The sequence below is a fragment of the Mesorhizobium sp. genome (assembly GCF_024509055.1).
Taxonomy (GTDB): domain Bacteria; phylum Pseudomonadota; class Alphaproteobacteria; order Rhizobiales; family Rhizobiaceae; genus Mesorhizobium.
The window spans coordinates 1-40436 of the sequence record NZ_JANINM010000237.1 but is presented as its reverse complement, the minus strand read 5'-3'; the positions used below and the strand labels follow the sequence as shown (position 1 = coordinate 40436).

Annotated in this window: 44 protein-coding genes and 1 pseudogene; 33 read left to right on the top strand and 12 right to left on the bottom strand. The window is 64.7% G+C overall.

Annotated elements, in window-relative coordinates:
* On the top strand, positions 1-822 hold an 822-nt coding region (locus tag Q0L57_RS11895; protein ID WP_366940893.1), incomplete at its 5' end, for a helix-turn-helix transcriptional regulator.
* A gap of 56 nt (positions 823-878) precedes the next feature.
* Here the strand turns inward: Q0L57_RS11895 and Q0L57_RS11890 are convergent.
* The 6 genes from Q0L57_RS11890 to motA are packed head-to-tail and all read right to left on the bottom strand — an operon-like array spanning position 879 to position 5773.
* Entirely contained in the window at positions 879-1316 is a 438-nt protein-coding gene (locus Q0L57_RS11890) for a hypothetical protein (protein WP_296742847.1), read from the bottom strand.
* A gap of 17 nt (positions 1317-1333) precedes the next feature.
* Entirely contained in the window at positions 1334-2416 is a 1083-nt protein-coding gene (flhB, locus tag Q0L57_RS11885; RefSeq protein WP_296742845.1) for a flagellar biosynthesis protein FlhB, read from the bottom strand.
* Between the two features lie 23 nt (positions 2417-2439).
* Positions 2440-3456, bottom strand: a complete 1017-nt coding sequence (locus Q0L57_RS11880; RefSeq protein WP_296742844.1) for a flagellar motor switch protein FliG — start codon at positions 3454-3456, stop codon at positions 2440-2442.
* A 43-nt stretch (positions 3457-3499) separates the two neighbouring features.
* Positions 3500-3886 (bottom strand): flagellar motor switch protein FliN, encoded by a 387-nt coding sequence (gene fliN, locus Q0L57_RS11875; protein ID WP_296742842.1) that lies wholly within the window; start codon positions 3884-3886, stop codon positions 3500-3502.
* 29 nt (positions 3887-3915) lie between these two features.
* Entirely contained in the window at positions 3916-4845 is a 930-nt protein-coding gene (locus Q0L57_RS11870) for a FliM/FliN family flagellar motor switch protein (RefSeq protein ID WP_296742840.1), read from the bottom strand.
* A 52-nt stretch (positions 4846-4897) separates the two neighbouring features.
* Positions 4898-5773: a flagellar motor stator protein MotA gene (gene motA / locus Q0L57_RS11865; RefSeq protein WP_296742839.1), complete on the bottom strand. Its 876-nt coding sequence runs from the start codon at positions 5771-5773 to the stop codon at positions 4898-4900.
* 147 nt (positions 5774-5920) lie between these two features.
* Between motA and Q0L57_RS11860 the strand changes: the two genes are divergently transcribed.
* The 32 genes from Q0L57_RS11860 to Q0L57_RS11705 all read left to right on the top strand — a co-directional run bounded on the left by Q0L57_RS11860 (position 5921) and on the right by Q0L57_RS11705 (position 35479).
* On the top strand, positions 5921-6694 hold the full coding sequence (locus tag Q0L57_RS11860; protein WP_296742837.1) for a DUF1217 domain-containing protein: 774 nt from the start codon (positions 5921-5923) through the stop codon (positions 6692-6694).
* A 7-nt stretch (positions 6695-6701) separates the two neighbouring features.
* Complete coding sequence (flgF, locus tag Q0L57_RS11855) at positions 6702-7424, top strand: flagellar basal-body rod protein FlgF (RefSeq protein ID WP_296742835.1); 723 nt, start codon at positions 6702-6704, stop codon at positions 7422-7424.
* 3 nt (positions 7425-7427) lie between these two features.
* Complete coding sequence (gene fliI, locus Q0L57_RS11850; RefSeq protein WP_296742834.1) at positions 7428-8834, top strand: flagellar protein export ATPase FliI; 1407 nt, start codon at positions 7428-7430, stop codon at positions 8832-8834.
* Positions 8815-9606 (top strand): hypothetical protein, encoded by a 792-nt coding sequence (locus tag Q0L57_RS11845; protein WP_296742832.1) that lies wholly within the window; start codon positions 8815-8817, stop codon positions 9604-9606. Before fliI ends, Q0L57_RS11845 begins: the two co-directional genes overlap by 20 nt.
* Positions 9607-9693: 87 nt before the next feature.
* On the top strand, positions 9694-10074 hold the full coding sequence (gene flgB / locus Q0L57_RS11840) for a flagellar basal body rod protein FlgB (protein WP_296742830.1): 381 nt from the start codon (positions 9694-9696) through the stop codon (positions 10072-10074).
* Positions 10075-10076: 2 nt separating this feature from the next.
* Positions 10077-10496, top strand: coding sequence for a flagellar basal body rod protein FlgC (gene flgC / locus Q0L57_RS11835; protein ID WP_296742828.1), 420 nt, complete (start codon positions 10077-10079; stop codon positions 10494-10496).
* Positions 10493-10822 (top strand): flagellar hook-basal body complex protein FliE, encoded by a 330-nt coding sequence (locus tag Q0L57_RS11830; RefSeq protein WP_296742827.1) that lies wholly within the window; start codon positions 10493-10495, stop codon positions 10820-10822. The genes flgC and Q0L57_RS11830 overlap by 4 nt, the downstream gene beginning before the upstream one ends.
* Before the next feature lie 8 nt (positions 10823-10830).
* Positions 10831-11619, top strand: coding sequence for a flagellar basal-body rod protein FlgG (gene flgG, locus Q0L57_RS11825; protein WP_296742825.1), 789 nt, complete (start codon positions 10831-10833; stop codon positions 11617-11619).
* Between the two features lie 6 nt (positions 11620-11625).
* Complete coding sequence (gene flgA, locus Q0L57_RS11820) at positions 11626-12165, top strand: flagellar basal body P-ring formation chaperone FlgA (protein WP_296742823.1); 540 nt, start codon at positions 11626-11628, stop codon at positions 12163-12165.
* Positions 12162-13403, top strand: coding sequence for a flagellar basal body P-ring protein FlgI (locus Q0L57_RS11815; RefSeq protein WP_296742821.1), 1242 nt, complete (start codon positions 12162-12164; stop codon positions 13401-13403). Before flgA ends, Q0L57_RS11815 begins: the two co-directional genes overlap by 4 nt.
* Positions 13404-13411: 8 nt before the next feature.
* Positions 13412-14017, top strand: a complete 606-nt coding sequence (locus Q0L57_RS11810; RefSeq protein WP_296742820.1) for a MotE family protein — start codon at positions 13412-13414, stop codon at positions 14015-14017.
* Complete coding sequence (gene flgH / locus Q0L57_RS11805) at positions 14014-14718, top strand: flagellar basal body L-ring protein FlgH (RefSeq protein WP_296742818.1); 705 nt, start codon at positions 14014-14016, stop codon at positions 14716-14718. The genes Q0L57_RS11810 and flgH overlap by 4 nt, the downstream gene beginning before the upstream one ends.
* Before the next feature lie 16 nt (positions 14719-14734).
* The gene (locus Q0L57_RS11800; RefSeq protein WP_296742816.1) at positions 14735-15226 is read left to right on the top strand and encodes a flagellar basal body-associated FliL family protein; all 492 of its coding nucleotides are present in this window, start codon (positions 14735-14737) and stop codon (positions 15224-15226) included.
* A complete protein-coding gene (fliP, locus tag Q0L57_RS11795) occupies positions 15223-15954 on the top strand; it encodes a flagellar type III secretion system pore protein FliP (RefSeq protein WP_296742814.1) in 732 nt (243 codons plus the stop codon). Before Q0L57_RS11800 ends, fliP begins: the two co-directional genes overlap by 4 nt.
* Before the next feature lie 214 nt (positions 15955-16168).
* On the top strand, positions 16169-17056 hold the full coding sequence (locus Q0L57_RS11790; RefSeq protein WP_296742812.1) for a flagellin: 888 nt from the start codon (positions 16169-16171) through the stop codon (positions 17054-17056).
* A gap of 245 nt (positions 17057-17301) precedes the next feature.
* Complete coding sequence (locus tag Q0L57_RS11785) at positions 17302-18189, top strand: flagellin (RefSeq protein WP_296742810.1); 888 nt, start codon at positions 17302-17304, stop codon at positions 18187-18189.
* 178 nt (positions 18190-18367) lie between these two features.
* Entirely contained in the window at positions 18368-20029 is a 1662-nt protein-coding gene (gene fliF / locus Q0L57_RS11780; protein WP_296742809.1) for a flagellar basal-body MS-ring/collar protein FliF, read from the top strand.
* A gap of 3 nt (positions 20030-20032) precedes the next feature.
* Positions 20033-20659: a hypothetical protein gene (locus tag Q0L57_RS11775; RefSeq protein ID WP_296742807.1), complete on the top strand. Its 627-nt coding sequence runs from the start codon at positions 20033-20035 to the stop codon at positions 20657-20659.
* Positions 20656-22035, top strand: a complete 1380-nt coding sequence (locus tag Q0L57_RS11770; RefSeq protein WP_296742805.1) for a MotB family protein — start codon at positions 20656-20658, stop codon at positions 22033-22035. Before Q0L57_RS11775 ends, Q0L57_RS11770 begins: the two co-directional genes overlap by 4 nt.
* Positions 22032-23474, top strand: a complete 1443-nt coding sequence (locus Q0L57_RS11765; RefSeq protein ID WP_296742804.1) for a chemotaxis protein MotC — start codon at positions 22032-22034, stop codon at positions 23472-23474. The genes Q0L57_RS11770 and Q0L57_RS11765 overlap by 4 nt, the downstream gene beginning before the upstream one ends.
* Entirely contained in the window at positions 23471-24838 is a 1368-nt protein-coding gene (locus tag Q0L57_RS11760; RefSeq protein WP_296742802.1) for a flagellar hook-length control protein FliK, read from the top strand. Before Q0L57_RS11765 ends, Q0L57_RS11760 begins: the two co-directional genes overlap by 4 nt.
* Positions 24768-25358, top strand: a complete 591-nt coding sequence (locus Q0L57_RS11755) for a lytic transglycosylase domain-containing protein (RefSeq protein ID WP_296742800.1) — start codon at positions 24768-24770, stop codon at positions 25356-25358. The genes Q0L57_RS11760 and Q0L57_RS11755 overlap by 71 nt, the downstream gene beginning before the upstream one ends.
* Before the next feature lie 221 nt (positions 25359-25579).
* Complete coding sequence (locus tag Q0L57_RS11750) at positions 25580-26248, top strand: response regulator transcription factor (RefSeq protein ID WP_296742798.1); 669 nt, start codon at positions 25580-25582, stop codon at positions 26246-26248.
* Between the two features lie 91 nt (positions 26249-26339).
* The gene (locus Q0L57_RS11745; RefSeq protein WP_296742797.1) at positions 26340-27593 is read left to right on the top strand and encodes a flagellar hook protein FlgE; all 1254 of its coding nucleotides are present in this window, start codon (positions 26340-26342) and stop codon (positions 27591-27593) included.
* A 30-nt stretch (positions 27594-27623) separates the two neighbouring features.
* Entirely contained in the window at positions 27624-29078 is a 1455-nt protein-coding gene (gene flgK, locus Q0L57_RS11740; RefSeq protein WP_296742795.1) for a flagellar hook-associated protein FlgK, read from the top strand.
* Positions 29075-30124: a flagellar hook-associated family protein gene (locus Q0L57_RS11735; RefSeq protein WP_296742792.1), complete on the top strand. Its 1050-nt coding sequence runs from the start codon at positions 29075-29077 to the stop codon at positions 30122-30124. The genes flgK and Q0L57_RS11735 overlap by 4 nt, the downstream gene beginning before the upstream one ends.
* Positions 30125-30155: 31 nt before the next feature.
* A complete protein-coding gene (flaF, locus tag Q0L57_RS11730; protein WP_296742790.1) occupies positions 30156-30503 on the top strand; it encodes a flagellar biosynthesis regulator FlaF in 348 nt (115 codons plus the stop codon).
* On the top strand, positions 30500-30937 hold the full coding sequence (gene flbT, locus Q0L57_RS11725) for a flagellar biosynthesis repressor FlbT (RefSeq protein WP_296742787.1): 438 nt from the start codon (positions 30500-30502) through the stop codon (positions 30935-30937). The genes flaF and flbT overlap by 4 nt, the downstream gene beginning before the upstream one ends.
* 16 nt (positions 30938-30953) lie before the next feature.
* Positions 30954-31349 carry a flagellar hook assembly protein FlgD gene (gene flgD / locus Q0L57_RS11720; RefSeq protein ID WP_296742849.1) on the top strand — a complete coding sequence of 132 codons (396 nt, stop codon included), beginning with the start codon at positions 30954-30956 and terminating at the stop codon, positions 31347-31349.
* Between the two features lie 27 nt (positions 31350-31376).
* Complete coding sequence (fliQ, locus tag Q0L57_RS11715; protein WP_296742786.1) at positions 31377-31643, top strand: flagellar biosynthesis protein FliQ; 267 nt, start codon at positions 31377-31379, stop codon at positions 31641-31643.
* Between the two features lie 162 nt (positions 31644-31805).
* Entirely contained in the window at positions 31806-33671 is a 1866-nt protein-coding gene (gene asnB, locus Q0L57_RS11710) for an asparagine synthase (glutamine-hydrolyzing) (protein WP_296742784.1), read from the top strand.
* Positions 33672-33835: 164 nt separating this feature from the next.
* Positions 33836-35479 carry an MFS transporter gene (locus Q0L57_RS11705; protein WP_296742782.1) on the top strand — a complete coding sequence of 548 codons (1644 nt, stop codon included), beginning with the start codon at positions 33836-33838 and terminating at the stop codon, positions 35477-35479.
* A 45-nt stretch (positions 35480-35524) separates the two neighbouring features.
* Here Q0L57_RS11705 and Q0L57_RS11700 read toward each other — a convergent pair whose 3' ends face one another.
* The 6 genes and pseudogenes from Q0L57_RS11700 to Q0L57_RS11675 all read right to left on the bottom strand — a co-directional run.
* Complete coding sequence (locus tag Q0L57_RS11700; protein ID WP_296742778.1) at positions 35525-35893, bottom strand: cupin domain-containing protein; 369 nt, start codon at positions 35891-35893, stop codon at positions 35525-35527.
* 84 nt (positions 35894-35977) lie between these two features.
* Positions 35978-37363 carry an FAD-binding oxidoreductase gene (locus tag Q0L57_RS11695; protein ID WP_296742776.1) on the bottom strand — a complete coding sequence of 462 codons (1386 nt, stop codon included), beginning with the start codon at positions 37361-37363 and terminating at the stop codon, positions 35978-35980.
* 79 nt (positions 37364-37442) lie between these two features.
* Entirely contained in the window at positions 37443-38552 is a 1110-nt protein-coding gene (locus tag Q0L57_RS11690) for an ABC transporter ATP-binding protein (protein WP_296742774.1), read from the bottom strand.
* Positions 38549-39346: an ABC transporter permease gene (locus Q0L57_RS11685; protein ID WP_296742772.1), complete on the bottom strand. Its 798-nt coding sequence runs from the start codon at positions 39344-39346 to the stop codon at positions 38549-38551. The genes Q0L57_RS11690 and Q0L57_RS11685 overlap by 4 nt, the downstream gene beginning before the upstream one ends.
* Positions 39346-40215, bottom strand: a complete 870-nt coding sequence (locus Q0L57_RS11680; RefSeq protein ID WP_296742770.1) for an ABC transporter permease — start codon at positions 40213-40215, stop codon at positions 39346-39348. Before Q0L57_RS11680 ends, Q0L57_RS11685 begins: the two co-directional genes overlap by 1 nt.
* A gap of 23 nt (positions 40216-40238) precedes the next feature.
* A pseudogene (locus Q0L57_RS11675) lies at positions 40239-40436 on the bottom strand (ABC transporter); the annotation flags it as partial.

The following is a 40436-nucleotide window of genomic DNA, read 5'->3' as shown; positions in this document are numbered from 1 at the left end:
GGCCAGCAACCGCGCGATGGCGATCGCGACGGCGATCAGGAGCGGCATCATTTGAGACACGCACAGATCAAGGAGACGGCCGCCGCCCTCTTCGGCGAGCAGCGCAGTCCTTTCGGCGCCTTCTCGCTCGGGTCGGAGACGCACCACGCCGCCACGATCCCCGACGCCGTGCGCCGCTGTCGCTGGATTGCCGTCGACATCAACGCGTCGGCTTTCGGCCTCTATTTCGTCAGCCCTTCGCTGGAGCGCGCACGTCTCGTCGGCTGTTTCGATTCCGACTATCCGGGCATCGCCATCGAAACGAAATTCATCTCGGGCGCCAATGGCGAGGAGATGGTGCGTCACAGCCGGATCTCGACGGCGCCGCGCTGGTGGTCGGACGACGGGATTGCCGGATCGCAGGTGACCTTCGAAAGACTTTCTTGGTCGGAGCGGACCGCGCCCCTGGCGCCGGGCACCAACGGCATCGCCTTTCCGGTCCATGCCGAACGGGGCCAGTGCGGGCTTGTCGTTTTCATGGGCTCGGAAATTGCGCTTTCGGACGATTCGCTTTGCGAAATCCATGCTCGCTGCTTCTCGCTGTTCGACGCTGTCGCCCGCATCCGCCCAAGCGATGCCGGCAGGACGCGCTCGATCTCCAAGCGCGAGCTTGAATGCCTGAAGCTCACCGCCAACGGCAACACCAGCGAGGAGATCGCCAGGCTGCTCAAGCTCTCGGTGCACACCGCCAACCAGTACCTGACCCAGTCGACGCAGAAGCTCAACGCCGTCAACCGCAACCAGGCCGTGGCAAAGGCGCTGCGCTTGGGGTTGATCGAGTAGACGGCTTCCTGGCGACGCCCCTCGGCCCTTGGGAGAAGGGCTAACGCCGGAAATGCTCAACGGTACGCCAGCGACTCGGTCCTGCGGATGCGAGCCTGCTCGATCGCGTCTTCGAGCAGCGCGGTGTTGTGCTCGGGCGTCTCGCCCGGCTTCTCGAACGACACATAGTTGACGATCACGGACGACCCGAGCCCGGTCAGCGTCAGCTGGAAATAGACGGTGACGCCGCGCGGCCTGAGTTCCAGGTCAAGCACGATGCGCGGATTGCCGCTCCAGTCGACATGCGCCTCTCCGCCGTGGCCAAGCCGCAGCGTGCCCGGCTGGAAGTAGAGCTCGGCGGCCGAATCCACCAGGTCCGACAGGCAGGCGAAATGCTCCAGCCGGATGAAGGCGATGTAGTCGGCGACTTCGATCAGGCGCAGTTCGCCCACCACCTGCTCGATGGCGCTGGCGACGATGAGCTCGCGGGAATTGGCGTGTGGTTGCCGATCCATGGATTAGCGGCGTCCGTTCATTGGGTTACTTTTCGCTCGGCCTTCTTCGAGTAGACGACCCGCACCAACTCGGCGACGGCCTGGTAGAATTGCGACGGGATGACGCTATCAACCGAAACTTGCTTGTACATGGAACGGGCAAGCGCCACGTCCTCGAAGATCGGGATGTTGTTCTCCCTGGCGATCTCGCGGATCTTCAGCGCCACCAGATCCTGGCCTTTGGCGAGCACCACCGGCGCGGAATCCTCCTCGCGGACATATTTCAGCGCGATCGAATAGTGGGTCGGGTTGGCGATGACCAGCGTGGCGCGCGGCACCGCCGCCATCATGCGCTTGCGGGCGCGGTCGCGGGCGAGCGAGCGCAGTCGCGACTTGACGATCGGATCGCCTTCCGACTGCTTCATCTCGTCCTTGACTTCCTGCTTGGTCATGCGCAGGTCACGACGCCAGTTGAAGCGCGACCAGACGATGTCGACCACCGCGATCAGTCCCATGACGAAGACGGCCGCCACCAATATGTCGACGAAGATGCCGCGGATCACCATGCCGAACGCGACCGGGTTGGTGATCATGCCGGCAAGCAGCTTGCGGTGGTCTTGCGAGAGCGTGAAGGTGAGCACAGTGATAGCGAAGGCAAGCTTGGCCAGCGACTTCAAGAATTCGACCAGGCCCTGCGCGCCGAACAACCGGCTCCAGCCCTTGGCGATCGAGATGCGCGACAATTGCGGCCTGATCCGTTCGCCGACGAATTGCGGCATGTTCTGGAACACCGAGGCGCCGACGCCGGCGACCACGAGCAACACCAACAGGCTGACGACGGCGCGGCCGATCTCGGCCAGGACTTGCTTGTAGAGCGAGATGACGTCGGTCTCGGTGTCCATCGGCCAGGCTTCTGGCTTTTCCAGGAACGTCGACAGGAACATGCCGAGGTCAACGATGGCGTCCTTGGCGTAGAAGACCGCGAAGACCAGTATGGCGAGGAAGGAAGCGAAGATCGCGGTCTCGCGCGAATGGGGCAGCTTGCCCTGTTCGATCGTGTCGCGGATCTTCTTTTCTGTGGCTTCCTCGGTTTTGGAATCCTTGTCGACCGCCTCAGCCATGGTTGCCCGACCAAGCCTTCAGGTCAGGCTGCTTCGGCGGTGTTCTGCGTGGAGGGAAGCTCGAAAGCCCCCTCGCGCGACAACCGGATTGCCGCCACCGCGATCGTCTTGCGGGCCGCCATGATGTCGGCGAGCGCAATGCCTTCCGACCCCTGGCCGAGCTCGGATTCGATCATGCGCCGCGAACGCGCGCCGATGGCCGACAGCACCGATTCGGCAAGCCCCGCCGAAACGCCGCGCAATGCCAGCGTGACCAGCTCGGTCGACAGGCCGTCGAACAAGAGCACCCGAGCCTTCTGGGTGAGCAGCGGCAGGTCGTCGAAGGCGAACAGCCGCGACTTCACGCCGGCGAGATCGGGCGTGCCGGCTTCCTCCAGATCCTGCATGACCTCGTCGAGCTGCGGCTTGGCCATCTCGTTGAGCAGGCTGGCGACACGCTCCTGTCCGGCTGTGGTGTCCCTGGTCGTCTTTTGCGACAGCACGCTTGCCCGCAACTGGTTCTCGACGATCCGTGTCGCCGTGTCCGGAATGTTTGCCATGGTCACCATGCGCCTGATGATCTGGCTGCGTACCGGCTTGTCCATCGTCAGCAGCACATTGGCGGCGGGCTGCGGTGCGAGCTTCGACAGCACCATGGCCGCCGTCTGCGGATGTTCGCCGCCGAGGAAACTCCCCAGGCGCGCCGGCTCAAGCCTCTCGATGTCCGGCCAGATCGGCGCCGGCCTTTCGGGTGTCGGTTCGAACTTCTTGTCGCCCATGATCGCGCTCATTTCCTCTGGCGACAGGGATTCGTTCAGGATCGTGTCCATCCTGTCGGCCGAATCGAGCAGGCCGGCGCCTTCGGTGAATTCAGCCTCGAATTCCGCGACGATGCGTTCCAGATCGGCTTGCGGAATGGTGCGCAACAGGCGGGCGCCCTCGATCAGCGATTTGAGCTCTTCCTGCTTGAAGAACTTGAGCAGCCGGCTGGCCGAGGGCTTGCCCATCGCCACCAGTATGGCCGCCGCCTTTTGCGGGCGCGTCAGCGTCAATGCCGTCATGTTCGGTGCCCTCGCTGCCAGTGAGTCCGCCCGCTGTCCATCCTCAGGCGCTCTTTGCCGCCGCGATGATCTCGGTGAGCCTGATGCCGAAACGGGTCGGGTCGCTCTCCAGCACCGTGATCTCGCCCCGCGCTATTCTGCGGCCATTGACCATGACGTCGACGGGCTCGCCGATGCGGCGGTTGAGGGCCACGGTCGAGCCCTTCTGCAGCGCCATCAGCTCCGACACCGGCATCTCGGTGCTGCCGAGGATGATCTGCACGTCGACCGGAATCGTCATGATGATGCTGGAGTTAGCCGCCGACTGGAGAACGGCGTCCGGGCGGTTTTCCTCTTCCCGGAGTACTCCGCGCAGTTCTTCGATAGCGCGGTCGAGCTGCTCGTCCGGCTTGTCGGCTTCGGGCTCGGCTTCCACGTCTGTCGCTGCCATGTCTGGCCTCCATAAAACCCGGGCTGGCGTCAGCTCGGTATCAGTCCGTCGATGATGTCCTGCCGGGCATCATGCCTGACGCGGACGGTATAATTCTGCCCGAGCTTACCGAACTCGCAGATGAAGAGCGTCTGGTCGCGGGCGCTAAGCTTGGCCTGCGACTGCGCGTTCTCCTCGAACTCGATCACCTGGCCGGGCTGGAAGGCGGCAAGATCGCCGAGCGTGAGCCGGGCAAGCGGCATCGTCGCCTCGAGGCGCACGGTGGAGCGCATCACCTCTTCCGAGAAGCGCGCCCGCCAGTCGAACTCGGTCTTGTCCTCGTCGGCATTGTTGGCGGTGGCGCCCCTCGTCCCCAGAAGGATGCGCTGCGGGATCATCGCTGTGATCGTGCCGCTGTCGGTCGGTGTCGAGACGCCGTAGACGATGCGGACCGCCGCGCCGTCGCGCAACACGCGCCGTCTCGCCTCATTGCCCGACATCGCCTTCGGGACCGGCATGCGCAGATCGAGAGAACGCTTGCCCGATCCGTTGAGCGCGGCAGCGACCTCCTGGAAAACGCTTGTGGCGACATCGGCCTCGATCTGCGACAGGTCGCGTTCGATCGGCGATACCGGCTGGTCCGGGTCGCCGCCGAACAGCGCGCAGACCATGACGGCGGCCGCGGGCGCATCCATGACCAGTGTCATGGCGTCGGCGGAGGTCGGCGAGGAAACGATCGTCATCGCGAAGGTATCGCCCGCGTCGGCGCGCGCCTCGGGAACGCGGCCGACTTCGACGGCCCGCAGGTCGACGGTGACCGGCGCGCCTAGCTCGCCGGCAAGCGCCTTCTGCAGCAGTGGCAGCGACCGTTCGGCCATGCCTCGGCCGACGCCGATCACCTGCGCGGCCTCGCCGCTGTCTCCGACGAGACGCTCGATGATGAGGGCCCGGCTCTGCGACGGACTGCCCGGACTGGTCATGACGGCAAGCGGCCCCGTCTTTTTCCGCAGATAGGTTTCTCAGTACGCATGCTCAGGCCGCCTTCTTCTCGGCGGGGCCTGCATTCATCGTGCTCTGCTCGACGGCATCGATCGTCGGACGCTCGTAGGACGAGATGGTCTTGCGGCCGAACTCGATGGCGACCTGCGGCAAGGCGCCGTTCATGTAGGCGAGCAGCGTCTGCTTGACGATGATGTAGAGGCGGTTCTTCTTCTCGCGCACCGTCTTGATCTTGGTGGCGACCGGGCCGACCACAGCATAGGACAGAAAGATGCCGAGGAAGGTTCCGACGAGCGCGGCGCCAATGAGGCCGCCGAGGATCTCCGGCGACTGGTCGAGAGCGCCCATCGCCTTGACCACGCCGAGCACCGCGGCGACGATGCCCAGCGCCGGCAGGCCATCACCGACCGCGACCATCGCGTGATAGGCCTTCAGCTTGTCAGTGCGGATCGTCTGGATCTCCTCATCCATCAGCGCCTCGATCTCGTGCGAGCGTGCGTTGCCGATGATGATGATGCGGCAGTAATCGCAGATGAAGTTCGTCAGGTCATGGTTCTTCAAGACGGTCGGGAAGGCCTGGAAGATCGCGGATTCTTCAGGGTTGTCGATATGCGCCTCGACCTCGCTGCGCGACTTCGAGCGCAGCTCGCGCATCAGGCTGTGCAGGACGCCAAGCGTCTCCAGATAATCGCGTTCCTTCGGCACAGCCTGCTTGAAAGCTTCGAGAATGCCCTTGCCGGTGTCCTTGACCGTCTTCATCGGGTTGGCGACGAGGAAGGTGCCAAGCGCGGCGCCACAGATGACCACGGCCTCCCACGGCTGCAGCAGCACGTGCAAATGGCCGCCCATGGCCATGAAGCCGCCGAGAACGCAGCCGAGCGTCACTACTAGTCCGATCAGAATACCCACGACAGGTCCTTCCGCATGTCACGTCGTGGATAAGGGATAGTCTTCGTGCCTTGTGTGAGGCTTGAATCGCGCGCTGGCGGTCCGATTCAGCTTCGCGCAAGGAAACTCGCCTATTCTCGCCCGATAAGCTTCGGCCGAGGGCGCATAATGGACACCTATACGAGCTATCAGCTTATCGCCAAGGACATTCCGAAGGCGATCGACCAGGTTGAATCGCAACCTGTCGTGAAGCGCGATACCGACTATTATCTTGCCAATATCGGCAGCATCAAAACCATCGACGACTTCGTCAAGAACACCCGGCTGTTCAACTATGCCATGAAGGCATACGGCCTGGGCGACATGGCCTACGCCAAGGCCTTCATGGTCAAGGCGCTCAAGGAAGGCATCACCAGTTCGGACAGTTTCGCCAACAAGCTCAGCGACAAGCGCTACGCCGCCTTCGTCAAGGCGTTCAACTTCGCGGCCTATGGCTCGACCGCCACCCTCTTTCCCTCCGCCCAGCAGGGCGCCGTCGACGCCTATATGCGCCAGACGCTGGAGGAAAACGCAGGTGAAACCAATCAAGGCGTGCGGCTGGCGCTCTACTTCCAGCGTAATGCGCCAAACATCACAAGCTGGTATGACGTGCTTGCCGATACCGCCCTTTCCAACGTGGTCCGCACCACGCTCGGACTGCCCGATACCTTTGCCGCCGCCGACATCGACAAGCAGGCGCAGGCGTTCGGGCAAAAGCTCAACATCGCGGACTTCAAGGACCCCACCAAGCTCAGCAAGTTCCTGAGCCGTTTCACCACAATGTGGGAAATCAACAATCCGACCTCCCCCGCAACGACGTCGGTCAGCGTCCTCTTCGCCCAGCCTACCTCTGTCGGCATCTCGACCGATCTGATGATGGCCATGCAGAAGCTGAAGTTCTGAGAACATCATGCAGGACAGCCTATACGTCGCCCTCTCCTCGCAGATCGCGCTCGAGCGCCGCCTCGAGACCATCGCCGACAATGTCGCCAATGCCTCGACCATCGGCTTTCGCGCCACCGGCGTGAAGTTCGAGGACGTGGTGTCCGGCACCGGGCCGAAGTCGGTGTCCTTCGCCTCCTCGGGCAAGACCTTCCTGTCAACGGCACACGGCTCGATGACCGAGACCGGCAACCCGTTCGACTTCGCGATCCAGGGCGACGCCTGGTTCGCTATCGACACCCCTGCCGGCACGGTGATGACAAGAGACGGTCGCTTTTCCATGAACGAGAACGGCGAGCTGATGTCGATCGAGGGTCATCCGGTGCTGGACAGCGGCGGTGCGCCGATCCAGCTCGATCCACGCAACGGTCCGCCCAAGGCCGGCGCCGACGGCTCGCTCAGGCAGAACGGCCAGTTGGTCGGCGCCATCGGCCTTTATCAATTCGATCCCGGTGAGAACTTCGTCCGCTACGGCAATTCGGGCATCGTCCCGGCACGCACGCCCGAGCCTGTCACAGACCGCTCCGATGTCGGCGTGGCGCAGGGCTTCCTTGAGGAATCCAACGTCAATCCGGTGCTCGAGATGACCCGGCTCATCATGGTCCAGCGCGCTTTCGAGAACTCGGCCGCGCTGATCCGGCAAGCCGGCAGCTCTACCGACGACGCGATCAAAACGCTCGGCTCGAAATAACGCATGGCGACCGGTTCGTCCTTGCAACGCGCGTCCGAGAGGCCGTCAGATAACGGGCATACAGACCCGCTCGCGGCGCTCGAACCCGTCTGGCGGCGGTTCGACAATCCGGAAACGCTGCTCAGCCGCGGCGGTCGCGTCGCCGAGATTTCACCCACCCACTACAAGGTGCGCGGTCTGTCCGGCATCGCAAGGCTGGGCGACATCGTCGAACAGCGCGGCAAGGCCGGCACCCGCCGGGGCGAGATCGTCAGGATCGGCCGCGACGAGGTGGTCGTTGCGCCTTTCGAGCGCAGTGCCGACGCCGGCATCGGCGACGCCGTGTTTCGGCGCGGCCCGCTGGCGGTCAACCCGCACGCTTCGTGGCGCGGGCGGGCGATCGACGCCTTGACCCGTGTCATCGACGGCGGCCCGCCATTGATCCGGCCGAACGCTGCCGACGCCGCGACCGGAGCGACACCCGGCGCGATGTCCAGGCAACGGGTCGGCACCGGCTTCATGACCGGCGTGCGGGTGATCGACATCTTCACCCCGCTCTGCTTCGGCCAGCGGCTCGGCATCTTCGCCGGTTCAGGCGTAGGCAAGTCGACATTGCTGGCGATGCTTGCCGGCGCCGAGGCTTTCGACACGGTGGTCGTGGCGCTGATCGGCGAACGCGGCCGCGAAGTGCGCGAGTTCCTCGAGGACACGATCGGCGCGGAAAGCATGGCCAAGACCGTCGCCGTCGTCGCCACCAGCGACGAGAGCGCCATGATGCGCCGCCGCGCGCCCGATACGGCCATGTGCGTGGCCGAGCATTTCCGCGACCAGGGCCATCGCGTGCTGCTGGTGCTGGATTCGATCACCCGCTTCGCCCACGCCCTGCGCGAGGTGGCAACGGGAACCGGCGAACCCCCGGTGGCGCGCGGCTATCCGGCCTCGGTCTTCACCGACCTGCCCAAGCTGCTCGAACGCGCCGGACCCGGCGCCGAGGGCAAAGGCTCGATCACCGCCATCATTTCAGTGCTTGTCGACGGCGACGACCACAACGATCCGGTGGCCGATTCGGTGCGCGGCATCCTCGACGGCCACGTCGTGCTCGACCGGGCGATTGCGGAGCAGGGTCGCTATCCACCAGTCAATCCGCTGGCGTCCATTTCTCGCCTCGCCGACAAGGCCTGGAGCGCGGAGCAGCGGATGCTGGTGACCAGGCTGAAGTCGATGATCGCCCGCTTCGAGGACACGCGCGACATACGCCTGCTCGGCGCCTATCAGGGCGGCGCGGATGCCGAGCTCGACATTGCCGTGCGCCAGGTGCCGCTGATCTACGAGGCGCTGACGCAATCGCCGAGGGACCGTGCATCGGCCGATCCTTTTGCCGACCTCGCCCGCCACCTGAAGGGGAAGCAGAATGGCGATCAAGGAGACTGAGCTTCAGTATACCGAGCGCATGCTGCGCGAGATGATCGCCGAGGCCGAGGCTGTCGAAAGAGCCATTGCCGACGAAGCGAGAGTCGCCAAGGCAAAGGCCACCCGCGTCAACACCGCCAAAACAGCGGCGTTGCTTGCCAAGGCAGTCAAGCCGCCGCTGCCCAGGACGGCCCGGACCGAAAACGCCGATCCAATGCAGGTCAGCCGGGATTCGCTGATCGACGGACTGTTCCCGAAGACGGAATGGCCGCAGCCGCCGCGGGCCGAGTTCCCGCGGCTGGGCGACAAGAAGGCCGACCGGCGCAGCGATTTCGTCATCGCCGCGCTCGGCATCACGCTTGGCCTGATATGCGCCCTGTTTCCCTGGTACATCTTCTTCAATCAGGAACAGTTCGGCGTGCAGGCGATCAAGTTCGGCGGCAGCGGTGCCAATGCCGGTCGTGTCACCGGTGGTTCGCCGACGGCAAGCCCGGACGCGACCGCGACGGCGAACACGATCCCCGAGCTCGACCTGCTCGCCACCGGCACTCTGCCCGACGAAACGGAAGAGGCGCCCGGACTTGACCAGCAGCCCTTCCCGGCCGCCGCCTCGGAATTCAAGATGGTGCATGTCGCCAACGGCCGCGCCATGATCCAGGACGATACCGGACTGTGGATCGTCCAGCGTGGGTCGGTCCTGCCCGATTCCAGCCGCGTCTCCTCGATCGAACAGCGCGCCGGCAAGTGGGTGATCGTCACGAGCACCGACAAGGTGATCGCGCTCTCCAGGTAACGGCGCTCGCCAAGGGCCGGGAGCCCCCGCGCAAGGTCCGCGCAAGACTGGCCGCCTAGTCTTCTGCGTACCCGTCCGGAGATTCCCATGGAACCCGTCAACCTTTTTGATCTCGCTACCCGGCAGTCGCAGTGGCTGGCCGTGCGGCAGTCCGCGATCGCGTCCAACATCGCCAATGCCAACACGCCGGGCTACACGGCAAACGATGTCGAGCCGTTCGAAAAGGTGCTCGACCGCACCGCTGTCACGCTGCAGGCCACGCAGGCCGGCCACCTCGGCGCCGAGACCACCAATGCCGGCTTCAACGTCAAGCCCGAGGAGGCCGCCGGCGCGATCATGCCGTCGAAGAATACGGTCGTGCTCGAAGACGAGTTGATGAAGGCCGGTGAGGTAAGCCGCTCCTTCCAGCTCAACACGGCGATCGTCAAGGCTTTCCACTCGATGATGACGATGGTGGTGAAGAGCTGACCATGGACGCATTGACAGCAGCCCTTAAAGTCGCCGCTTCCGGCCTTGGCGCCCAGTCCGAGCGCCTGCGCGTGGTGTCGGAGAACCTCGCCAACGCGCAGTCGACCGGCAGCACGCCTGGCGCCGATCCGTACCGCCGCAAGACGATAACCTTCCAGTCCGAGCTCGACCGCGCGACGGGCGGCTCGCTGGTCGAGGTGAGCTCGATCGCTCGCGATCCATCCGTCTTTCCGATCGAATTCCAGCCCGGCAACGAAGCAGCCGACGAAAAAGGGTACGTGAAGATGCCCAACGTCAACGTGCTGGTCGAAATGGCCGACATGAGCGAGGCCAATCGCTCCTATGAAGCCAACCTGCAGGTCATCAAGCAGGCACGAGATCTGATTTCCATGACCATCGACCTGATGAGGAACCAGCAATGATCGGCGGTATAGGCGCACTACAATTCAAACCTGCAATCGATGGCGCCGACGCTGCGGCGCCCGGCCTGCTTCAGGGCGGCGTCGGAACAGGGGCCAGCCAAAGCATCGGCGGCACTTTCGCCGATGCTCTCGGCCAGGCCGCGACGAAGACCGTCAACACCCTGCAGAACGCCGAGCAGATGTCCATCCAGGCGCTGAAGGGCGGCGCCGACACCCGCCAGGTCGTGGACGCCGTGCTGAGCGCCCAGCAGGCCCTGCAGACGACCATCGCCATCCGCGACAAGGTAGTCTCGGCCTATCTCGAAATCAGCCGCATGAGCATCTAGGCCGCGTCATGAAAGCACTCGCCATCGCCGCGACCGGCATGAACGCCCAGCAGACCAATCTGGAAGTCATCGCCAACAACATCGCCAACATCAACACCACCGGCTACAAGCGCGCCCGTGCGGAGTTCTCGGACCTCCTCTATCAGGTCGACCGCACGCAGGGCGTGCCCAATCGCTCCAACAGCTCGCTGGTTCCGGAGGGCGTTTCGATCGGCCTCGGCGTCAAGACGACAGCGGTCCGCAACGTCCACACACAGGGCGAACTGACCAGCACCGGCAACAGTTTCGACATGGCGCTGACCGGCAGGGGTTGGTTCCAGATCGAGGGTGCCGACGGCGGTACCCTCTACACCCGCGCCGGCGCCTTCAACACCAATGCCACCGGACAGCTGGTCACCGCCGACGGCGCCAATGTCATTCCGGCGATCACCGTGCCGACCAACGCGGTCGAAGTCATCGTCAACAAGACCGGCCAGGTCTTCGCCCGCATTGACGGTCAGACCAACCTGCAGCAGCTCGGCCAACTCCAGATTGCCAATTTCGCCAACGAGGCCGGTCTCGCGCCGCTCGGCGACAATCTCTTCCAGGAGACGGCCGCCTCGGGCCCGGCCAACGTCGGCGTCCCCGGCGATCCGGGCTTCGCCACGATCCAGCAGGGCTATCTGGAGTCTTCCAACGTCGACCCGGTCAAGGAAATCACCGAACTGATATCGGCGCAGCGCGCCTACGAAATGAACTCCAAGGTCATCCAGGCCGCCGACGACATGGCCTCGGTGGTTTCGAAAAACATCAGGTAACGGACGATGGCGATGCCGATCTCCCGCTTCCCGTTCCGCCGAGTCGCGCTGGCCCTTGCGCTGGTCGCCGGCGGCATGCCGGCCTTGGCGCAGGAATCGGCCAGCCAGGCGGAGAACCAGTCGGCCAACCAGATCGCCGCCGCCAGCCAGGCGGCCGGCGAGGCGGTTCTGATCCCCAACCGGGTGATCTATCCCGGCGAGACGGTCGAGGCAGCGGCGTTGAAGCAGGTGACGCTCATTCCGGGCAAGCACAAGCCGGACGGCATGGCGACGCGCCTCGAAGAGCTCCAGGGCAAGGTCGCCAAGCGCACGCTTCTGCCCGGCCGCTATATCCCGGCAGCCGCCATCCGCGATGCCTGGCTGGTCGAACAGGGTGCTTCGGTGCAGGTCTATTTCACCGCTGGCGCACTCACCATCTCCGCCACCGGCGTGACCTTGCAGCCGGGCGCCGCGGGCGATCTCATCAAGATCCGCAACATCGACAGCGGCAAGATCATTTCCGGCACGGTGATGGCGGACGGCACCATCAGGGTTGGCGCATCGTGATGCGCGCTTTCGCACTTCTGCTGAGCGCCGCGATCAGCCTCCAGCCTGCGCTCGCCGACGGGCTGACGCCCAAGGCAAAGCGCGAGCTCGCCCTGAAGAATGGCGGCGCCTACGACGATCCGGAATACGATCCGGCCACGACCACGCGCATGTTCCGCGTCTCGAACGGCCCGAGCACGCTGCCGCCCGGACAGGTCGCCGCGCGCATCAAGGACATCGCGCAGCTGCAGAGCGCGAGAGACAACCAACTCGTCGGCTATGGCCTTGTGATCGGCCTGGCGGGATCCGGCGACAGCCTGCGCAACTCGCCGTTCACCGAGCAGTCGATCCGCGCCATGCTGGAAAACCTCGGCATCGCTACCGAAGGCGGCAGCGCACGCGCCAAGAACGTCGCCGCCGTCATCGTCACCGCGAACATGCCGCCCTTCGTCCAGTCGGGCGCCCGCATTGACATCGACGTTTCCTCAATGGGCGACGCCACCTCGCTCGCCGGCGGCACGCTGATCATGACACCGTTGAAGGCGGCCGACGGCGAGATTTACGCCGTCGGACAGGGCTCGGTGATCGTCGGCGGCTTCACCGCTCAAGGGCAGGCCCAGCAGTTGACTCAAGGTGTGCCGACCGCCGGCCGCGTGCCGAACGGCGCCATCGTCGAACGCGCGGTGCCGGCCGAATTCGATGATCAGGGCGTGCTGACGCTGCAGCTGCGCAACCCGGATTTCTCCACAGCGATCCGTATCGCCGACGCGATCAACGACTATACTTCGCAGCGCTTCGGCGGTCGTGTCGCCGCCGAGCGCGATGCCCGCACGGTGCAGATCAGGCGGCCGAAGAACGTCTCCGCCGCGCGCTTCTATGCCGAAATCGAGAATCTGGTCGTGGAATCGGATGCGCCGGCCCGCGTCGTCATCGACGAACGCACCGGCACCATCGTCATCGGCAACAATGTCAGGATCTCGCGCGTGGCGATAAGCCACGGCACGCTCACCGTACGCATCACCGAAGCGCCGAAGGTGGTCCAGCCGGAACCCTTTTCAAAAGGCCAGACCGCTGTCGAACCCTTCACCGCGATTGAGGCGTCCCGGCCGGATGCGCGTGTCGCCCTGCTGGACGGCCCCGACCTCGAAACGCTCGTCTCCGGCCTCAACCGCCTGGGCGTGAAGCCCGACGGCATCATCGCCATCCTGCAAGGCATCAAGTCGGCCGGGGCCTTGCAGGCCGATCTGGTTCTCCAATAGGCACGCCGATGACCGAGCCCTTCTCCTCAACGCCGCACCGTCGCCTTAGCCTTTGCGCCGTTGGAGCTATCGTTGCTCTGCTCGGTCTCGCCGACGCCCGCGCGGACGACGTGCGGCAGGTGCTGCCCGGCGGGCAGCCGCCGGTTCAGCCGGCACAGCTCACGCGCGAGAAGACGCCGGTCCAGGCAGCCGCGCTGGCTGGTGAGAAAGCACCGGACGAAAGCGAGATCCAGCGCTTCTGCTCCAACATCGCCGATGCCGCCCGCGACCGGCGCTACGCCCTGCAGGCGCAGGAGCTGAAGCAGCTGCAGGCCGGGATAGACGAGCGCATGAAAGCCCTGGAGGCGAAGCGGGCCGAATACGAAGAATGGCTGAAGCGGCGTGAAGTGTTCCTGGCGCGGGCCGAAGACAGCGTCGTCAAGATCTATGCCGGCATGAAGCCCGACGCCGCCGCCGAACGCCTGGCGATGGTCAATGCCGAGCTGGCGGCGGCCATCCTCATGAAGCTCGATTCGCGCAAAGCCGGCGTCATTCTCAACGAAATGGACCAGAAGGCGGCGGCGACGCTCACCGGCATCATGGCCAGCGCGGCGCGAAGGGTTGATCCGTCATGAAGTTGAAGTTCGTTACCCTGATCGCGGTCGCCGTGCTCTCCGGCTGCGGCAGCGATCTCAAGGAAGTCGGCAGGGAGCCTTCTCTGTCGCCCGTCGGATCGGGGCTCGGCAATAGCGGTCCCGGCCCCTACAATTATCCAGAACCGCCGGCGAGGCCGGTGAAGAAGTTCTCGCTGTGGGACGATCGCCAGAGCAGGCTGTTCACCGACCCGCGGGCGCTGCGCGTCGGCGATATCCTCACCGTCAACATCAAGCTCAACGACAAGGCCAATTTCAAGAACCAGAACGACCGGAGCCGTACCGCCGCGCGCAAGCTCGGCTACGACGTCACCCTCGGGTGGGACAACAGAAGCACTTCGGGCAAGGGCTCAGCCGGCCTCGACTCCACGACCCAGACAAACGCCGACGGCGAAATCAAGCGTTCTGAAAACCTCGAACTCAATGTCGCCGCCGTCGTTACCGACGTGCTGCCCAATGGCAACCTGATGATCAGGGGTTCGCAGGAAGTGCGCGTCAACTACGAGATCCGGGTTCTCACCATTGCCGGCATGGTGCGTCCGTCCGACATCGGCGGCGAGAATACCATCCCGTACGAGCGCATTGCCGAGGCGCGCATCTCCTATGGCGGCCGCGGCCGCATCAGCGAGGTCCAGCAGCCTGCTTACGGCCAGCAGGTCCTCGATCAGGTTCTTCCTTTCTAGGTCGGGGAGCGCTGCCGTGGCCAATGTCGAACAGGCACAGCCCAAGAAGGGACCGTCGCTGGTGATCCAGCTCGCCATGCTTGTGCTCATGACTGGCGCGGCGGTCGGCATGGGCTGGGTCTCTGGCGGCTATCTCAAGCAAGGGCAGACCCCGTCGCCGGTGCCGGCCGCGCCCGAGAATGCAGGCACCGCGGAAAAACCCGCCGAAGGGAAACCGGCTGCCGGACCGACTGTGGTCCAGCTGGCGCCGATAACCACCAATCTTGCCTCGCCGAGCGAGATCTGGATCAGGATCGAGGCCTCGGTGCTCTACGATGCGCCGCAGCCGCCGGAGATGACCGAGCAGATCCACCAGGACCTGCTCGCTTTCGTGCGCACGTTGAAGATGCATCAGATCGAGGGCGCCAGCGGCTACCAGCATCTCAAGGCCGATCTCGACGAACGCGCAGCGCTGCGCAGCGGCGGCCATGTCAAACAGGTTCTGATCCGGACGATGCTGCTCGAATGAAGAAGTTCCTTATTGCCACGGCGCTCATCGTCGTCACCACCTCCGTCGCCGCGGCCCAGCAGCTCGACCTCGGCGGCATCGGCAAGGCCGATGGCACAACGGTCGGCTACCTCATCCAGATGTTCGGCCTGCTTACCGTACTGTCGGTGGCGCCGGGCCTGCTGATCATGGTGACGAGCTTCACCCGCTTCGTCATCGCCTTCTCGATCCTGCGCGCCGGCATCGGCCTGCAGTCGACGCCCGCCAACCTGATCCTCATCTCGCTGTCGCTGTTCATGACTTTCTATGTCATGGCGCCGACCTTCGACCAGGCCTGGAACACGGGCGTCAAGCCGCTGATGGACAACCAGATCACGCAGGCCCAGGCGTTCGAGAAGATCACCGATCCGTTCCGCACCTTCATGCTGCACAATGTGCGCGACAAGGATTTCGACCTCTTTGCCGATCTTGCGCGCGAGCGCGGACAGACCGTCTCGCGCGAGACGGTGGACCTGCGCGTCCTGGTCCCCGCCTTCATGATCTCGGAGATCAGGCGCGGCTTCGAGATCGGCTTCCTGATCGTGCTGCCGTTCCTCGTCATCGATCTCATCGTCGCCACCATCACCATGGCGATGGGTATGATGATGCTGCCACCGACCGTCGTGTCGCTGCCGTTCAAGATCCTGTTCTTCGTGCTGATCGACGGCTGGAACCTGCTGGTCGGCAGCCTGGTGCGCTCCTTCACCTGACGGGTCACCGTCCGTTCTGGCCGCCCCGTTTGAGCTTTAAGCAAAATAGTTCCGGTTAACCCTCGGATTTAGCTCTTTGGTAGGGACTTGCCCGCATACTTCTCGCAGATGGCGGGTGATCGGGTTTCAGCGATCATTGGCATGATGCCGCACCGTCATACCGGAAGAGCCGGTATGTCAAAAAAATCCTGTAAAAACCAAGGTACGAGTAGCCATGTCCAGTATCCTGACCAATTCGGCCGCGCTGACCGCGCTGCAGAGCCTGAACAACACCCAGAACCAGCTTCAGATCACCCAGTCCCGCATTTCCACGGGCTACCGCGTCGCCACCGCTTCTGACAACGCCGCTTACTGGTCGATCGCCACCTCGATGAAGTCCGACAACAAGGCCCTCTCGGCCGTCCAGGACTCGCTCGGCCTCGGCGCTGGCAAGGTTGACACCGCCTACACCGCCATCAACACCGTCAAGGATCAGGTCGACCTGATCAAGACCAAGCTGGTCACCGCTCGCGGCGCCAGCCAGGAAGATCAGCAGAAGATCGCGACCGAAATCCAGGCCATCCAGGACCAGATCAAGTCGTCGGTCACCAACGCCAACTTCGCCGGCTCGAACCTGCTGCAGAACGACGGCACGGCCGCTTCCGACCTGAACGTCGTCGCTTCGTACAACCGCACGGGCGCGACCGTCAAAATCGACACCATCAACGTCAAGGCTTCCGACACGCAGGTTCTCGACGTCGCCGGTACGGGCGGCATCGTCGGTGGCCTGCTGGCCACGACCTTCTTCGACCCGAGCACCGCCGCTGTCTCGGACACGAACATCGACACCGCTCTCGGCACCGTTGAAACGGCGCTCGGCAAGCTCGCCACCGGCGCCGCCTCGCTGGGCGCCGCCCAGTCGCGCATCGACACCCAGAAGAGCTTCCTGTCGAGCCTCTCGGACTCGATCGACAAGGGCGTCGGCACGCTTGTCGACGCTGACATGAACAAGGAATCGACCCGCCTGCAGGCCCTCCAGGTCCAGCAGCAGCTCGGCATCCAGGCGCTCTCGATCGCCAACGGCAGCACGCAGCAGATCCTGTCGCTCTTCCGCGGCGGCTGATCTCCTATCTCAGCCAGGATATCCAGACCGGGCCGCGCCTCCAGCGCGGCCCGGTTTTTTATTTTCAAGATACTGTCGATTTACCATCTCAAGCTTGACCTTAACGCGCCATTAACCATGTCGCGCTAGTTATGGTTAACCAATCGCTATGACGGGCAGACCAGTTGGTCGACAGGCATGACGCCCCCCGCCGCGGGTTTTGACCGGCATGCGCTAGGCATGTCTGCTTTGAGAAGGGGTGTATCTTGGCAAGTATCATGACGAACGCCGCCGCGCTGACCGCGCTGCAGAGCCTCAACAACACCAACAACCAGCTTCAGATCACCCAGGCCCGGATTTCCACCGGCTACCGCGTCGCCACCGCTTCCGACAACGCCGCCTACTGGTCCATCGCCACATCGATGCGGTCCGACAACAAGGCGATTTCGTCCGTCCAGGATGCGCTTGGTCTCGGCGCAGGCAAGGTCGACACCGCCTACACCGCCATCACCAACATCAAGGACCAGGTTGACGCGATCAAAGCGAAGCTGGTCACCGCCCGTGGCGCCAGCCAGGACGACCAGCAGAAGATCGCGACCGAAATCAAGGCGATCCAGGAACAGATCAAGTCGTCGGTCACCAATGCCAGCTACGCCGGGTCGAACCTGTTGCAGAACGACGGCACCGCCGCCTCCGACCTGAACATCGTCGCCTCGTACAACCGGACTGGCACGACGGTAGCCATCGACACCATCAACGTCGCGGCCTCCGACACCCAGGTTCTCGACACCGCCGGCACCGGCGGCATCGTCGGCGGTCTGCTCGCCACGTCCTTCTTCGACCCGAGCACTACTGCCGTCTCCGATGCAAACGTCGACACCGCCTTGGACAGCGTTGAAACGGCGCTCGGCAAGCTTGGCACCGGCGCAGCCTATCTTGGTGCCGCCAAGTCGCGCATCGACACCCAGAAGAGCTTCCTGTCGAACCTCTCGGACTCCATCGACAAGGGCGTCGGCGCGTTGGTCGACGCCGACATGAACAAGGAATCGACCCGCCTGCAGGCGCTTCAGGTCCAGCAGCAGCTCGGCATCCAGGCGCTGTCGATCGCCAACAGCAACTCGCAGTCGATCCTGTCGCTGTTCAAGAACGGCTAAGCCACCGCATCCGGTAGATCCTTCGAGAGGCCGCGCCCAAGGCGCGGCCTCTTTGCCTTGGCCCCAACCTTTTGCCGCCTTGGCGTTGAAACGGGCGGGCGGGCGAGCCCTATCATCCTCGCACAAGCTTCGCGGTCTAGTCTCCCAGGCGGACAGTCATGCTGGGAGCGGTTGAATCGTGCCGGAACAGATCCAGACCCTTATCGCGAACCTCCGGGGATTCGGGGTCAGGCGGCTCGCTCTCATGGGCGGCATCGCCGCATTGGTCATGGCCGTGATCGGCGTTGCTTCGATCTATCTCAACCGTCCGGCCTATGAGACGCTGTATGTCGGCCTCGATCGCTCCGACGTGAACCAGATCGGCCTGGTTCTGGGTGACGCGGGCATCGGCTTCGACGTCGGCCCCGACGGAACGTCGGTGCTGGTGCCGGCCGGCACCACGGCGCAGGCGCGCATGCTGCTTGCCGAAAAGGGCCTGCCGACCAGCTCCAACGCCGGCTACGAGCTCTTCGACAATGTCGGCTCGCTTGGCCTCACCTCCTTCATGCAGCAGATCACCCGCGTGCGTGCGCTGGAAGGCGAGATCGCGCGCACCATCCAGTCGATTGCCGGCGTCAAGGCGGCTCGTGTCCACATCGTGATGTCCGAGCGCGCCAATTTCCGCCGCGACGAACAGCAGCCTTCCGCCTCGGTGGTCATCCGCTACTCCGGCAACGACGCCGAAAAGAGCGCCATGTCGATCCGCCACCTGGTCGCCGCGGCGGTTCCCGGCCTGGCGGCCGACAAGGTCACGGTGCTGGATTCCAACGGCAATCTGCTCGCGGCCGGAGACGATCCGTCGAACACCAGCGCCGCGCGCACGCTCGGCGTCGAGCAGACGGTCGAAACCCAGATCGGCGACAATATCCGCCGGGCGCTCGCCCCCTATCTCGGCCCCGACAATTTCCGCGCCAGCGTCAAGGCCGACGTCAACACCGACACCCGCCAGACCGAGGAGACAATCTTCGATCCGAACTCCCGCGTCGAGCGTTCGGTGCAATCGGTGAAGACCAATGAAAACAGCAACCAGAAGCAGGCGTCGACGCCGACCAGCGTCGAACAGAACCTGCCGGAGACGCAGACGACCAGCACCGAAGGACCGCAATCTTCCTCGCAGAACGACCGTAAGGAAGAGATCACCAACTACGAGATCAATTCGAAGAAGATCGCCACCGTTTCCAACGGCTACACCGTCACCAAGATGTCCGTCGCCGTCGTCGTCAACCAGGAGCGCCTGAAGACGATCCTCGGCAAGGACGCCACCCCCGACCAGATCGCCAAGCGCGTCGCTGAAATCCAGAAGATGGTGGCATCGGCCACGGGCTTCGACGAGAAGCGCGGCGACATCATCGACGTTTCGGCGGTGGAGTTCATCGACGGGCTGGATGGCGAGCCGATCGACCAGCCGGGCATCCTGGCTTCGGTCGGCACCCATGCCGGCACCCTCATCAACGCCGCCGCCTTCATCGTCGTCGTCTTCCTGCTGGCCTTTTTCGGCCTGCGGCCGATGGCTGCCGCTCTGACCTCATCGGCGAAGCCGGCCATCGCCGCTGGCCCGAGCTTCGACGACGTCCAGCGCTCGTTGCCGATGCCTGAGGCCCCGCCGGTGGCCGCGATCGCTTCCGAGGTGCCGGTCGGCGCCCTGCCGGGTGCCCGTCCCGGCTCCACGCCGCTTGACGACCTGCGCCAGAAGATCAGGCCGGCGCCCCAGGACCGGCTCGCCCGCATGGTCGACCTCAACGAGGAGCGCACCGCGCAGATCCTGCGCAAATGGGCCGCAGCACCCGAGGCCGTGGGTTAGGCCATGCCCTCGGCAGCTCTTTTCGATCTCCTGCCCGATTTCGGTCCACCCCCCGCGAATAGCGGCAATGCGCCTGCGTCGCCCGACATCGAGCGCAAACCGGATGCGCCTCGGCCGCAGGCCGACATCGGCATGCTGATTGCCGAGGCAGTGGCCGATGCCGAAACCGCGCTCGAGGCACGCCTCGCCGCCGACCACCAGGCCGCGCTCGAGGCCGAGCGCCAGACCAACGATGAGACGGCAAAGGCCTTTCTGGAAAGCTTCGGCGGCGACCTTGGCGCCGCGGTCGCGACGCGGATTGCCGCCATGGAGGCGCGCGTGGCCGAGCTCGCCGGCACCACGATTGCCCGCATCATCGGCGGCATGGTCAGCGACGATCTGCAGGCGCGTTCGCTGGCAGCGCTCGCCGGCACGATCAATGCGGCGGTCGCCGACAGCGAAGCCGTGCGCATTGGCGTGCATGGGCCGCTTTCGATGTTCGAGCCGCTGAAGGCCGCGCTCGGCCCTCGCGCAGCCAATCTCGATTTCACCGAGGCCCCGGGCTTCGATCTGACCGTGACCATCGATGAAGCCGTCTTCGAGACGCGCATTGCCGAATGGTCGGCCTCCCTGTCGGAGATCCTGCCATGAGCGCTGTCGGCCACGGCGAAGGCGTCCACGAAATCATCATCGTCAAGCGCAATCATGACGGTCATGACGAAGGACATCACGGTGGCGTCTGGAAGATCGCCTTCGCCGACTTCATGACCGCGATGATGTGCTTCTTCCTCGTCATGTGGTTGATCAATGCGGCCAATGAGCAGACCAAGGCGGCCGTTGCCAGCTATTTTAACCCGGTCGAGCTTATCGACCGCAACTCCAGCCGCAAGGGCCTGGAGGATCTCGGCGACGGCCCGAGCAAGGTGGGATTGACGGCCGACAACCCTCAGGACGGCGCGGCCAAGACCGGCGACAACGGCAAGGGAGGTACCGGCTCTTCCGATCGCAGGCAGACCAAGGACGCCTCGCAGAATTCCGAGGCCTCGGACGAGCGCCTGTTTGCCGATCCCTACGCGGTGCTCGCGGAAATCGCCGCCGATACCGGCGTGATGCAGAATGTCAGCGCCAAGGGCGAAGGCGGCGCGCAGAACGCCGGCCCGGCGACCGGCGCATCCGGCGGCGAATCCTATCGCGATCCATTCGCGCCGGATTTCTGGTCGCAGCAGGTGGCAACCCCCGTCGCCGAGGCCAGCGCCGAGCGCGCCAAGGTGGAAGGCGATCCAGCCAAGCCGGGCGACAAGATCGCCGAAACCCAGGTTCCGAAAGTGAAGGCCGTTCCAGCGGCGCCACCAACCCTGGCCGCGCCGCTGGAACCGCTGGCCACGGCGGAAAAAACGCAGCCCAAGGCCGGATCGGCCGATGCCGATGCGGGGAAAGTCGCCAACGAGAAGGTCGAGGCCGACCAGGGCGAAGCAACCCCGAAGCCCGAGAGCAAGAAGGCCGGGGCACAGAAAGCCGGAACGAGCCCGGCCCAAGATACCGGGGAGAAGGCGCCCAGCGCCGCCGCTCTCCAGGCCGCCGCCGAAATCAAGAAGGAACTGGCCGCGGCATTCAAGCCGGGCGAGAAGCTGGCCGAAGGCGTCTCCGTCGAAGCGACGGACAAGGGCGTCGTCATCTCGATCACCGACCAGCTCGACTTCGGGATGTTCGAGATCGGATCGGCCATGCCGCGCCGCGAACTGGTTCAGGCTATGGAGAAGATCGGCCGCATCATCAACGAAAAGAAAGGCACTATCACCATTGGCGGCCACACCGACGCTCGGCCGTTCCGAAGCGATACCTACGACAATTGGCGGCTGTCCACCGCACGGGCGCACTCGGCCTACTACATGCTGGTGCGCGGCGGCGTCGACGAAAGCCGTATCACCGAAGTGGCCGGCTTTGCCGATCGTCAGCCGAAGATCCCGTCCGATCCGCTGGCGGCCGCGAACCGGCGCATCGAAATCCTGATGGCGACCGGCGGATGAGGGCCAAGACCGTCATCGACCGCGCCGCTGCCCTGCTGTTGTTCGCCGCCGGACTGCCTGCGACCGCGCTCGCGCAGGACGCCTTGCAGCCTTACCAGCTGGTGCGTTCGCTGCAGATGATCCAGGACCGCATCGCCGGCGGCGACCATGCCGCGCTGCCGATGCAGGCAAAGCTGCTCGAAATGACCGACGACAGGCTGCGCACCGCCGACGCCGAGGATTTCAAGGATCCGAAGAACTTCCGCGCCCTCCTCGTCTATGGCATGAGCGGCGGCAATCCGGTTACGGTCGAGGCTGCTGCTTCGCGCGCTGCGGCCGATCCGCAAAGCCTTGCCATCGCCAAAGGGGTCGTCGCCTATCTGAACGGCCGCCCGGAAGCGGCGATCGAGATCCTGAAGCCGATCGATCCGATGAGCGTTCCCGCCGACCTCGGCGCCTTCCTGGCGCTGGTCAAAGGCTCGCTGCTCGCGACGGATCAACCGGCCGCCGCGCTGAACTTCTTGGACGAGGCCCGCTTGCTGAGTCCCGGAACGCTGGTCGAGGAAGCAGCTCTTCGTCGCTCGGTCGGCATCGCCGCGACACAAGGCGACGCCGCACGATTCGCGCTGGCCTCGACGCAGTATGTCGCGACTTATCTCTACTCACCTTATGCAAGCCAGTTCGCCGATTCCTTCGTCTCAGGCGTCATTACGCTCCACATGTCGGTGAGCCAGGAGAAGCTCGTCGACATCACCTCGATGATGGATCCGGAGCGCGAGAAGGTCATCTATCTGCGCATCGCGCGCCGCGCCGCGATCGACGGGCTGACGGAACTCTCCGCCTTCGCTTCGGCCCGGGCCGAGCAGGGCCGGGATGGCAAAGGCAATCAGGACGATCCACGCGCCTTACTCTATTCCAGCCTTTCCACGGTGACGTCGGCCACCATCGAGGAGGTGCGCTCAAGGCTCGGCAAGATCGATCGCGGCAAGCTCTCGCAGGGCGACCGCGATTTGCTGGACGCGGCGCAGGCCGTCGCCGGTGAAGTCGTCGCCCCCGTGCCCGCAGCCGCCAAGACCAAACCCGTCCCTGCGGACCTCGTGGAAGATGGGGGCAAGGCGAAATCCGCCACCGAGCCCGCAGGCGCCGGTCAGGCCGACACCAGCCAGGCCGACGCCGCGACCTTGCCGCCCGTGGAAGGCGCGATGCCCGAGCAGCCGGCGCCCGCGGCAAGTTCGGCGCGGGACGCACCGTCGATAGCCGCCTCGCCGGCACCGGCGCAGCCTGTCACCGAGGCATCGGCCGCCGCTCCGGCGCAGGCCAATGCAGGGTCCGTCCTGCCCGCGTCGAAGCCGGCGTCCGGCGCGGGCCTTGATCCGCACGACCCCACCGACGCCGCGATGATCAGCGCGCGCCGTCAGCTCGACCAGATCGATCAACTACTGGGAGCCTCCCCCAAATGACCAGCGTCAGCCAGGCCTTGCCGGGACCAGCTTCCGCCCCCGCCCAGTCGCGCCAGCAGCATGCCGGCGGCAAGGAAAAGGACTCGGATTTCGGCGGGATGGTGCATGGCGCCGAAAGGCCACAAGGCAAGCGCTCGGCCACGTCCGGATCGACCGATGCTGCTGCGGTCAAAGACGCTTTCGCCAGTCCGGTCGAACCCCGGGAGGAGCACGAGGGGCGCGGCAAGGTCGGCTCGCAGAAACCTGCTTCCGGAAAAGCCGCGAAAAACGATGCCGACAAGGTCAAGGCCGCGGCCGATGGCGGCGCCGAAGCGCAGGCCACCGATGTCGCTACCTTGCAGGATCGTCTGCCGTTGCAAATGGCGCTGAGCGACATGAGGCATTTCGCTTCATCACCGGGCAAGAGCGGCAATGGTCCAGACGGCACAGGACAGACGCATGCCTTCAACGCGCCGGCTTCGTCGAACCTGCCGCTTCGCTCTGGCAAGCATCCATTATCCGACGACGACGGCTCCGCGACGTCCGAGCCGCCGACCCGATCCGCTGGTTCGAAAACCGCGCCCGGAAGCTCCGGGCCCGACTTCGGACAGAAGCCGGTGAGCCTTGCGCCGGCCTCGGAACTCCTGGCCCGCCGTGACGGCGCCCCGCTGCAGGCGCCAGAGGGTCAGGCGCAGGATGGTGCGGCGCCTCCTCAGCCTTGGCGCCCTGCCGCAAAGACCGCGCAAACGGGCGCTTCGGTGATATCGGCAACCCAGGTCAAGCCGTCCTCGTCCGCCGGACGTATGGATGTCGTCAGCCAGCAGAGCTTCCCGGCGCCGGCGCAGGTTCCGCTGAGCCAGACCGCATCGGCCCTGGTCGAGGCGATCGCTTCGGACGATGGCGTCCAGCAAGCGTTCTCAAATGCATCGCTCGCCTCTCAAACGACCACATCTGTTGCCGTTCCGACACATGTCCTGAAGATCGAACTCCACCCGTCCGAGCTTGGCGCGGTGACCGCAAGTCTTCGCCTTTCCGGCGGGCAACTTTCGATTGAGATGAAGCCGGAGACGCATGAGGCGTATCGTCGTCTTACCGCCGACAGCGAGGCCATCGTCAAGTCCATGCGGAGCCTCGGCTTCGAGGTCGATCACGTCACCATCTTGCAACCTTCGATAGCAGTGCATTCAGCCGGCCGGGCGGACACGGCCAGTCCGATGCCGATGTCGACGGGCCGCGACCAGCCCTCGTTCCAGCCGGGGAACTCGGGCGGCAACAACGCCGGCAACGGCCGGCAACCGGGAAGGAACGACGGCAATGGCGCTCAGGAACTCGGCCGCGCCGCTTCGCCTCTTCGCGAGCGCGCTGGCGACGATATGTATATCTAGCCTGGCCGGCGCCGCCGCCCAGGCGGCCACAAATCCTTGCGAGCCCGAGATCCTGCGCGCCGCCGACCGCTACGGCGTGCCGGCCGGTATCCTCTATGCGGTGGGCCTGACCGAGACCGGGAAGAAGGGCAGTCTGCAGCCTAACGCCATGAATATAGAGGGAAAAGCGGTCTTTCCACGCAGCCGCGGCGAGGCCCTCGCCACTTTCCAGAGCGCCCGCCGCGAGGGCAAGACGCTGATCGATCTCGGCTGCATGCAGATCAATCATCATTATCATGGCGACCATTTCCGCAGCGTCGACGACATGCTCGATCCGCACCAGAACGTCGACTATGCGGCGCGCTTCCTGGCCAGTCTCCACGCCCGCCATATGACCTGGTCGATGGCCGTCGCCCGCTACCATGCCGGGCCTGACAACGACCCCGCGCAGAAGGTCTATGTCTGCCGCGTGATTGCCAACATGGTCGCCACGGGCTTCGGCAAATGGACGCCAAATGCCAGCGCGTTCTGCAATCAATAGTTGCTTACCGGAACCGCGTCTGATCGCTGTCGGCGGCACGTTCGTCGGCTTCAATATCGTCGGCCGGTTGCAGCCGCCAATACACCCATGCAACCGGCTTAATTACGGTCTCCAAAAAACTCCCAAGAAAATAGCTACAAGAAATGATGGTTTTTCAGGATTCACCGCACCGGCTACCCCTCTGCGCACTGGGCTTATGAAGCTGATTCGGGGGCGGGTCGATGATCGTGATTGTTGATGAGCGCGAGCTCGTAACGGAAGGTTACAGCTCGCTTTTCGATCGCGAAGGCGTCGCCACCGCGGGCTTCGCGCCATGCGAATTCGGCGAGTGGGTGAGCTCCGCCGCCGACACCGACCTGAGATCGGTCAGGGCCTTTCTCATCGGCGACTGTCGCGAGGGTTCCGTCTCCCCACGCCAGATCCGCGACCGCACCGGCGCCCCGGTCATCGCGCTCTCCGAACAGCACTCGCTGGAACATACGCTGCGGCTTTTCGAAAGCGGCGTCGACGACGTCGTCCGCAAGCCTGTCCACATCCGCGAAATTCTTGCCCGCATCACCGCCATCCGCCGCCGCGCCCACGAAGAGGCTGCCTACACCGAGATCGGTTCGATGCGCATCTTCATGGACGGCCGCGATCCGGAGATCGACGGCGAGCCGCTGCCGTTGCCGCGCCGCGAGCGGCGCATCTTGGAATATCTGGCCAGCAACCGCGGTCGGCGGGTCACCAAGACGCAGGTTTTCAACGCCATCTACGGCATCTTCGACGAAGAGGTCGAGGAGAACGTGGTGGAGAGTCACATCAGCAAGCTGCGCAAGAAGCTGCGCGAGAAGCTCGGCCAGGATCCGATCGATTCCAAGCGCTTCCTCGGCTACCGGCTGGTGTTTTGATGTCGGCCACCGGCATTGCCCGCGCCAGCCTCGCGCAAGAAAACTGGCATAGCTTTAAGGCCTCTCACGTAGGCACCGAGGAGATGTATCGATGAGCCTCTACGGAATGATGCGGACCGGCGTCTCCGGCATGAACGCGCAGGCCAACCGGCTGTCGGCGGTGGCCGACAACATCGCCAACTCCGACACCACCGGTTACAAGCGCTCCTCGGCCGAATTCTCGACGCTGGTCATGCCGGGCACCGGCGGCGCCTACAATTCCGGCGGCGTGACGACCACGATCCGCTCCGCCATCAGTTCGCAGGGCGTGCTCCAGTACACCACTTCGGTGTCCGACCTCGCCGTCAACGGCGACGGCTTCTTCGTCGTGCAGAATGCGAGCGGCACGCCCTATCTCACCCGCGCCGGCTCATTCGTTCCGGACGCCCAGGGCAGACTGGTCAATGCCGCCGGCTACCAGTTGATGGCCTACAGCTACGCCAACGGCACCCCAGCCGCGACCGCGAACGGCTTCGAGGGTCTTGTTCCGGTGCAGATCTCCGATCAGGCGATGACCGCGACGCCGAGCACGCAGGGCAGCTTCACCGGCAATCTTCCCGCCGGTGCGACGCCGCCCTCCGGCGCTCTGCCTTCCAGCAACAGCGCAACGGCTGAGTACACTTCGAAGTCCTCGCTGGTTGCCTATGACAATCTCGGCAACAAGGTGCTGGTCGACGTCTATTTCACCAACACCGGTCCCGGCACCTGGGAGGTCGCTGCCTTCGACCAGTCGAAGGCAACCCCCGGCACTTCCTTCCCCTACACCGGCGGCTCGCTGGGCACCGCCAACCTCACCTTCGACACGACGACCGGCAAGCTCACCGGCTCGACCACGGGTCTCACGTTCACGGTGCCGAATGGCTCGTCCCTCAACCTCGATCTCTCCAAGCTGACGCAGCTCGGCACCGGCTTCACGGTGACCGACGCCAAGGTCAACGGCAATGCGCCGAGCACGATCGACAAGATCCAGATCGGCCAGGACGGCGTCATCTACGCGCAGTACGCGGATGGCAGCACCAAGGCGCTGTATAAGATACCGCTGGCGGACGTTCAGAGCCCCGACAATCTGACCGCGATGCCCGGCAATGTCTTTGTCCAGAGCGCCGATTCCGGCGCCGTTCATATCGGCTTTGCCAACGAGGGCAGGCTTGGCTCCATCGTATCGGGCGCGCTCGAGAATTCCAACGTCGATATCGCCGAGGAACTGACCAACATGATCGCGGCGCAGCGCAGCTACACCGCGAATTCGAAGGTCTTCCAGACAGGTTCCGACCTGATGGATGTCCTAGTCAACCTGAAGAGATAAACGACGGGCGCCGGCCCGTGAAAGATCCGCATGTCGCTTTCTTCCGCATTGAGCATCGCCCAGTCGGCGCTTCTGGCTACATCCAAGCAAACCAGCGTCGTGTCGCGCAATGTGGCCGACGCATCGAACCCCGACTATTCCCGCCGCGTCGCCGTAGTCACCAGCACGGCGCCGGGCGCTCGATCGGTGGAAATACAGCGTGCCGCCAATGACCTTCTGTTCCGCCAGAACCTGTCGGCTCTGTCGGCGTGGAGCGGCCAGAGCGCGCTGTACAGCGGCATGGACCAGCTCCAGCTCGCGGTCAACGGCGTCGACAATGCCTCGTCTCCGTCGACCGCCATCGCCAACCTACAGCAGGCGCTTCAGCTCTACGCGACGACGCCGTCGAACCAGAATCTCGGCACCAGCGTCATCGACGCGGCCAAGCAGGTGGTGAGCTCGCTTAACAGCGGAACGCAGGCGATACAGGATTTCCGCACCCAGACCGACGGCCAGATCGCCACGGCGGTCAGCGACCTGAATTCACTGCTCAGCCAGTTCCAGGACGCCAACAAGGCCGTCATCACCGGCACACGCTCGGGCACCGACGTATCGGACGCGCTCGACCAGCGCGACGCGCTCCTGAAGAAGATCGGCGAATATGTCCCGGTCTCCACCTTCACGCGTGGCGACAACGACATGGTCATCACCACCAAGGACGGCACGACGCTGTTCGAGACGGTGCCAAGGTCGGTGACCTTCACGGCCTCGGCTGGCTATACGGCCGGCACCCCCGGCAACAAGATCTACATCGACAACGTGCCGCTCTCCGGCACCTCCGACAACACGACCGCCGACGGCAAGCTGGCCGGCCTCCTGAAGCTGCGCGACGGCGTTGCCACGACCATGCAGAGCCAGCTCGACGAAATCGCGCGCGGACTGGTCACGGCATTCGCCGAAACCTCGTCGTCGCAGCCCAACGCGGCCGGCCTGTTCACCTGGTCCGGCGCGCCGGCCATTCCGGCAGCGGGCACGCTCGTCAACGGCCTCGCTGGGACGATCAAGATCAACGCCGCCTTCGATCCGAGCGCCGGCGGCAATCCGTCGCTGTTGCGCGACGGCGGCGCCAACGGCGCGGCCTATGTCGCCAACACCACCGGCGGCGCATCCTATTCGAACCTTCTCATCGGCTACGGCAACAAGCTGGATCAGCCGATGGCCTTCGATACGTCGGCCGGCATCACCGTGACATCCGGCGTCTCCGACTACGCCGCGAACGCCATCGGCTGGTTCGAGGGCGTGCGCCAACAGGCATCGACAAATGCCGACGCCAAGCAAGCGCTAGCGCAGCGCACCGCGGAGGCATTGTCGAATGACACCGGCGTGAACGTCGACCAGGAGATGTCCTTGATGCTCGATCTTGAGCACACCTATCAGGCTTCGGCGCGCATGATGAAGACCGTCAGCGACATGCTGGACGCCCTCTTGAGCGCGGTGGGTCCATGAAAGCGACAGGCGTTTCCTCGGCCGCATTAACCAACGCGATGCGCTACCAGCAGATGCGCATGCAGACCGATCTCGTCAACGCGACGAAGGAATCCCAAACCGGCAAGGTGGCCGATGTCGGGCTGGCGCTCGGCGGCCGCACCACCCAGGCCGTCACCTTCCAGCGCGATCTCGACCGGCTGAACGGCATCATCGATTCCAACTCGCTGGTCGCGGCGCGCCTGACCTCGACGCAGGATTCGCTCGGCCAGTTGTCCGACGTCGCGCAGAGCTTCCTTTCGGCGCTGACCAGCGCCGTCTCAGGCGACTCCTCCAGCAGCGTCACGCAGACGGCCGGCTCCACCGCGCTGCAACAGATGACGTCGATCCTCAACACCAGCGTCAACGGCGAGTATCTTTTCGCCGGCACCAACACCGACGTCAAACCGATCAGCGACTTCACCGCAGCCGGCTCGCCGGCCAAGGCCGCGTTCGACGCTGCCTTCACAAGCTATTTCGGCTTCCCGCAGACCGATCCGGCGGCGCAGAACATCACCTCCGCCCAGATGGACGACTTCATCACCACCAAGGTCGAGCCGCAATTCCTCGGGTCCGGCTGGCAGGCTAACTGGTCGAGCGCCACCGACCAGCAGATCACCAGCCGCATCGCATTGAACGAGACGACGCAGACCTCGGTCAGCGCCAACGAGCAGGGCATCCGCAAGCTCGCCATGGCCGCCGCCATGGTCAGCACGCTCTTCACCGGCAACATCAGCGCTGCTGGGCAGAACACGATCGTCAGTCGCGCGCAGAAGCTGGTCGGCGAAGCGATCGGCGGCATCGTTCAGGTGCAGTCCGAGGCCGGCCTCGCCCAGAAGCGCGTCTCAGACGCCAGCGATCGCATGAAGACGCAGGTCGACCTGTTTGAGAAACATATCATCGATCTCGAGGGCGTCGATCCTGCCGCCGCCGCAACCCGCGTTGCCGACCTCACGCAGCATATCGAAACGTCCTTCGCCTTGACCGCGCGACTGCAGCAGCTCAGCCTGCTGAACTACCTGACCTGACAACATAAACCGGAACGCCAGAGCTCCGACGATGTACCAATTCTCCTACGCCGACATACAGACCGACTCGGTTGCCGACGCCAAGGACCGGGAGCGACAGTTGCTCTCACGCTCGATCGACATGCTGTCCGCGGCCGCCGCCGTCGGACACGACTCGATGGAGGCGGTCGAAGCGCTGCACTTCACCAACCGCATCTGGACGACCTTCGTCGAGGATCTCGGCTCCAGCGACAACGCCCTGCCGAAAGAGCTGCGCGCCAACCTGATATCCATCGGCCTCTGGCTGCTGCGCGAAACGGAAGATATCCGGCAGGGCCGGACCAGCAACTTCGAAGGATTGATCGAGGTCTCCCAGATCATCCGAGACGGCATCCAATGACCAACACGCTGAAGATCTCGCTGAAGCCGAACGAGAAGATCTACATCAACGGCGCCGTCATCCGCGTCGACCGCAAGGTCACCATCGAACTGATGAACGACGTCCAGTTCCTGCTCGAAAGCCATGTCATCCAGGCCGAGCAGGCTTCGACGCCGCTCAGGCAGCTCTATTTCATCGTGCAGATCATGCTGATGAACCCGTCCAGCGCCTCGGAAGCGCGCGACATGTTCCGCCGCTCGCTGCCGATGCTGATCGCGAGCTTCGACAACCAGGAAATCTGCAACGCCTTGAAGCAGATCGACCGCATGGTCGGCGAGGATCACATCTACGAGGCGCTGAAGGCGATCCGCGCGCTTTATCCGCTCGAGCGCCAGGCGCTCAACGGCAATGACGACATTCCGGAAGCGCCGCGCGCGCTGGCTGTAGGAGCATAGAGCGATGGCCGTGGACATGACGACGACGATACCGGTGGGCGCCAACTCGAGCACCACGGCGACTTCGAAGACGGCGGTCGACTACCAGTCGTTCCTGAAGCTGCTGATCGCCGAGATGAAGAACCAGGATCCGACCAAACCGATGGACTCCACGCAGTATGTCGCGCAGCTTGCGACGTTCTCGCAGGTCGAGCAGTCGGTCCAGACGAACACCAAGCTCGACCAGATCATGCAGTCCTCGGCCCTGTCCCAGGCCGATGCGCTGATCGGCCGCTCGATCACCTCGGCCGACGGCAAGACCACCGGCACGGTGGCCTCGGTGACGCTCTCCAGCAACGGCCTGATCGCGGTGCTGCAGGACGGCACGCAGGTTCCGGTCGGCGCGGGCGTGTCGATCAAGCCGGCCAGCTAAGCCGGTTTCCGCCAGGGGTGCGCCAGCATGAATGAGGCCGACGCCCTCGATATCGTGCAATACGCCGTCTGGACGGTGCTCACCGCCTCCGCTCCGGTTGTGTTGGTGGCGATGGTGGTCGGCATCGGCATCGCGCTGATCCAGGCGCTCACCCAGATCCAGGAAATCACGCTCACCTTCGTCCCGAAGATCGTCGCCATCATGCTGGTCGTGGCATTGACCGGACCATTCATCGGCGGCCAGATCGCGGCCTTCACCAACGTCATCTTCGAACGGATCGAGCACGGCTTCTGACAAGCGCTCGTCGCCGCTCCGAGCCGCTTCGGCCCGGGCTGGAAGACGGCTTGCGGCCAGGTTTGTTGCAGCTAGATTGTCGGCTACGCCCGCGTCAGCGGGACACCGAATTTCAGGCGATCTCCGAGAAGCGATGGATCAGGCAAAAGCGGTCGTCGAGCCATGTGCGGAATAGCCGGCGTCTGGCGCAAGCGCGATCCGATCGGTGCCGTCGATCTCAAGGACGTCGCCCGCATGATGCAGGCGCTGGCGCATCGCGGCCCTGACGACCACGGCAATTGGTACAATGCCAGGCTGGCGCTCGGTCACCGCCGGCTCACCATCATCGACCCCTCCCCCGCCGCGCGTGAGCCGATGCTGACGACGGATGGCGAGGGTATCCTCTGCTACAATGGCGAGGTCTACAATTATCGTGCGCTGCGCGAGACGCTCGAGGCGGAAGGCCTGAGGTTTCGTTCAGTTTCCGACACGGAGGTGGTGCTTCAGGCCCTGCACCACTGGGGTCCCGACAAGGCGGTTCCGCTGTTCGACGGCATGTTCTCGCTTGCCTATTTCGATGCCCGCGCCAGCGCCGTGTGGCTTGCCCGCGACAGGCTGGGCATCAAGCCGATGTCCGTCGCCGAGACCGGCGAACGAATACTCTTCGCCTCCGAGGACAAGGCGATCCTCGCCTGCCATGATTTTCCGCGCGGCGCCGACGCACGCGAGCTTACCCTGCGGCTTGCCTGGCAGAGCCGCGATTCGAGCTACAGCGTCTTTGACGGGATCGAGCGCCTGCCTCCCGCCGGTCTCTGGAAAATCACCGGGGCCGGCATCGAGAAGCGCCGCTTCTGGCATGTCCTGGACGTGCTGGAGACCTCTCGCATCCTCGGCGACAGCGGCTCCGACGCCGAGCATATGGCCACGCTCGAGACTCTGCTCGAGCAGAGCGTCGAGCTGCATTGCATCGCCGACACCAGCCTGGCGACGGCCTGCAGTGGCGGCGTCGATTCCGGCCTGATCACCGCGCTCGCCGGGCGCTACAGGCCGGAGATGCACGGCTATGTCGTCGACCCGAAGCTTGGCCGCAGCGAGGCCGAGAGCGCCGAACGGACCGGCCGCCAGGTCGGCGTCAGCCTGCGCCGCGTGCCTGTGGACAGGGATCGGTTTCTCGAACTGTGGCCGCGCGCGGTCTGGCATCTCGAAAGCGACGGCTGGCACGCCAGCGTGGTCGGCTTGCTGGCGCTCGCCGATCAATGCCACGCCGACGGCATCAAGGTCCTGCTCACCGGCGAGGGAGCCGACGAACTCTTCGGCGGTTACAAGTGGCAGGCCTCGACGATCCGGCTCTGGCGTCTGTCGTGGCTGCAGCTGCTGTTTCGCTCCAAGGCCGGACGGGAACAGAAATTCCAGCGGCTCCGCCGCGCGCCGTTCCGCAATTCTATCGGCCGCGACGCGCCTTGGGACCGCAACGTCGCGTTGCGGGCACTGTCGCCGGAACTGAACTTCCTGCAGACCAAGCTGTTCGACCGGCTCGACGGCGTGAGCCCGGCCGCCGATCGCGCTTTCCTGGCAGCCTGCTTCTACGACCTCTATTCGCACCTTCAGGATCTCCTGCATCGGCATGACCGCCTGAGCATGGCAGCCTCCGTCGAGCTCAGGGTGCCGTTCCTCGAGAACCGGCTCATCGATTTCGCCATGCATCTTCCGAGGCGGCATAAATACCGACACAAGACGAGCAAATGGCTGTTGAAGAAGGTGGCCGAGCGCCATCTGCCGCGCGAGAACGTCCATGCGCCGAAGAACGGTTTCGAGATGTCCGACGCCTTTTCAGCCGGAACCGAGGGCCTGCTGCGCGGCGGTTACCTGCGCGACGCCATGAAATGGTCGGCATCCGAATTGGACGACCTCATCGACATGGCCAGAAGCCAGGAGCCGTCGAGGCTGCGCCTGGTCGGCATGGAGATGCTGCTCCGGCTTTACGTCGGCGGCGACACGACAGGCAGGCTCAGCGAGGCGCTGCTTGCCGAAAGCAGGGACGCCAAATGACCAAAGTTTGGTCCAGACCGGCAAGATGCTTGGTTTAAAGCTTCGCCGACGCATTTTCGCCTTTGCCTTCCTGTTCTTGGACCGCGATCCTTCGTGAGTCGCCAGCCTGGCACCGGCATGGCTTCGGGCGTACGCAAGGCAATGTTGAAGGCGGGACTGCGACCATGAACGACGACGAGCCGGAAAGCGAACGCGCCTCGGCTCTGGCGCCGTTCCGGCACGGCATTTTCCGCGCCGTCTGGTCGGCCAGCCTGGTCTCGAATTTCGGCGGCCTTATCCAAGGCGTCGGCGCCGCCTGGATGATGACCACGATCGCCACATCTCCCTACCAGGTGGCGCTGGTCCAGGCCTCGACCACCTTGCCGATCATGCTGTTCGCGCTGGTCGCCGGCGCCATCGCCGACAGCTTCAATCGCCGCAAGGTGATGCTGGTGGCGCAGACCTTCATGCTCGTCGTCTCGGCGCTGCTGACCGTCTTCACCTGGAAAGGCTGGATGACGCCGTGGACCCTGCTGGCCTTCACCTTCCTGATCGACAGCGGCACGGCGCTCAACAGTCCCGCCTGGCAGGCGTCCGTCGGCGACATGGTGCCGCGCGCCAAGGTGCCGGCAGCGGTGGCGCTCAACTCGCTGGGCTTCAACATCACCCGCAGCGTCGGCCCGGCCATCGGCGGTGTCATCGTCGCTGCTGCGGGCGCGGCGGCGGCCTTCGCCGCCAATGCGGTCAGCTATATCGGCCTGATCGTCGTGCTCGCCCGCTGGAAGCCGGCCGTGCCCGAGCAGACGCTGCCGCGCGAGTCGCTCGGCGCCGCCATGGGAGCAGGCTTGCGCTATGTCGCCATGTCGCCCAACATCGCCAAGGTGCTGGTGCGCGGTTCGGCTTTCGGCTTCAGCGCCGGCGCGGTGTTGGCGCTGCTGCCGCTGGTGGCGCGCGATGTCGTCAAGGGCGACGCCTTGACCTACGGCATCATGCTCGGCGCCTTCGGCATCGGCGCGGTCGGCGGCGCGCTGATCAGCGTCAGGCTGCGGCAGCTGCTCTCCAGCGAGACGATGGTGCGCATGGCCTTCACGGGCTTCGCGCTCTGCGCCCTCAACGCCGCCGTCAGCCACAATGCCTGGCAGACCTCCGCCGGCCTGCTCATCGGCGGCGCCTGCTGGGTGATCGCGCTGTCGCATTTCAACGTCACGGTGCAGATGTCGACACCGCGCTGGGTGGTCGGTCGCGTGCTGTCGGTCTACCAGACGGCGACCTTCGGCGGCATCGCCCTGGGCAGCTGGATCTGGGGCGTCGTCGCCGACGCGCATGGCGCCGAAACCGCGCTGATCGCGGCAGCGATCGCGATGCTCGCCGGCGGCGCCATCGGCTTCTTCCTTCCGCTGCCGCAGCAGAAGACGCTCAACCTCGATCCGCTCAACCGTTTCAAGGAGCCGATGCTGGCGCTCAACCTCAAGCCGCGCAGCGGCCCGATCGCCATCATGATCGAATACATCATCCGCGAGGACGACGTGCCGGAATTCCTCGCCACCATGGCCGAGCGCGGCCGCATCCGCCGCCGCGACGGCGCCCGCAACTGGACGCTCGCGCGGGATCTCGAAAATCCATCCGTGTGGATCGAGCACTACCATACGCCGACCTGGGTCGAGTATATCCGCCACAACCGGCGCGCCACCCACGCCGACGCTGTTGTCGGCGAACGCATTCGTGCGCTGCACAGCGGCGAAAACCCGCCGCGCGTGCGCCGCATGATCGAGCGGCCGACCACCGCCGGCACGGCCATCGTCTCACCCAAGGGACCGATAGATCATTGACGGGTGTCGCCCAAGGGCGACACCCCTCGAAGCGGGAGCGGCGGGTCAATCCGCCGACTGGATCATGTAGAGCTTGCGCGTCCTCTCGCGGATTAGCCACTCGCCCTTCCAGCCTCGCGGCAGGACGAGCAGATCACCCGGCCCCAGTTCGCGCATCTCGCCGTCGGCGCGGCTCACCTCGACCCGACCCGAAATGATGTGGCAGATCTCCGACGAGTCCGAACGATCGGCCGTGAAGCGGCCGGGGGTGCACTCCCAGATGCCGATATCGACGGTCCCGTCAGGCGATTGGAAGAGCGAACGCGCCGCCTCGACCTGATCTCCTTCGATGGATGTCGGCTTTGGCGAGAAAGCGCCGATATCGGCCTTGGCGAGGTCGTGGAAAGTCGAAAGATCGATCAAGTCAGACTCCATGGATCAAGGCGCTTCCAAGCAATTTGCCGCTTGGAGATGCGTGAAGGCGAACGGTTGAAGCGGCTCGGCCAACGGCGAACCGCGCTAGTGGCCTGTGATGCTGTCGGCCAACGCCGCGAGCTTCGAGGTGTGCGCAAGTCCCGCCGCCTCGCGCTGGTCGGCGATACGGTAGAGCTGGTACATCGAATGGACGCCGAGCCAGCGGAAGGGCTCCGGCTCCCAGGGCCGGACCCTGCGATTGACCCAGGGCAAGCGCGTAAGGTCGCTGTCCTGGCGGAGGATCAGATCGGCGAGCGTCCGTCCCGAAAGGTTGGAGCTCGATACGCCCAGCCCGACATAGCCGCCCGCCCAGCCGATGCGTGTCTTGGGATCGAGGCCGACCGTCGTGCACCAGTCGCGTGGCACGCCGAGCACCCCGCACCAGGCATGCTCGATGCGGCTTCCGGCCGTCTGCGGCAGAAGCGTCGTCAGGATCGTGTGCAACTGGTCGATCGTGGCCTGCTGCGTCTGCCCGTTGACGTCGGTGCGCGACCCGTAGCGATAGGGCACGCCGCGCCCACCCATGGTGATGCGGCCTTCACGCGTGCGCTGGGCATAGCAATAGGCGTGCGCGGCATTGCCGAGCAACTCATGCCCTTCCCAGCCGATCTCGCGCCACAGCTCGGGCGACAGCGGCTCGGTGACGATCTGCGCGCTGTTCAGCGCTAGCCATGTCCGCTCCTCTCCGGGAATGCCGGCGGTAAACCCTTCCGTGGCGCGGATGATGGTTTCGGCGCGGACGGTGCCTCTGTCCGTCGTCACGCTGCCCTTGGCGATCGCTGTCACCGTCGTCTTCTCGTAGATCGGCACGCCGAGACGCTCGACCGCTGCCGCCAGCCCGCGCACCAGCTTGGCCGGCTGCACCCGCGCTTGGCCATGGATGACGAAGCCGCCCATGGCGTTCTTGATGTTGATGCGCGCGCGTGTCGCCGCTGCGTCGAGCGGCTCGATTCGGTCGGGGTCGGCATCCCAGGAGCGGATCGTCTCGCATTCCTCGCGCACGCGCTCCAGCTGCGCCGGATTGGTCGCGACGGTGAGGTTGTCGACGCGCCGGATATCGGCGTCGATGCCTTCCTCGGTCGCCACCCGGATAACCTCGTCGACGCAGCCGGCCATCGCCTTTTGCATGGCGACGACGGCCTGCCGGTTCGAGGTCTTGAGATACTTTTCGCGCGACCAGCCGAAGCCGCCCGACAACCAGCCGCCGTTGCGGCCCGAAGCGCCGAAGCCGGCGAACTCGCGCTCCAGCAGCACGACGCGAAGCGAGGGCTTTGCCTTCTTCAGATAATATGCGGTCCAGAGCCCGGTATAGCCGGCGCCGACGATCGCGACGTCGGCTTCGATGTCGCCGGGCAAAGGCGGACGCGGCGCGGGAACCGCGCCCAAATCCGCATACCAGAACGAGATATCGCCGTTGCGTTTGACTTGCATGGGAGGGCTTCCGCGAGAGCAATTCCAGGAAAAGTGAGAGGCGGTTTTCCGTCCGGAATTGCGTTAAACAAAGAGTGGATTAGGTAAGCGTCGTGTCGGCCGTGCTGTCGTCGGGAAGCAGTTTGGCGTCGGCGCCGTTGAAGCAAAGCTCGACCTTGTCGCCATGGCCGAAACTCTCGCCGGTCAGGGGCGAGCGCACGATTGCCATGGAGCCGTCGGCGAGCTTCACTTCGTATTTCGACCCGGAGCCCAGATAGATCGCTTCGGCGATCGTCCCGGACAATCGGTTGTTGTCGCCAGTCTGGCCTGGTCTTCGAATGGCAAGTTTTTCTGGCCGCAGCAGCATCACCGGGCTGGCCTCGCCAGTGATGCGCCTTGGAGCCGTCACCGTCTCGCCGGCGACTGTCAGCGCCGTGCTGGTGCCATCGCTCCTCGCCTCGCCGCGCAGCACGGTGGAGTCGCCGATGAAGCGGCCGACGAACAGCGTCGCCGGCTCGTCGTAAAGCTGGCGGCCGGTGCCGACCTGCTCGATCCGCCCGCGATTGAACACGGCGATTCGGTCGGACAGCACAAGCGCTTCCTCCTGGTCGTGGGTGACATAGACGAAGGTGGTGCCGAGCTCGCGGTGGATGCGCTTGATCTCGAGCTGCAGCCATTCGCGCAGCTTCTTGTCCAGCGCGCCGAGCGGCTCGTCCATCAGGAGCAGCGGCGGGTCGAAGACGATAGCGCGCGCCAGCGCCACGCGCTGCTGCTGGCCGCCCGACAATTCACTCGGATAGCGATGCGCGAAATCGCCCATCTTGACCATGTCGAGCGCCTTTGCCACCCGGGCCTGGCGTTCGGCCTTCCCAACGCCGCGCAGCGTCAGCGGATAGGCGACGTTGCGGCCGACGGTCATATGCGGGAACAGGGCGTAGTGCTGGAAGACGACGCCGATGTTGCGCTTGTGCGCCGGTACGCCGACGACGCTTTTTCCTCCGACCAGAAGCTTGCCGTTGGTCACATCGGTGAAGCCGGCGATCACGTTGAGCGTCGTGGTCTTGCCCGAGCCGCTCGGCCCCAGCAGCGTCATGAACTCGCCGGGCTCGATCCTGAGCGAGACGCCGTCCAGCGCCTTGAACGCGCCATAGGCCTTGCTGACGGTTTCGAGGTCGATCGCCGCGCCGCGATTTTCCGGTCTCGGATTCATAGGCGTCCCTTCCGCTCGCGGCCAAGAAGAAGCATGCCGCCACCGATCAGGGCCGTGGTGGCGAACAAAAGGATGGTGCCGACAGCGGCAACCGTCGGATCGGCATCGCGTGTGATCGAGGAGAAGATCTGCACCGGCAATGTCTTGAGATAGGGGTTGGTGATGAAGAGCGACACGACGATCTCATCAAAGGATGTGGCGAAGGCGAACAGCAGCCCGGACAGCATGCCTGGCAGGATCAGCGGCAACGTCACCGTTCGGAACGTGGTGAGCGCGCCGGCGCCGAGACTTGATGCGGCCGTCTCCAGCCTTCTGTCGAACACTTCGAGATTGGCCGAAACCGCGATCAGCACGAAAGGCAGCGCAAGGATGGTATGGGCCAGCACGAAGCCCGTCAGCGTTCCGACGAGCTGGGCGTCGAGATAGACGGCATAGATGCCGATGGCCAGCACGACGCCCGGCACCACCATCGGCGTCAGCATCAGCATCCGCAACAGATTGGCCGGCCGCGCCTTCATGCGGTCGAGCCCGAAGGCGGCGAGCGTGCCGAGCACCGTCGCCAGCACCGCCACGATCGAAGCGACCTTCAGCGAATTCAGGAAACTGGTCGACCATTCCGGGTTGGTGGCGAAGTTCTGATACCACTGCCACGAAAAGCCCTGCGGCGGAAAGGCGAGCGACTTGTTCTCGTTGAACGACATCGGCACGACGACGAGCGTCGGCGCCACCAGCCAGATCGCCACGAGCAGGCAGACAAGGCCGAGAACCACACGTGTGAGCGGCTTCATTTCCATCAGCGTCGCCCCGCTTCCCGATGCCTCGACCGCATCACCGGCGCTGCGAGCGCTAGGAGCAGGAAGGTCGTGACGAGCAGGATCACGCCCATCGCCCCGCCGCGTCCCCATTGCAGCAGACTGAGTACCTGGGTCTGCACCAGTGTAGACAGCATGGTTGAGCGCGGTCCGCCGAGCAGCGCCGGCGTGATGTAGAAGCCCAGCGCCAGGATGAAGACGATGATCGCGCCGGCATAGACGCCCGGCAGCGACAGCGGCAGATAGACCGTGAAGAAGGCGCGGGATGGCCGCGCGCCGAGGCTCCGCGCCGCGCGCACCAGCCTGAGGTCGATCCCCTTCATCACCGAATAGAGCGGCAGGATCATGAAAGGCAGAAGCACCTGCGCCATGCCGATCACCACGCCCGTCTGGGTTCGGATCAGCCGGATGCCATCAAAGCCGACCGCGCGAAGTAGCGAATTGATGACGCCGGAATCCTGCAGCAGGATCACCCAGGACAAGGTTCGCACCACCCCGCTGACCCAGAACGGGATGAGGACGCAAAGCACCAGCACAAGCCGCACGCGCGGCCCGACCGCCGTCATAAGATAGGCGTAAGGATAGGCGCAGATCACACAGACCAGCGTGACCCACGCCGAGATCGTAAAGGTGCGCTGGAGCACAGTGAGGTTGACCGGAGCCCCGAAGAACCACGAATAGTTCTGCAAGCCCCATTGAGGCTCCGACAGGCTGCGCAGCACGATGGTGAGGAGCGGGTAGCCGATCACGGCCACCAGCAGGAGGAGCGCCGGCAGCGTGAGCGCGTACGGCCGCCATGCCCAGCCAGCCCGGTTCGGGACGGACGGAGTCGTCGGTTCGAGCGCGCTCACTGGTCTGTCTCCTGGTCAGCTGTTTAGTTGCCGGCCATCAGCGCCGACCACTTCTCCTGCGCCACCGCGAAGTTCGGGACCCAGAACTTGAAGTTCTGCTTGTAGCCCTGCTTCTGGCGATCAGGCGTGTTGGTCAGGAAGGCGGCGACGGAATCGTCGACCTTGGGCTGGGCTTCGCTGTTGATCGGCGTGTAGGACGTCTTCTCGGTCAGGACCTCCTG

Excerpts from the sequence above, each read along its gene's own strand:
- Q0L57_RS11890 (WP_296742847.1), bottom strand. The coding sequence starts at position 1,316 with ATGGATCGGCAACCACACGCCAATTCCCGCGAGCTCATCGTCGCCAGC.
- flhB (WP_296742845.1), bottom strand. The coding sequence starts at position 2,416 with ATGGCTGAGGCGGTCGACAAGGATTCCAAAACCGAGGAAGCCACAGAA.
- Q0L57_RS11880 (WP_296742844.1), bottom strand. The coding sequence starts at position 3,456 with ATGACGGCATTGACGCTGACGCGCCCGCAAAAGGCGGCGGCCATACTG.
- fliN (WP_296742842.1), bottom strand. The coding sequence starts at position 3,886 with ATGGCAGCGACAGACGTGGAAGCCGAGCCCGAAGCCGACAAGCCGGAC.
- Q0L57_RS11870 (WP_296742840.1), bottom strand. The coding sequence starts at position 4,845 with ATGACCAGTCCGGGCAGTCCGTCGCAGAGCCGGGCCCTCATCATCGAG.
- Q0L57_RS11860 (WP_296742837.1), top strand. The coding sequence starts at position 5,921 with ATGGACACCTATACGAGCTATCAGCTTATCGCCAAGGACATTCCGAAG.
- flgF (WP_296742835.1), top strand. The coding sequence starts at position 6,702 with ATGCAGGACAGCCTATACGTCGCCCTCTCCTCGCAGATCGCGCTCGAG.
- fliI (WP_296742834.1), top strand. The coding sequence starts at position 7,428 with ATGGCGACCGGTTCGTCCTTGCAACGCGCGTCCGAGAGGCCGTCAGAT.
- Q0L57_RS11845 (WP_296742832.1), top strand. The coding sequence starts at position 8,815 with ATGGCGATCAAGGAGACTGAGCTTCAGTATACCGAGCGCATGCTGCGC.
- flgB (WP_296742830.1), top strand. The coding sequence starts at position 9,694 with ATGGAACCCGTCAACCTTTTTGATCTCGCTACCCGGCAGTCGCAGTGG.
- flgC (WP_296742828.1), top strand. The coding sequence starts at position 10,077 with ATGGACGCATTGACAGCAGCCCTTAAAGTCGCCGCTTCCGGCCTTGGC.
- Q0L57_RS11830 (WP_296742827.1), top strand. The coding sequence starts at position 10,493 with ATGATCGGCGGTATAGGCGCACTACAATTCAAACCTGCAATCGATGGC.
- flgG (WP_296742825.1), top strand. The coding sequence starts at position 10,831 with ATGAAAGCACTCGCCATCGCCGCGACCGGCATGAACGCCCAGCAGACC.
- flgA (WP_296742823.1), top strand. The coding sequence starts at position 11,626 with ATGGCGATGCCGATCTCCCGCTTCCCGTTCCGCCGAGTCGCGCTGGCC.
- Q0L57_RS11810 (WP_296742820.1), top strand. The coding sequence starts at position 13,412 with ATGACCGAGCCCTTCTCCTCAACGCCGCACCGTCGCCTTAGCCTTTGC.
- flgH (WP_296742818.1), top strand. The coding sequence starts at position 14,014 with ATGAAGTTGAAGTTCGTTACCCTGATCGCGGTCGCCGTGCTCTCCGGC.
- fliP (WP_296742814.1), top strand. The coding sequence starts at position 15,223 with ATGAAGAAGTTCCTTATTGCCACGGCGCTCATCGTCGTCACCACCTCC.
- Q0L57_RS11790 (WP_296742812.1), top strand. The coding sequence starts at position 16,169 with ATGTCCAGTATCCTGACCAATTCGGCCGCGCTGACCGCGCTGCAGAGC.
- Q0L57_RS11775 (WP_296742807.1), top strand. The coding sequence starts at position 20,033 with ATGCCCTCGGCAGCTCTTTTCGATCTCCTGCCCGATTTCGGTCCACCC.
- Q0L57_RS11770 (WP_296742805.1), top strand. The coding sequence starts at position 20,656 with ATGAGCGCTGTCGGCCACGGCGAAGGCGTCCACGAAATCATCATCGTC.
- Q0L57_RS11765 (WP_296742804.1), top strand. The coding sequence starts at position 22,032 with ATGAGGGCCAAGACCGTCATCGACCGCGCCGCTGCCCTGCTGTTGTTC.
- Q0L57_RS11760 (WP_296742802.1), top strand. The coding sequence starts at position 23,471 with ATGACCAGCGTCAGCCAGGCCTTGCCGGGACCAGCTTCCGCCCCCGCC.
- Q0L57_RS11755 (WP_296742800.1), top strand. The coding sequence starts at position 24,768 with ATGGCGCTCAGGAACTCGGCCGCGCCGCTTCGCCTCTTCGCGAGCGCG.
- Q0L57_RS11750 (WP_296742798.1), top strand. The coding sequence starts at position 25,580 with ATGATCGTGATTGTTGATGAGCGCGAGCTCGTAACGGAAGGTTACAGC.
- Q0L57_RS11745 (WP_296742797.1), top strand. The coding sequence starts at position 26,340 with ATGAGCCTCTACGGAATGATGCGGACCGGCGTCTCCGGCATGAACGCG.
- flgK (WP_296742795.1), top strand. The coding sequence starts at position 27,624 with ATGTCGCTTTCTTCCGCATTGAGCATCGCCCAGTCGGCGCTTCTGGCT.
- Q0L57_RS11735 (WP_296742792.1), top strand. The coding sequence starts at position 29,075 with ATGAAAGCGACAGGCGTTTCCTCGGCCGCATTAACCAACGCGATGCGC.
- flaF (WP_296742790.1), top strand. The coding sequence starts at position 30,156 with ATGTACCAATTCTCCTACGCCGACATACAGACCGACTCGGTTGCCGAC.
- flbT (WP_296742787.1), top strand. The coding sequence starts at position 30,500 with ATGACCAACACGCTGAAGATCTCGCTGAAGCCGAACGAGAAGATCTAC.
- flgD (WP_296742849.1), top strand. The coding sequence starts at position 30,954 with ATGACGACGACGATACCGGTGGGCGCCAACTCGAGCACCACGGCGACT.
- fliQ (WP_296742786.1), top strand. The coding sequence starts at position 31,377 with ATGAATGAGGCCGACGCCCTCGATATCGTGCAATACGCCGTCTGGACG.
- asnB (WP_296742784.1), top strand. The coding sequence starts at position 31,806 with ATGTGCGGAATAGCCGGCGTCTGGCGCAAGCGCGATCCGATCGGTGCC.
- Q0L57_RS11705 (WP_296742782.1), top strand. The coding sequence starts at position 33,836 with ATGAACGACGACGAGCCGGAAAGCGAACGCGCCTCGGCTCTGGCGCCG.
- Q0L57_RS11700 (WP_296742778.1), bottom strand. The coding sequence starts at position 35,893 with ATGGAGTCTGACTTGATCGATCTTTCGACTTTCCACGACCTCGCCAAG.
- Q0L57_RS11695 (WP_296742776.1), bottom strand. The coding sequence starts at position 37,363 with ATGCAAGTCAAACGCAACGGCGATATCTCGTTCTGGTATGCGGATTTG.
- Q0L57_RS11690 (WP_296742774.1), bottom strand. The coding sequence starts at position 38,552 with ATGAATCCGAGACCGGAAAATCGCGGCGCGGCGATCGACCTCGAAACC.
- Q0L57_RS11685 (WP_296742772.1), bottom strand. The coding sequence starts at position 39,346 with ATGGAAATGAAGCCGCTCACACGTGTGGTTCTCGGCCTTGTCTGCCTG.